This window comes from Cohnella zeiphila, assembly GCF_014212055.1.
GTDB classification, from domain to species: Bacteria; Bacillota; Bacilli; order Paenibacillales; family Paenibacillaceae; genus Cohnella; species Cohnella zeiphila.
In genome coordinates, this window is the sequence record NZ_JACJVO010000022.1 from 1 (window position 1) to 57430 (window position 57430).

At 60.5% G+C, this 57430-nt stretch carries 60 protein-coding genes and 1 pseudogene (1 of these 61 cut by a window edge); 59 read left to right on the forward strand and 2 right to left on the reverse strand.

The genetic code is table 11. The annotated features are described in order from the left end of the window. The 3 genes and pseudogenes from H7C18_RS18110 to H7C18_RS18120 form a co-directional block, all read left to right on the forward strand. Window positions 1–960, forward strand: a pseudogene (locus H7C18_RS18110) (hypothetical protein); the annotation flags it as partial. Then, window positions 957–1304, forward strand: a complete 348-nt coding sequence (locus H7C18_RS18115) for an EscU/YscU/HrcU family type III secretion system export apparatus switch protein (protein WP_185130501.1) — start codon at window positions 957–959, stop codon at window positions 1302–1304. The pseudogene H7C18_RS18110 and the gene H7C18_RS18115, both read left to right, overlap by 4 nt. A gap of 22 nt (window positions 1305–1326) precedes the next feature. Further along, the gene (locus tag H7C18_RS18120) at window positions 1327–1725 is read left to right on the forward strand and encodes a YraN family protein (protein ID WP_238357789.1); all 399 of its coding nucleotides are present in this window, start codon (window positions 1327–1329) and stop codon (window positions 1723–1725) included. A gap of 106 nt (window positions 1726–1831) precedes the next feature. Here the strand turns inward: H7C18_RS18120 and H7C18_RS18125 are convergent, their stop codons facing one another. After that, the gene (locus tag H7C18_RS18125) at window positions 1832–2287 is read right to left on the reverse strand and encodes a BLOC-1 subunit 2 family protein (protein ID WP_185130502.1); all 456 of its coding nucleotides are present in this window, start codon (window positions 2285–2287) and stop codon (window positions 1832–1834) included. A 124-nt stretch (window positions 2288–2411) separates the two neighbouring features. Further along, complete coding sequence (locus tag H7C18_RS18130; protein WP_185130503.1) at window positions 2412–3944, reverse strand: YifB family Mg chelatase-like AAA ATPase; 1533 nt, start codon at window positions 3942–3944, stop codon at window positions 2412–2414. Between the two features lie 338 nt (window positions 3945–4282). On the opposite strand from H7C18_RS18130, the gene sucC reads away from it, so the two are divergent. The 56 genes from sucC to H7C18_RS18410 all read left to right on the forward strand — a co-directional run. After that, entirely contained in the window at window positions 4283–5443 is a 1161-nt protein-coding gene (gene sucC / locus H7C18_RS18135) for an ADP-forming succinate--CoA ligase subunit beta (RefSeq protein WP_185130504.1), read from the forward strand. 31 nt (window positions 5444–5474) lie between these two features. After that, a complete protein-coding gene (gene sucD / locus H7C18_RS18140) occupies window positions 5475–6401 on the forward strand; it encodes a succinate--CoA ligase subunit alpha (RefSeq protein ID WP_185130505.1) in 927 nt (308 codons plus the stop codon). Window positions 6402–6549: 148 nt separating this feature from the next. Further along, window positions 6550–7686, forward strand: a complete 1137-nt coding sequence (gene dprA, locus H7C18_RS18145) for a DNA-processing protein DprA (RefSeq protein WP_185130506.1) — start codon at window positions 6550–6552, stop codon at window positions 7684–7686. A 67-nt stretch (window positions 7687–7753) separates the two neighbouring features. Next, entirely contained in the window at window positions 7754–9850 is a 2097-nt protein-coding gene (gene topA / locus H7C18_RS18150; protein ID WP_185130507.1) for a type I DNA topoisomerase, read from the forward strand. Window positions 9851–9934: 84 nt separating this feature from the next. Continuing rightward, window positions 9935–11275: an FADH(2)-oxidizing methylenetetrahydrofolate--tRNA-(uracil(54)-C(5))-methyltransferase TrmFO gene (trmFO, locus tag H7C18_RS18155; RefSeq protein ID WP_185130508.1), complete on the forward strand. Its 1341-nt coding sequence runs from the start codon at window positions 9935–9937 to the stop codon at window positions 11273–11275. 106 nt (window positions 11276–11381) lie between these two features. Beyond that, entirely contained in the window at window positions 11382–11924 is a 543-nt protein-coding gene (hslV, locus tag H7C18_RS18160) for an ATP-dependent protease subunit HslV (RefSeq protein ID WP_185130509.1), read from the forward strand. A gap of 26 nt (window positions 11925–11950) precedes the next feature. Beyond that, complete coding sequence (gene hslU, locus H7C18_RS18165; RefSeq protein WP_185130510.1) at window positions 11951–13348, forward strand: ATP-dependent protease ATPase subunit HslU; 1398 nt, start codon at window positions 11951–11953, stop codon at window positions 13346–13348. Window positions 13349–13384: 36 nt separating this feature from the next. After that, a complete protein-coding gene (codY, locus tag H7C18_RS18170) occupies window positions 13385–14152 on the forward strand; it encodes a GTP-sensing pleiotropic transcriptional regulator CodY (RefSeq protein ID WP_185130511.1) in 768 nt (255 codons plus the stop codon). Between the two features lie 251 nt (window positions 14153–14403). After that, a complete protein-coding gene (flgB, locus tag H7C18_RS18175) occupies window positions 14404–14799 on the forward strand; it encodes a flagellar basal body rod protein FlgB (protein ID WP_185130512.1) in 396 nt (131 codons plus the stop codon). A 31-nt stretch (window positions 14800–14830) separates the two neighbouring features. Then, a complete protein-coding gene (flgC, locus tag H7C18_RS18180) occupies window positions 14831–15277 on the forward strand; it encodes a flagellar basal body rod protein FlgC (protein ID WP_185130513.1) in 447 nt (148 codons plus the stop codon). 40 nt (window positions 15278–15317) lie between these two features. After that, window positions 15318–15626, forward strand: a complete 309-nt coding sequence (gene fliE, locus H7C18_RS18185; RefSeq protein ID WP_185130514.1) for a flagellar hook-basal body complex protein FliE — start codon at window positions 15318–15320, stop codon at window positions 15624–15626. A 50-nt stretch (window positions 15627–15676) separates the two neighbouring features. After that, window positions 15677–17248, forward strand: coding sequence for a flagellar basal-body MS-ring/collar protein FliF (fliF, locus tag H7C18_RS18190; protein ID WP_185130515.1), 1572 nt, complete (start codon window positions 15677–15679; stop codon window positions 17246–17248). An 11-nt stretch (window positions 17249–17259) separates the two neighbouring features. After that, window positions 17260–18276 carry a flagellar motor switch protein FliG gene (gene fliG, locus H7C18_RS18195; protein WP_185130516.1) on the forward strand — a complete coding sequence of 339 codons (1017 nt, stop codon included), beginning with the start codon at window positions 17260–17262 and terminating at the stop codon, window positions 18274–18276. Continuing rightward, a complete protein-coding gene (fliH, locus tag H7C18_RS18200) occupies window positions 18269–19111 on the forward strand; it encodes a flagellar assembly protein FliH (RefSeq protein WP_185130517.1) in 843 nt (280 codons plus the stop codon). The genes fliG and fliH overlap by 8 nt, the downstream gene beginning before the upstream one ends. Then, on the forward strand, window positions 19104–20417 hold the full coding sequence (gene fliI / locus H7C18_RS18205) for a flagellar protein export ATPase FliI (protein ID WP_185130518.1): 1314 nt from the start codon (window positions 19104–19106) through the stop codon (window positions 20415–20417). Before fliH ends, fliI begins: the two co-directional genes overlap by 8 nt. 11 nt (window positions 20418–20428) lie before the next feature. After that, a complete protein-coding gene (gene fliJ, locus H7C18_RS18210) occupies window positions 20429–20875 on the forward strand; it encodes a flagellar export protein FliJ (protein ID WP_185130519.1) in 447 nt (148 codons plus the stop codon). Between the two features lie 54 nt (window positions 20876–20929). Next, entirely contained in the window at window positions 20930–21841 is a 912-nt protein-coding gene (locus H7C18_RS18215; protein WP_185130520.1) for a MotE family protein, read from the forward strand. Between the two features lie 46 nt (window positions 21842–21887). Next, on the forward strand, window positions 21888–23330 hold the full coding sequence (locus H7C18_RS18220; RefSeq protein WP_185130521.1) for a flagellar hook-length control protein FliK: 1443 nt from the start codon (window positions 21888–21890) through the stop codon (window positions 23328–23330). Window positions 23331–23358: 28 nt separating this feature from the next. Then, a complete protein-coding gene (locus H7C18_RS18225; RefSeq protein ID WP_185130522.1) occupies window positions 23359–23823 on the forward strand; it encodes a flagellar hook capping FlgD N-terminal domain-containing protein in 465 nt (154 codons plus the stop codon). Next, entirely contained in the window at window positions 23816–24214 is a 399-nt protein-coding gene (locus H7C18_RS18230) for a TIGR02530 family flagellar biosynthesis protein (protein ID WP_185130523.1), read from the forward strand. Before H7C18_RS18225 ends, H7C18_RS18230 begins: the two co-directional genes overlap by 8 nt. A gap of 114 nt (window positions 24215–24328) precedes the next feature. Further along, on the forward strand, window positions 24329–25150 hold the full coding sequence (gene flgG / locus H7C18_RS18235; RefSeq protein ID WP_185130524.1) for a flagellar basal body rod protein FlgG: 822 nt from the start codon (window positions 24329–24331) through the stop codon (window positions 25148–25150). 57 nt (window positions 25151–25207) lie between these two features. Further along, complete coding sequence (locus tag H7C18_RS18240) at window positions 25208–25441, forward strand: flagellar FlbD family protein (RefSeq protein ID WP_185130525.1); 234 nt, start codon at window positions 25208–25210, stop codon at window positions 25439–25441. Beyond that, window positions 25438–25920 carry a flagellar basal body-associated FliL family protein gene (locus H7C18_RS18245; RefSeq protein ID WP_185130526.1) on the forward strand — a complete coding sequence of 161 codons (483 nt, stop codon included), beginning with the start codon at window positions 25438–25440 and terminating at the stop codon, window positions 25918–25920. The genes H7C18_RS18240 and H7C18_RS18245 overlap by 4 nt, the downstream gene beginning before the upstream one ends. Window positions 25921–25965: 45 nt before the next feature. Continuing rightward, window positions 25966–26967, forward strand: coding sequence for a flagellar motor switch protein FliM (fliM, locus tag H7C18_RS18250; RefSeq protein ID WP_185130527.1), 1002 nt, complete (start codon window positions 25966–25968; stop codon window positions 26965–26967). Continuing rightward, window positions 26957–28204 carry a flagellar motor switch phosphatase FliY gene (gene fliY / locus H7C18_RS18255; protein WP_185130528.1) on the forward strand — a complete coding sequence of 416 codons (1248 nt, stop codon included), beginning with the start codon at window positions 26957–26959 and terminating at the stop codon, window positions 28202–28204. Before fliM ends, fliY begins: the two co-directional genes overlap by 11 nt. A gap of 21 nt (window positions 28205–28225) precedes the next feature. Further along, complete coding sequence (locus tag H7C18_RS18260; protein WP_185130529.1) at window positions 28226–28588, forward strand: response regulator; 363 nt, start codon at window positions 28226–28228, stop codon at window positions 28586–28588. Window positions 28589–28609: 21 nt separating this feature from the next. Beyond that, window positions 28610–29161, forward strand: a complete 552-nt coding sequence (locus H7C18_RS18265; protein ID WP_185130530.1) for a flagellar biosynthetic protein FliO — start codon at window positions 28610–28612, stop codon at window positions 29159–29161. Continuing rightward, the gene (gene fliP / locus H7C18_RS18270) at window positions 29158–29904 is read left to right on the forward strand and encodes a flagellar type III secretion system pore protein FliP (RefSeq protein ID WP_185130531.1); all 747 of its coding nucleotides are present in this window, start codon (window positions 29158–29160) and stop codon (window positions 29902–29904) included. Before H7C18_RS18265 ends, fliP begins: the two co-directional genes overlap by 4 nt. Before the next feature lie 34 nt (window positions 29905–29938). Then, window positions 29939–30208, forward strand: coding sequence for a flagellar biosynthesis protein FliQ (fliQ, locus tag H7C18_RS18275; RefSeq protein WP_185130532.1), 270 nt, complete (start codon window positions 29939–29941; stop codon window positions 30206–30208). Window positions 30209–30214: 6 nt separating this feature from the next. After that, on the forward strand, window positions 30215–31006 hold the full coding sequence (fliR, locus tag H7C18_RS18280; RefSeq protein ID WP_185130533.1) for a flagellar biosynthetic protein FliR: 792 nt from the start codon (window positions 30215–30217) through the stop codon (window positions 31004–31006). A 63-nt stretch (window positions 31007–31069) separates the two neighbouring features. Then, window positions 31070–32140 carry a flagellar biosynthesis protein FlhB gene (flhB, locus tag H7C18_RS18285; protein ID WP_185130592.1) on the forward strand — a complete coding sequence of 357 codons (1071 nt, stop codon included), beginning with the start codon at window positions 31070–31072 and terminating at the stop codon, window positions 32138–32140. Window positions 32141–32206: 66 nt separating this feature from the next. Beyond that, the gene (gene flhA, locus H7C18_RS18290) at window positions 32207–34240 is read left to right on the forward strand and encodes a flagellar biosynthesis protein FlhA (RefSeq protein ID WP_185130534.1); all 2034 of its coding nucleotides are present in this window, start codon (window positions 32207–32209) and stop codon (window positions 34238–34240) included. Further along, window positions 34237–35655, forward strand: a complete 1419-nt coding sequence (gene flhF, locus H7C18_RS18295) for a flagellar biosynthesis GTPase FlhF (protein ID WP_185130535.1) — start codon at window positions 34237–34239, stop codon at window positions 35653–35655. The genes flhA and flhF overlap by 4 nt, the downstream gene beginning before the upstream one ends. Next, window positions 35648–36511 carry a MinD/ParA family protein gene (locus H7C18_RS18300; RefSeq protein ID WP_185130536.1) on the forward strand — a complete coding sequence of 288 codons (864 nt, stop codon included), beginning with the start codon at window positions 35648–35650 and terminating at the stop codon, window positions 36509–36511. The genes flhF and H7C18_RS18300 overlap by 8 nt, the downstream gene beginning before the upstream one ends. A gap of 74 nt (window positions 36512–36585) precedes the next feature. Beyond that, window positions 36586–38064: a protein-glutamate methylesterase/protein-glutamine glutaminase gene (locus tag H7C18_RS18305; protein WP_185130537.1), complete on the forward strand. Its 1479-nt coding sequence runs from the start codon at window positions 36586–36588 to the stop codon at window positions 38062–38064. Window positions 38065–38103: 39 nt separating this feature from the next. Then, a complete protein-coding gene (locus H7C18_RS18310; protein ID WP_185130538.1) occupies window positions 38104–40227 on the forward strand; it encodes a chemotaxis protein CheW in 2124 nt (707 codons plus the stop codon). Window positions 40228–40256: 29 nt separating this feature from the next. After that, complete coding sequence (locus tag H7C18_RS18315; protein WP_185130539.1) at window positions 40257–40718, forward strand: chemotaxis protein CheW; 462 nt, start codon at window positions 40257–40259, stop codon at window positions 40716–40718. Window positions 40719–40754: 36 nt separating this feature from the next. Then, window positions 40755–41342, forward strand: a complete 588-nt coding sequence (locus H7C18_RS18320) for a chemotaxis protein CheC (RefSeq protein WP_202887155.1) — start codon at window positions 40755–40757, stop codon at window positions 41340–41342. Further along, the gene (locus tag H7C18_RS18325; protein WP_185130541.1) at window positions 41339–41833 is read left to right on the forward strand and encodes a chemotaxis protein CheD; all 495 of its coding nucleotides are present in this window, start codon (window positions 41339–41341) and stop codon (window positions 41831–41833) included. The genes H7C18_RS18320 and H7C18_RS18325 overlap by 4 nt, the downstream gene beginning before the upstream one ends. A 1-nt stretch (window position 41834) precedes the next feature. Beyond that, entirely contained in the window at window positions 41835–42242 is a 408-nt protein-coding gene (locus tag H7C18_RS18330; protein ID WP_185130542.1) for a hypothetical protein, read from the forward strand. A 16-nt stretch (window positions 42243–42258) separates the two neighbouring features. Next, on the forward strand, window positions 42259–43044 hold the full coding sequence (locus H7C18_RS18335; RefSeq protein ID WP_185130543.1) for a FliA/WhiG family RNA polymerase sigma factor: 786 nt from the start codon (window positions 42259–42261) through the stop codon (window positions 43042–43044). A 19-nt stretch (window positions 43045–43063) separates the two neighbouring features. Beyond that, window positions 43064–44476, forward strand: coding sequence for a DUF342 domain-containing protein (locus H7C18_RS18340; RefSeq protein ID WP_185130544.1), 1413 nt, complete (start codon window positions 43064–43066; stop codon window positions 44474–44476). Between the two features lie 27 nt (window positions 44477–44503). Then, complete coding sequence (locus H7C18_RS18345) at window positions 44504–44824, forward strand: hypothetical protein (protein WP_185130545.1); 321 nt, start codon at window positions 44504–44506, stop codon at window positions 44822–44824. Between the two features lie 30 nt (window positions 44825–44854). Continuing rightward, window positions 44855–45463 (forward strand): DUF6115 domain-containing protein, encoded by a 609-nt coding sequence (locus H7C18_RS18350; protein WP_185130546.1) that lies wholly within the window; start codon window positions 44855–44857, stop codon window positions 45461–45463. Then, window positions 45456–45962, forward strand: a complete 507-nt coding sequence (locus H7C18_RS18355) for an MltG/YceG/YrrL family protein (RefSeq protein WP_185130547.1) — start codon at window positions 45456–45458, stop codon at window positions 45960–45962. The genes H7C18_RS18350 and H7C18_RS18355 overlap by 8 nt, the downstream gene beginning before the upstream one ends. Window positions 45963–46133: 171 nt before the next feature. Beyond that, a complete protein-coding gene (rpsB, locus tag H7C18_RS18360) occupies window positions 46134–46832 on the forward strand; it encodes a 30S ribosomal protein S2 (RefSeq protein ID WP_185130548.1) in 699 nt (232 codons plus the stop codon). A 100-nt stretch (window positions 46833–46932) separates the two neighbouring features. Beyond that, window positions 46933–47625: a translation elongation factor Ts gene (gene tsf / locus H7C18_RS18365; RefSeq protein WP_185130593.1), complete on the forward strand. Its 693-nt coding sequence runs from the start codon at window positions 46933–46935 to the stop codon at window positions 47623–47625. Between the two features lie 118 nt (window positions 47626–47743). Further along, entirely contained in the window at window positions 47744–48472 is a 729-nt protein-coding gene (pyrH, locus tag H7C18_RS18370) for a UMP kinase (RefSeq protein ID WP_185130549.1), read from the forward strand. A gap of 1 nt (window position 48473) precedes the next feature. Beyond that, the gene (frr, locus tag H7C18_RS18375; protein ID WP_185130550.1) at window positions 48474–49028 is read left to right on the forward strand and encodes a ribosome recycling factor; all 555 of its coding nucleotides are present in this window, start codon (window positions 48474–48476) and stop codon (window positions 49026–49028) included. Window positions 49029–49091: 63 nt separating this feature from the next. Then, complete coding sequence (locus tag H7C18_RS18380) at window positions 49092–49892, forward strand: isoprenyl transferase (protein ID WP_185130551.1); 801 nt, start codon at window positions 49092–49094, stop codon at window positions 49890–49892. A 5-nt stretch (window positions 49893–49897) separates the two neighbouring features. After that, on the forward strand, window positions 49898–50689 hold the full coding sequence (locus tag H7C18_RS18385) for a phosphatidate cytidylyltransferase (RefSeq protein ID WP_185130552.1): 792 nt from the start codon (window positions 49898–49900) through the stop codon (window positions 50687–50689). A gap of 41 nt (window positions 50690–50730) precedes the next feature. Next, on the forward strand, window positions 50731–51879 hold the full coding sequence (locus tag H7C18_RS18390; RefSeq protein ID WP_185130553.1) for a 1-deoxy-D-xylulose-5-phosphate reductoisomerase: 1149 nt from the start codon (window positions 50731–50733) through the stop codon (window positions 51877–51879). 146 nt (window positions 51880–52025) lie between these two features. Then, window positions 52026–53288: an RIP metalloprotease RseP gene (gene rseP / locus H7C18_RS18395; RefSeq protein WP_185130554.1), complete on the forward strand. Its 1263-nt coding sequence runs from the start codon at window positions 52026–52028 to the stop codon at window positions 53286–53288. A 29-nt stretch (window positions 53289–53317) separates the two neighbouring features. Beyond that, window positions 53318–54766, forward strand: coding sequence for a proline--tRNA ligase (gene proS, locus H7C18_RS18400; protein WP_185130555.1), 1449 nt, complete (start codon window positions 53318–53320; stop codon window positions 54764–54766). Between the two features lie 164 nt (window positions 54767–54930). Next, window positions 54931–56049 carry a winged helix DNA-binding domain-containing protein gene (locus H7C18_RS18405; RefSeq protein ID WP_202887143.1) on the forward strand — a complete coding sequence of 373 codons (1119 nt, stop codon included), beginning with the start codon at window positions 54931–54933 and terminating at the stop codon, window positions 56047–56049. A gap of 211 nt (window positions 56050–56260) precedes the next feature. Further along, a protein-coding gene (locus tag H7C18_RS18410) for a PolC-type DNA polymerase III (RefSeq protein WP_185130556.1) crosses the window boundary here: on the forward strand, window positions 56261–57430 show its beginning. It continues 3144 nt past the right edge of the window; the window shows 1170 of its 4314 coding nt (coding positions 1–1170); it begins with the start codon at window positions 56261–56263; its stop codon lies beyond the right edge, outside the window.

Sequence of the window (57430 nt, forward strand, 5' to 3'; positions counted from 1 at the left end):
CTGCGGGCGCCGGCGGATGCCGCGGCGCGGGCCGCTTCGGCCGCCGCGCCGGAGACGGAGCCGGCCGCCGCCATGCCGAATAGCGGCCGGCTCCATGCGGCGCCCGCCGGGGCGGGCGCCGGAGGCGAGCCGCCGCCTGCGGCGAGCGGCCGCGATGACGCCGCCGGGCCGATGGCCGGCGGCGCGGACGGCAGCGGCGCGAGAGCGGCCGCGGTGGGAGGGAACGCGCAGCGGCCCGACGCGTCTTGGCTTGGCCGGATGCTGCAATGGCTGGGCGTCGAGCACGAACGGCAGGCGCTGCAGCTGGCCGGAGACGGAGCCGATGGCGCAGCGCGTGCGGACGGCGGGGAGGCGGACGCTTCCCGGACCGCCGATACGCTCAAAAGCGCGCTGCTCGCCTTGGCGGCATCCGACGATTTGCCTCCTGCCTTGCGGGAAGCGGCCCAGGGAATGGCTCATCAAATCACGGGGCAGCAGCTGCTGCTGGCGCCGGAGAGGCAAAATACGGCGATGATGAGCCACATGACGCTGTTCGTGCCGCTCAAAGTGGCGGACGGGGATACGACGGCGACCATTCATGTGCAGACTCGCCGGGGCCGCAAAGGAGAATGGGACAGCGGCAACTGCCGGCTGATGTTCGATTTGCGAATGAGCCATCTCGGCGACACGCTTGTCGACGTTCAAGTAGTTGACCATGCCGTATCGCTTAAGCTGCTGAACGATCGTCCATGGGTGGCGGAACTCGTGGAATCGGCTCGCGGCGAAGCGGCGGCGGGCCTTCGCGCCGCGGGTTATCAGCTTTTGTCTCTGCAGACGTCGCCGTTCCCCGTTCTGTCCGCTTCCAAGGAAGAAAAATCGGCGAATGCCGCACGGCAAGAAGGGAGCGCTGCCCAACTCGAACGCTTGGCGGCCGGCGCTTATGCCGCCAAGCCGTATAAAGGGGTGGACTACCTGGCATGAATCCGCAATCGGAAGGAAGAAGCCGTTCGGACCGGGCCGAAGGAAGCGACAGTCCGCTGCGCCGAAAGGCGGTGGCGCTCAAGTACAGCCCGGAGACAAGCTCCGCTCCGGTCGTCGTTGCGAAAGGCCGGGGGCTGATTGCCGATGAGATCGTGAAGCGCGCGCAAGAGAACGGCGTGCCGATCCAGGAGGATGCTTCGCTAGTCGAAGTGCTGTCGAAGCTCGATTTGGAGCAGGAAATTCCGCCGGAGCTGTACAGGCTCGTCGCGGAAGTGCTCAGCTTCGTATACAGGGCCGACCGAAGAGCCGGTTTGAAAAACGCCGGCAGCGCCCTGCTGCCCTAAGACGATGCGAGGAGAGATGGGGATGGAACGGATGCCGCCGAGTCGCCGGCCGGCTCACCCTGACCGGCGCAGAGCAACCGGGAGAGCGGCGGAGGAGGCCGCAGCCCGCTATCTTGGCGAGAACGGATTTCGGATACTGGAACGGAACTGGCGGTGCCGAACGGGCGAGCTGGATTTGATTGCGCTGGACGGAGAGACGCTGGTGTTCGTCGAAGTGCGCTCCCGGCGAGGTTCGGCCCGGTTCGGGACCGCCATCGAAGCGATTACGCCGCGCAAATGCGCCCAAGTGCGAAGCGTCGCGCATATTTATTTATCTACCAGAAATCAGCTGCTTCGGCAGGTGCGCTTTGACGTCGTCGCCGTCACGTTCGGCCCGTCTAGCGAAGTGGCAGAGCTGAAGCATATCCCCGGGGCTTTTTGAAAAAATAGAGTTCTCAGCCGAAAAAACTCCCGTTATCGCAGCCGAACTTCTTGGTCGGGATAACGGGAGTTCTCTATGAATTGGGGTGAACGGGAGACGCACCCCGTCAGGGCGTCCGTCTTAACCTCTGCAATTGCGATTCGTGGTCGATCGATCTGGCGGAGAGCACGTCGAGAATGCGTTCCTGGCGCTCCTGTCCATCCGCGAGCCGTTTGAGAAGAGAATTCGTCTCCTCCCATTTGCGGTCGAATTCATCCGCGCGCGTCTCAAGCGCTCCCGTTCTCTGCTCAAGCTTATCGACTTTTTGCTCAAGCTTATCGACTTTCTGCTCAAGCTTATCGACTTTCTGCTCCAGTCTATCGACCCGCTGATCCAGCTTATCGACTTTCTGCTCCAGTCTGTCAACCCGCTGATCCAGCCGATCGACCTTCCGGTCCATGTCCGTCACTTTTTGATTGGTTGCCGCCATCATTTTTAAAAGTTGAGCAAGCAGTTCGCCGTGACGCGATTGCTCCGCTTGCATCGACTTTATGGACAGCGCGATTTCATCCATATCGGACATTCGGGAATCCACCTCTTTCGGCTCCAATTCTTCATCCGCACTTATCTTTCTACCAATCTACCTTACCACGACAACGAATCTAAAACTACGCCATATCCGAAAAATTGCGCGATCGCGCAGAGACTTACAAGGCCGGCTGCTTATCGAGACAGCGGTACTGGATCGCTTCGGCGACATGGACATCCGTCGCTTCGTCGCTTCCGTCCAGATCGGCGATGGTACGGGCCATTTTCAAGATGCGGTCGTGGGCCCGAAAGCTGAGGCCTAGCGTGGCGTAAGCCGCATGAAGCAGAGACTGCGCGCCGGGAGAGAGCGCTGCGTACTTGCCGAGCAGCCGGCCTTGAAGCTCGCTGTTCCAGCGAATGCCGGCATGCCGGTAACGGTGCCGCTGACGCTCGCAGGCGTCGGCGATCCGCGCCCTTCCTTCCGCCGACGTCATGCCGCCCGAAGCGGCGCCGGGAACCGTCTGCCGCGGCATCTCGACCTGAAGGTCGATCCGGTCGGCGAGCGGCCCCGACATCCGGGCGCGATAGCGGGCGACGGCCGCAGGCGAACAGGTGCAGGGGCGTTCGACCGTCTCCGCGCCCCAATACCCGCAGGGGCAAGGGTTCATGGACGCCGCGAGCATGAAGCGGGCGGGGAAGCTGGTCACGCCCCGGGCGCGTCCGATCGTGACTTGCAGGTCCTCCATCGGCTGGCGCAGCGATTCGAGTACGGACCGGGAAAACTCCGGCATCTCGTCAAGAAAAAGAACGCCGTGATGCGCCAGCGTCACTTCGCCGGGCTTCGGCACCGAGCCGCCGCCGATCAACCCGGCGGACGAAACCGTGTGGTGCGGCGCGCGGAACGGTCTCTCCCGGATCAGGCCGCTTCGGGCGTCCGTCAATTTGCCGCTCACGCTATAAATTTTCGTCACCTCTAGCGCTTCCTCGTCGTCAAGCGAAGGCAGCAAGGTAGGAAGGCGGCGGCATAGCATCGTTTTGCCCGTGCCGGGAGGCCCCACGAAAATCAAGTTGTGCATGCCGGCCGCCGCGATCAGCAGCGCCCGTTTCCCGTGCTGTTGACCGACGACGTCGGCCAAGTCGACTTCGCTACTCTTGCTTGCGGTGTCGGATGGACGCAAGGAAACGGGCGCTTCGTCCGATTCCAAAGTTCCTCCGCCCGTTATCCATTCGGCCAGCGAACCGACGCTTCGCACCCAAATGCCTTCGATCAGCGATGCCTCGGCGACACAGGCGCTCGGCACGAACACTTGCGGAAGCCCCGCGCGTCTCGCCATCTCGACCATGGGCAGCACGCCGGGCACGGCTTTGACTTCCCCGTTGAGAGACAGCTCTCCGATCAGCAGCGAACCGGCCAAGCGGTCCGTCGGCATCTGGCCGCTGGCCCCCAGAATGCCGGCGGCGATCGCGAGATCGAACGCGCTGCCTTCCTTTCGCACGTCGGCCGGAGCCAGGTTGACCGTGATGCGGTCGAGCGGAAATTTCATTCCGCCGTTCTGGATCGCGGCCCTTACCCGTTCCACCGATTCCCGCACGGCGGGATCGGGCAGCCCGACAACGTTCACTTGAGGCAGTCCGGACGAGATATTGACTTCTACCTCGATCAGCCGGCCTTCGACGCCGACGACGCTGGCGCTGAGCATTTTGGCATACATATAGACAAAAACACCCTCCTCCACAACGTGTCCGTTGGCGAAGAAAGGTGCTTCCTTTTCGCGCTTATTGTCTCTAAGTCTACCGCCTCCCGAGAAGACTGTCAATGTGCGGCCAATCTGGCGCAAGGCGCATGCAAGCATGCCGGAAAGGGAACGATAAGAGGAATTCGGCGCTTTTCGTTCGCGCGGCGAGATTAAATCATTGCCAATTGGGACTGAAAAATTGATGAAAAACTCAGCAAAGCTCACAAAAAAGGTGTTACAATAGGAAAGGTTTAGACAGGCACATCGGCCTCGATGTGTCTTCAGAAGCGTGCAAAACGGGAGGATGCTAGGCCATGAATATTCATGAGTATCAAGGCAAGGCAGTCTTGAGACAGTATGGCGTTACCGTTCCGAACGGAAAAGTCGCCTTTACCGTCGACGAAGCCGTCAAAGCGGCCGAAGAGCTCGGCACGCCCGTCGTCGTCGTCAAAGCGCAGATCCATGCGGGCGGACGCGGCAAGGCAGGCGGCGTCAAGGTCGCCAAAGGGCTGGCCGAAGTGAAGCAGTATGCCGAACAGATTCTCGGCAAAGTGCTCGTCACTCACCAGACCGGTCCGGAGGGCAAGGAAGTCAAACGCCTCCTGATCGAAGAAGGCTGCGACATTAAGAAGGAATATTATATCGGCCTCGTCGTCGACCGCGGCACCGGCCGCGTCGTGCTGATGGGCTCCGAAGAAGGCGGCACGGAGATCGAAGAGGTAGCCGCGCATTCCCCGGAGAAAATCATTAAAGAAGTCATCGATCCCGCAGTCGGCCTGCAGACGTTCCAAGCGCGCCGTCTCGCTTACGCGATCAACATTCCGAACGAGTTGATCAACAAAGCGATCAAGTTCATGCTGTCGCTTTATGCGGCGTTTGTGGACAAGGATTGCTCGATCGCCGAGATCAATCCGCTCGTCGTTACCGGCAGCGGCGACATCATTGCGCTCGACGCCAAGCTGAACTTCGATTCCAACGCGCTGTTCCGGCATAAGGACATCGTCGAGCTGCGCGACCTGGACGAAGAAGACGAGAAGGAAATTCAAGCTTCCAAGTTCGATCTGTCCTACATCGCGCTCGACGGCAACATCGGCTGTATGGTCAACGGCGCGGGCCTCGCAATGGCGACGATGGACATTATCAAATATTACGGCGGCGAACCGGCGAACTTCCTGGACGTCGGCGGCGGCGCAACCAAAGAGAAAGTCACCGAAGCGTTCAAAATCATCCTGAGCGACGCGAACGTCAAGGGCATTTTCGTCAACATTTTCGGCGGCATCATGAAGTGCGACATCATCGCCGAAGGCGTCGTGGCGGCTGCCCGCGAGCTCGGCCTCGACAAGCCGCTCGTCGTTCGTCTGGAAGGCACGAACGTCCAGCTCGGCAAAGAAATTTTGAACGGATCCGGCCTCAATATCGTGGCCGCCGATTCGATGTCCGACGGCGCGCAAAAAATCGTGTCGCTTGTGAAATGACAAGGGAGAACCAACCGGGGAGTGTGAAGTCATGAGTATTTTGATCGATAAAAACACCAAGGTGATCACCCAAGGCATCACGGGCGCGACGGGCGCGTTCCACGCCAAGGGTGCGTTGGATTACGGCACGCAGATGGTCGGCGGCGTTACGCCGGGCAAGGGCGGCCAAACGATCGATTTCGATCTGGAGAACGGCACGAAGGTAACGCTGCCGATCTTCAACACGGTCAAAGAAGCGGTTGCGGCCACGGGCGCCACGGCTTCCGTTATTTACGTCGCGCCTCCGTTCGCGGCCGACTCCATCATGGAAGCGGTCGACGCCGAGCTGGACCTGGTCATCTGCATCACGGAAGGCATTCCGGTGCTCGACATGGTCAAGGTCAAGCGTTATATGGAAGGCAAGAAAACCCGCCTGATCGGCCCGAACTGTCCGGGCGTCATCACGCCGGGAGAGATCAAGATCGGCATCATGCCGGGCTATATTCACAAGAAAGGCCACGTGGGCGTCGTGTCCCGCTCCGGCACGCTGACGTACGAAGCGGTGCACCAATTGACGACCCGCGGCATCGGACAATCGTCCGCGGTCGGCATCGGCGGAGACCCGGTCAAAGGCTCCGAGTTTATCGACATCCTGAACCTGTTCAATGAAGATCCGGATACGTACGCGGTTATCATGATCGGGGAAATCGGCGGCACCGCGGAAGAGGAAGCGGCCGAATGGATCAAGGCGAACATGAAGAAGCCGGTCGTCGGCTTCATCGGCGGCGCCACGGCGCCTCCGGGCAAGCGGATGGGCCATGCCGGCGCGATCATCTCCGGCGGCAAGGGCACGGCGGCCGAGAAGATCGCCAAGCTCGAAGAGTGCGGCATTCGCGTCGCTCCGACGCCGTCCGACATGGGCGCGACGCTTGTCGGCGTGCTCGAAGAACGCGGACTTCTGGAGAAGTGCAAAGGCTAACGCCCAAGCGCATCTTTTAATAGAAGCGAGACGGATAGGCAGGCAGCCTTCCGCCCCCCTGACGGGGGCGTGGAGGGCTGTCTTTTTTTTGTTTGGCCGGGCCACTGAATGGGCCGATCGATCATTTTGGCGAAGGAGAGAGGGAAGCATGGCGCAGGAATGGAGCTTGGACGAAGTGTTGATCGGCCTGCACGAGGCGGAAGGCGTCGGCTGGAAGACGATCAAGCGCATTATGGCGGGCGGAGGTTTGGCCGAGGCGCTGGACCGTCGCGAAAGGGATTGGCGCGAATTCGGCTTGAACGTGCGGCAGCGGGAAAATCTCGTTCGACGGCTGCGCCCGGAATCGATGGAAGCGGCATGGCGAAAGCGATCGAGGGCCGGCGTATTTGCGGTGACGAGACGGGATCCGCGCTATCCGTTTTTGCTGAAGCAAAGTCCGGATCAGCCGCCTTGGGTGCTCTACTGCATCGGCCGCCCGGAGCTGCTGACGGACCGCCCGGCCGTGGCGTTCGTCGGCACGCGACTCGCCACCGCTTACGGTCTCCGCGTCGCGGAGGACTTGGCCGCCGCGTGCGCGGAACGAGGCCTGGCCGTCGTCAGCGGCATGGCCAAAGGCATCGACGGCGCCGCGCACCGGGGTGCCGTCAACCGGGCGGGCGGCACGATCGCGGTGCTGGCCTCGCCGGCCGACGCGCCGTATCCGGCGGAGAACCGCGCCTTGTACCGCAAGATCTCGGAGACGGGGCTCATCGTCTCCGAGATGCCGCTCGGCACGCAGCTGGCCCGCGGACACTTCGTGCTTCGCAACCGGATTATCGCCGGCCTGTCGCTCGGCACGGTCGTCGTCGAGGCCGGAGACAGCAGCGGCGCTTTGATTACGGCGAAATGTACGATCGACGCGAATCGAGAGTTGTTCGTCGTTCCGGGACCGATTACTTCGCCCCGAAGCTCCGGCGCGCTCGATTTGCTGCGGCAAGGGGCCAAGGCGGTGATGCGCATCGACGATATATTGCTGGAATTCCAGCATGTTCTGCCTCCCGAAATTTTGCGCGAAGGCAGCCGAGAGGCGCCTCCGGGGCGCCTGAGAAAACCGGATCCCGCCGGTGCGAACCTGACGCCGGACGAGGCCCGGCTGTACGATTTGCTGCTGGAACGTCCCTTATCGATCGACGAATTATCCGCCCGAAGCGGCCTGACGTTTGGACTTTTGCACTCGGTTCTGCTATCTTTACAAATAAAGCGACGAATTCACCAGCAACCGGGTTCTGTATATACTGTCCTTTGATCGGCCGTCGGCGCTCCGGCGGCCGCGGATCCGAGGACCCGTCGACCGTTGGAGAGGAGGAATGGATGTGGCGGACTCGCTCGTCATCGTAGAATCACCGGCCAAAGCCAAGACGATCGGCAAGTATTTGGGAAGCAAATTTATCGTCAAAGCGTCCATGGGCCACATTCGGGATTTGCCCAAGAGCCAGATCGGCGTCGAAATCCAGAACGATTTCGAACCCAAATACATCACGATTCGCGGAAAAGGCAACGTCCTGAAGGATTTGAAGGACGCCAGCAAGAAGGTCAAAAAAGTTTATCTCGCGGCCGACCCCGATCGCGAGGGAGAAGCGATCGCCTGGCATTTGGCTCACTATCTGGATTTGGACCAGCAGGACGCCTGCCGCGTCGTGTTCAACGAAATCACGAAGCAGGCGGTCAAGGACGCTTTCAAGACGCCCCGTCCGATCAATATGGACCTCGTGAACGCCCAGCAGGCCCGCCGCGTGCTCGATCGGCTGGTCGGGTACAAGATCAGCCCCCTGCTGTGGAAGAAGGTCAAGAAGGGCCTTAGCGCCGGCCGCGTGCAATCGGTCGCCGTCAAGCTGATCATCGACCGCGAGAACGAGATCAAGGCGTTCGTGCCGGAAGAGTACTGGAGCATCACCGCCCATCTGAAAAAGGGAGGCTCCTCGTTCGAAGCGAAGTTCTATTCGTTCCGCGGCGAGAAGAAGGAGCTTCACAGCGAAGCGGACGTCAAGGAAGTGCTGGACGGTCTGGGGGAGAGCCCGTTCGCCGTCGGCGAAGTAAAGGAGAAGGAGCGGCAGCGCAATCCGTCCCCTCCGTTCATCACAAGCTCCCTGCAGCAGGAAGCGGCCCGCAAGCTCGGCTTCCGCGCCGCCAAGACGATGCAGGTCGCCCAGCAGCTTTACGAAGGCGTCGACCTCGGCAAGGAAGGAACCGTCGGTCTCATCACCTACATGAGAACCGACTCGACCCGCATCTCGCCCGTCGCCCAGGAGGAAGCCAAAGAATTCATCGTCGGGAAGTACGGCGAAAAGTTCTATCCCGAGACGCCCCGGGTTTATCTCAAGAAGAACGCGAACGCCCAGGACGCGCACGAAGGGATCCGTCCGACGTCGGTCATGCGGGAGCCGGATGAGCTGAAGCCGTTCCTGTCGCGGGACCAGCATCGTCTCTACAAGCTCGTGTGGGAACGTTTCGTCTCTAGTCAGATGGCGTCTGCCATTTTGGACACGATGACGGTCGATCTCCACAGAGGCGAAGCCATTTTCCGGGCGAACGGCTCCAAGCTGAAGTTCGCCGGGTTCATGAAAGTGTACGTCGAGAGCAACGACGACGGGACGACCGAGGAGGACCGGCTGCTGCCGCCGCTCGCGACGGGCGACAAGCTGACGGCCGACTCGATCGAGCCGAGCCAGCATTTCACGCAGCCGCCGCCGCGCTACACGGAAGCCCGGCTCGTCCGGACGCTGGAGGAGCTCGGCATCGGCCGGCCCAGCACGTACGCGCCGACGCTGGAGACGATCCAGAAGCGGAATTACGTGGCGATCGAAGAGAAGAAGTTTTTCCCGACCGAGCTCGGCGAGCTGATTATTCAGCTGATGGAAGAGTTTTTCCCGGAAATCTTGAACGCCGAATTCACCGCTCACATGGAAGACGATCTCGACCATGTGGAAGAAGGCAAGGAGAACTGGGTCGACGTTATCGGCGAGTTTTACAAGTCGTTCGAGAAGCGGCTTGAAGTCGCCGAAGAAGAAATGAAGGAGATCGAGATCAAAGACGAGCCGTCCGACGAAATCTGCGACAAATGCGGCCGTCCGATGGTCTACAAGATGGGACGCTTCGGCAAGTTCCTTGCCTGCTCGGGCTTTCCCGAGTGCCGGAACACGAAGCCGATCGTCAAGGCGACCGGCGTGTTGTGCCCGAAATGCAAGGAGGGGCACATCGTCGAGCGCCGGAGCAAGAAGGGACGCATGTTCTTCGGCTGCGACCGATATCCGGAGTGCGACTTCGTATCCTGGGATAAGCCGGTCGCCAAGCCGTGCCCGGAATGCGGCGGGCTGATGGTGGAGAAGCGAGCTCGAGGCTCCGTCCAATGGAATTGCACCCAATGCTCGCACAGCGAAGAGGCGGCCGAGCAGGAAGAGGCGGCGGAATAACGCTTCGGCGGAATCCTCGCGCCGGGGAGAACCCGATTCCTTCCTGCCGATATCGAATGAGAGACAGAGGGGGATTTTGAACCCGTGAACGCGAACCGATCCGTGACGGTCATCGGCGCCGGCCTTGCGGGAAGCGAGGCCGCTTGGCAGATCGCTTCCCAAGGCGTCCCCGTCACGCTGTACGAGATGCGACCCGCGCGCCGCACGCCGGCGCATCATACCGACCGCTTCGCCGAGCTGGTCTGCAGCAACAGCCTGCGCGCGAACGGGCTCACCAACGCGGTCGGCGTGCTGAAGGAGGAGATGCGCCGGTTCGGCTCGCTGATCCTGTCGGCCGCCGACCGTCACGCCGTTCCGGCGGGCGGCGCGCTGGCGGTGGACCGGGACGGCTTCTCCGGCGAAGTGACGCGCCGGCTGCGGGAGCATCCGCTCGTCTCCGTCGTGAACGAAGAGCTGACGGAAATTCCCGAAGACGGGATCGCGGTCATTGCCACGGGGCCGTTGACGTCTCCGGAACTGTCCGCGCGAATCCGCGAATTTCTCGGCGAAGAGTACTTTTACTTCTTCGACGCGGCGGCGCCCATCGTCGAGAAGGATTCCATCGATATGGAGAAGGTCTTTCTCGCTTCCCGTTACGACAAGGGCGAAGCCGCCTACCTGAACTGCCCGATGACCGAAGAGGAGTTCGACGCGTTCTACGAGGCGCTCACGACGGCCGAGACGGCGGAAGTCAAAGACTTCGAGAAGAACATGGTGTTCGAGGGCTGCATGCCGATCGAAGTGATGGCGGGACGCGGCAAGCAGACGATGCTGTTCGGGCCTCTCAAACCGGTCGGCCTTGTCGATCCGCGCACCGGCAAGCAGCCTCACGCGGTCATTCAACTGCGCCAGGACAACGCCGCCGGCACGCTGTACAACCTGGTCGGCTTCCAGACCCATCTGAAGTGGGGCGAGCAGAAGCGGGTATTCTCGCTCATTCCCGGGCTGGAGAACGCGGAATTCGTCCGTTACGGAGTTATGCACCGGAATACTTTTATCAATTCTCCCAGACTGCTGCGTCCGACGTACCAGGCGCGGTCGCGCGACACGCTGTTTTTCGCCGGGCAGATGACGGGCGTGGAAGGCTACGTCGAATCGGCCGCCTCCGGCATGATCGCCGGCTTCAACGCCGGACGGGCGGCCCGCGGCCTCGAGCCCTTGACGCTGCCGGCCGAGACCACGCTAGGCAGCATGGCCGAGTACATCACGACGGCGGACTTCCGCCACTTCCAGCCGATGAACGCGAATTTCGGGCTGTTCCCTCCGCTTGGCCGGCGCGTTCGCAGCAAGCAGGAGAAGAACGAGGCCATCGCCGCAAGGGCGCTGGAAGCGATCGAGCGATTCCGGGAAAGCGCGGAAATCAGAAGCGACATCCCGACTCCATGAAGCAGCGACGGCAGCCGGTTTTACGCGCCCGCTGCTTCCTGCCGTTTCCGGCGAACGCAAGCAAGCGACAGGATGAAGAAAACGTTTGATAGAGGGAGGAACCCCCATGGAAATGAGTTTTCACGCTACGACGATCTGCGCGGTTCGCATGAACGGCAAAGGCGCGATCGCGGGCGACGGGCAAGTGACGTTCGGCAACAGCATGGTCATGAAGCACTCCGCCAAAAAAGTCCGGCGCTTGTACCGCGGGCAAGTGCTCGCGGGATTCGCCGGTTCGGTGGCCGATGCCATCACGCTGTTCGAGAAGTTCGAAGGCAAGCTCGAGGAGCATCATGGCAACCTGCAGCGGGCGGCCGTCGAGCTGGCGAAGGATTGGCGCTCAGACCGCGTCCTTCGCCGTCTGGAAGCGATGATGATCGTCGTGGATGCGACGGGCATGCTGCTCCTGTCCGGCAACGGAGAAGTCATCGAGCCGGACGACGGCGTGCTGGCGATCGGTTCCGGGGGAAGCTTCGCCTTGGCCGCGGCCCGCGCGCTCATGCGCCATGCGCCGGGTCTGGAGGCGAAGGAGATCGCCCGCAACGCGCTGCAGATCGCTTCGGAGATTTGCGTATTTACGAACGACAACCTCGTCGTCGAAGAGATTTAACCCCAGGGAAAGCGGAGGGATAGAGGATGAACGATCAGTGGACGCCCCGCCGAATCGTCGCGGAGCTTGATAAATATATCGTCGGCCAGAAGCAGGCCAAGCGATCCGTAGCCGTCGCCTTGCGCAACCGGTATCGCCGCAGCCGGCTTCCGGAGGAGCTGCAGGACGAGATCGTGCCCAAGAACATCCTGATGATCGGCCCCACGGGCGTCGGCAAGACCGAAATCGCCCGCAGGCTCGCCAAGCTCGTCCATGCGCCTTTCATCAAAGTCGAAGCGACGAAGTTTACCGAAGTCGGCTACGTCGGACGGGACGTCGAGTCGATGGTGCGGGACTTGGTGGAGACGGCGATCCGGATGGTCAAGGAAGAGCGGATGGAGAAGGTGAAGGACAAGGCGGAGAAAGCGGCCAACGAACGCCTCGCCGCGCTGATCGTCCCGTCTCCCGCGAAGCCGAAATCGCAGCGCAACCCGCTGGAGATGCTGTTCGGCGGCGGACAGAACCAGCAGCAGGACGAGCAGGAGCCGGTCGACCCGAACCTGCAGACGAAACGCTCGGATACGCTGACGAAGCTCGAAGCCGGCGCACTGGAGAACGAGATTGTCGAGATCGACGTCGAGGACGCCACTCCGTCGATGCTCGACCTGTTCGCGGGTCCCGGCCAGGAGCAGATGGGACAGAATATGCAGGAGATGTTCAGCCAGTTCATGCCGAAGCGCCGCAAGAAGCGCAAATTGCCGGTCAAGGAAGCGCGCAAGGTGCTCGCCGTCGAAGAAGCCGGCAAGCTGATCGACATGGACGACGTCGTGTCCGAGTCGGTTCGCAAGGCCGAACAGTCCGGCATCATCTTCATCGACGAGATCGACAAGATCGCCAGCACCGGCCGCGGACAGGGGGGGCCCGACGTTTCGCGCGAAGGGGTGCAGCGCGACATCCTGCCGATCGTCGAGGGCTCCACGATCATGACCAAGTACGGCCCGGTCAAGACGGACTACGTGCTGTTCATCGCCGCCGGCGCTTTCCATGTCGCGAAGCCGTCCGACCTTATTCCCGAGCTGCAGGGACGGTTCCCGATCCGCGTCGAGCTGTCCAGCCTGACGGACGAGGATTTCGTGCGCATTCTGACGGAACCGGAGAATGCGCTCACGAAGCAGTATACGGCTCTCCTCGGCACCGAAGGCATCGAGATCGACTTCACCCCCGAGGCGATCGCCGAGCTCGCCCGCATGGCCCAGGACGTCAACCGCAACACGGAGAACATCGGGGCCCGGCGCTTGCATACGCTTCTCGAGAAGCTGCTCGAGGACTTGTCCTTCGAGGCGCCGGAGCTCGAGCTGACCCGGCTGTCGATTACGCCCGAGTATGTGCGGGATAAGCTGTCCACTATTGCCAGCAACCGCGATTTGAGTCAATATATTTTATAGCAATGGGTTGGGCGTCAAGTAGGAGGATATGGAATTATGACGTTGTTGGAAAAAATGAGGTCGCTGAACACTCTGCTTCAGAAGGCGGCCGGCAAGCCGCTTAACTTCAGGGAGATGGCGGAGGTGCTGCGCGAGACGGTAACGGGCGGCGTCTTCGTCGTCAGCCGCCGAGGCAAGATTCTCGGGGCGGCGCCTTCCCCGCACTTCCCGGAAGCGTGGCTGAGGCAGAACGAGGCCGACGAGCTCCGGTTTCCGCCGGAGACGAACGAACAGCTGCTGCGGATCGCCGAGACGGCGTCGAACGTCGCGCCGGGAGAAACTTTGGCGCCGGTGGAGGCCGCCTTCGCCGATCAGACGGTGACGATCGTGCCGATTATCGGGGGCGGCGACCGATTAGGGACTTTGGTCCTGGCTAGGGAAAATCAAACGTTCGGCGACGACGACCTGATTCTGGCAGAGTACGGTTCTACGATTATCGGCATGGAAATCCTTCGGGAACGAGCGGAGGAACGGGAAGTCGAGGCTCGCAGCAAGGCGGTCGTGACGATCGCGGTCAATTCTCTCAGCTTCAGCGAGCTGGAGGCGGTCGACCACATTTTTGAAGAGCTGGAAGGAAAAGAAGGGTTGCTCGTCGCCTCCAAAATCGCCGATCGAGCCGGGATCACCCGCTCGGTTATCGTAAATGCGCTCCGTAAATTGGAAAGCGCAGGAGTCATCGATACCCGTTCTTTAGGGATGAAAGGGACTTACATCCGCATCCTCAACCCCCAGTTGATCCAGGAATTGGAAGCTCGCAAAAATTAAACAAACATAAGATTTATATGGAAAGTCCGATCTTGTTCGCAAGATTAGGGCTTTTTTCTTATTGTCGTTTTACCATCCATCGGGGATGATTGTTCTTAGAAATTTTTAATGTCGTCATAAATCGACGCGATTTTAAAACGTTTTGGTCGGTTTGTCGAAAAAAGCAGGAATTGGGCAGGTGCTTGTTGAATACATAGTCGATATGGAAGCATTAACCAAAACACACCAGGGATGAAATGAGGCGGTCAATCGTGGATTTGCTAAGCGGAGCTTCCTTTCAGAGGCTGGAAGGGGCTCTTAAGGCGGCGTCCTTAAGACAGTCGGTACTGTCGAATAATATCGCAAATGTCGATACTCCTAATTTTAAAAGATCGGACGTTGTGTTCGAGGACCTACTGGCCCAGGCGATGGGTACCGGAAACAATGCGCAGACAACCTCGCCGGGAGGGTCCGGAGCCGCGACTTCCATAGTCCCTCAAGCCCAGGTGGTTACGGAAGGCGGGACTTTGATCAACAATGACAAAAACAATGTCGACATCGACAAAGAAATGTCGCTACTCGCCGAGAATCAACTTCGTTATAATTTCTACGCCCAGCAAGTGAACCACGACATCAAGATGCTCAGAATCGGCATCACGGGCCAATAACCGCAATCCGACAGCCGGGAGGACTTGAAAGATGAGATTGGACGGTTTCGATATCAGCGCATCGGGCTTGACCGCCCAGCGGCTTCGGATGGATGTCATTTCCTCGAATATCGCCAACGCGGACACGACAAGGGCCAGCTACGTGAACGGGCAATTCGTTCCGTATCGCAGAAAGATGGTCGTCGTCGAACCGATGAAGCAAAATTTCGCCGATGTCTTAAACGGCAAAATGGGAGGCTTGGCATCCCAAGGCGTCCAGGTGGCCTCCATCGAAGACGATCCGGCGCCGTTCAAGCAAGAATATAATCCGACGCATCCGGACGCCGATGCGAACGGTATGGTCAGCATGCCGAACGTCGACATCCTGAAGGAAATGGTGGACATGATCTCGGCATCCCGTTCCTATGAAGCCAACGTAACGGCGTTCAATGCGAGCAAAGCGATGTTCGCCAAGTCGCTGGAGATCGGCAAAAGCTAATCCGTAGACGAATTACCCCAAGACGGGAGGATTGAAACAGATGATTCAAAATATTCCGGTGTCCGCCATCAGCCCCGCGTCGATGGGAGCTTCCGCTGCGGCATCCAAGCCCGCTACCCCGGCGGAAGCGACGGAGAGCTTCGCTTCTTTTCTGAAAAACGCGCTGGACGGCGTGGCGGCGCAAGAGACGAACGTACATAATCTGAACGACCAATTCATGATCGGAAAAGCCGATGTGAACGACGTGATGATTGCCGCTTCCAAGGCCGAGCTCAGCTTGGAATTGACCTCGCAAATCCGCAACAAAGCGGTCGAGGCTTATCAGGAGATTATGCGGATCACCATGTAACGTCCGAAAAGTCCGCATTCCGCAGCAAAGTCCGCAGGTGAGGTGAAATCGTGAGCGAGAAGTTGGCCCGTATTTGGGGGAAGCTGCTCGGCTTCTGGAATCAATACAGCAAGACCCAGAAATGGGTTCTCGCGTCGGCGGCCGCGTTTTTGATCCTGGCCGTCATCCTATTGACTTTTTTATTTACGAGAACGCAGTACGAGCTCGCGTTTCAGAACCTCGACAGCACCGATTCGCAGGCGATCATGGATTATTTGGACAGCAGCGGCATTCCGTACAAGCTTGGCGACGGCGGCACGAGCATCTCGGTGCCGAGCGCTTCGGCGGACCGGGTCAAAGTGGCCATCGGCTCGCAGGGGCTCGTTCAGAACGGTTCGATCGGGTTCGCGGAATTAAGCAAGAACTCTTCTTCTATCGGCACGACGGACCAAGAATTTAAGGTCAAGTACCGAAATGCGCTGAACGGCGAAGTCCAGCAGCTGCTGCTCGGCATGCAGGGCATCCAGCGGGCGAAGGTGCTGGTCAATCTGCCGGAAGAGAGCGTCTTTCTGAACGATGAGGACAAAGAGCGGGCTTCCGCATCGATCCAGCTGACGTTCAAGCCGGGATTCCGTCCGAAGCAGGAAGAGATCGACAGTTACTTCAACCTTGTCAAAACGGCCATTCCGAACTTGAACGTCGACGACATCACGATCACAAGCCAGAGCGGCGAGCTGTCGCCGTCGTCGGCGATCGGCGGGACCGGCGGCGGCATCAGCGGGACGATGCTCGATCAGCAGTTCGAGATCCAGCGCAAGTTCGAGAGCGACGTCAAGACGAAGACCGAACAATTCCTCGCGCAGATCGTGGGCATGGAAAACGTGGTCGTCAGCGTCGTTTCCTCGCTTAACTTCGATCAGAAGACGCAGCAGGAGCAGCTCGTCAAGCCGCTCGACAATAACGACAACAAAGGCGCGATCACGAGCGAGCAGAACCAGACGCAATCTTCCACCGGCTCGGAAAGCTCGGCGGGAGGCGTCGCGGGGACCGGGCAGACGGACGTGGCGAACTATCCCGCATCCAGCGGAACGACCGGTTCTTCTTCCGAGAGCACTTCGTCTTCGACCACCTACGAGAACAGCCACATCACGACGAACACGACGTTCTCTCCGTATCAAGTAAAAGATTTGTCGATCAGCGTGGCGGTCGACTCGGCGGTCATGACGCCGCAGAAGCAGCAGGAGATTCAGCAGAAGCTCGTAAACGACGTTCGGACGCTGCTCGCGAACTCCGGACAGAATTTGACGGACGCCGATTTGACCAACCGGGTATCGGTCATCTCGCAATCGTTCGCCAATCCGGCGACCGGAACCAAAGGAACGACCGCTTCGACCTATTGGCTGGCGGGACTCGGCGTGCTTGCGCTCGCGCTGCTCGGCGGCGGCTTCTACGCCTATCGTCGGCGCAAGGCGAACCGCGAGGCGGCCATGGTCGCGGAAGAGCCGGCGCGCGCGGAATTGCCGACGATCGACATCGACAGCGTCACGAGCGAGAGCCAGGTTCGCAAGCAACTGGAAGGATTGGCCAAGCGCAAACCGGACGAATTCGTCAATTTGCTCCGGACTTGGCTGGTGGATGAATAGAGGTGTCTGCAATGGCGAAATCGGGACAGTACCAACTGAGCGGACGTCAGAAAGCGGCCATTCTGCTCATCACGCTTGGGCCTGACGTATCCGCTAACGTGTTCAAGCATCTTCGGGACGACGAGATCGAGCAGCTAACGCTGGAGATCGCCAACGTCCGGAAGGTGGATAGCTTAGAGAAAGAGACGATTCTCTCGGAATTCCATCAGATCTGCGTGGCTCAGGAATATATTTCGCAAGGCGGGATTACGTACGCGAAGGAGATTCTGGAGAAGGCGCTCGGCTCGCAGAAAGCCTCGGACATTCTGCACCGGCTGACCGCGACCCTTCAGGTTCGCCCGTTCGACTTCGCCCGCAAAGCCGAGCCGACGCAAATTCTGAACTTCATTCAGAACGAGAATCCGCAAACGATCGCCCTCGTGCTCTCGTACCTGCTGCCGGAACAATCGTCCGCGGTGCTCTCTTCGCTGCCGCAGGACAAGCAGGCGGAGGTGGCCCGGCGGATCGCGCTCATGGACAGCACGTCGCCGGAAGTCATCTCCCAGGTGGAGCGGGTATTGGAGCAGAAGCTGTCCGCGACGGTAACGCAGGACTACACGAATGCGGGCGGCATCGAGTCGATCGTTCAAATCCTGAACGGCGTCGACCGGGGAACCGAGCGCACGATTCTCGATTCTCTCGAGATTCAGGATCCGGAGCTTGCGGAAGAGATCAAGAAAAGGATGTTCGTCTTCGAGGACATCGTCAACCTCGACAACCGCTCGATCCAGCGCATTATCCGCGACATCGAGAACGCCGACCTGCAATTGGCGCTCAAAGTGGCGAGCGAGGAAGTCCGGGAAGCGATCTTCCGGAACATGTCCAAGCGGATGTCCGATACGTTCAAGGAAGAGATGGAATACATGGGGCCGGTGCGGCTGCGCGACGTGGAAGAAGCGCAAACCCGCATCGTAGCGACGATCCGGAGACTGGAAGAAGCCGGCGAGATCATCATCGCCCGCGGCGGAGGAGACGATATTATTGTCTAATCTGATCAAATCTTCCCATGTCATCTCGGTGGAGGACTTAAGACGCATAGAGCAGCTCCGGATGGCGACCAAACCGCAAATTATTTCCGATTCCGATGGCGCTAACGGAGGAGAATCCTCGCTTGATGTCGAAACTCAATCGTTGAAGGACCGCATTTTGCAGGATGCCGAGCAGGCGGCGGAACATCTAGTTCGGGAGGCCCAGGAAACCGCCGGCCAACTGCGCCGCGAAGCCGAGGAAGAAATCGGCAAGTGGTGGGAATCGAAGCGCAGGGAAGACGAGCAGCATGCCGAAGAAGCCCGGCAGCGCGGTTACGACGACGGATACCGGCAAGGAAGCGAACAGGCTCGGGCCGAGGGGCAGGCGCAGTGGGACGAGAAAATGCGCGAAGCGAGCGACATCGTTCGGGAAGCCTATGCGGCGAAGGAAAGTCTGATCGGCGAGGCCGAGTCTTTCCTCGTTGAGCTGAGCTGCCGAATTGCCGAGAAGATTATCGGCAGGAAGCTGCGCGAGACGCCGGAGCTGACGGTCGAGCTGGCCGTCCATGCCTTGTCCAGACGCAAGGAGCAGGGCGTCATTACGCTGTGCGTCGCGCCGGCGCAGTTCGCATTCCTCGAAGCGGCTCGCGAAGAACTGGCGACGGCGATCGATTCCCAAGCGAAGCTGCAGATCGTGCCGGATCCTTCCGTGACGGAGGGAGGCTGCGTCATTCGCTCGGCTTTCGGCAGCATCGATGCCCGCATCGACACCCAACTGGCGGCCATCCGCCAGGAGCTGCTGCAGGTAGCGGCTCCTTCCGCCCAGGAGCGGGAGCCGGAGGTGCAGGATGCTTGACATCGCCAAATACGAAGAGGCGCTCCGCCATCTCGATCCGGTCCGGGTGAACGGCAAAGTGACCCAGATTATCGGTTTGACGGTGGAATCCGAAGGGCCGGACGCCGGCATCGGCGACGTGTGCGCCATTCATCCGCTGAAGGGCGGGGAGCCGATACTGGCGGAAGTCGTCGGCTTCCGCGACAACCGCGTCGTGCTCATGCCGCTGGGAGATCTGCATGCGGTCGGCCCCGGCTGCGATGTCGTGACGACCGGCCGCCCGCTCACCGTTCAGGTCGGGTCCGAGCTGCTCGGCAAGGTGCTGGACGGACTTGGACGTCCGCTCGACGGCTCGCGCTTGCCGCCTCGCCTGCCGCATTACTCGACGCATAACACGCCGGACAATCCGCTGCTGCGGCCTCGCGTCGCGCTTCCGCTCGGCACGGGCGTCCGCTGCATCGACGGTCTTCTGACCGTCGGCCAGGGTCAGCGGATGGGCATTTTCGCCGGTTCCGGGGTCGGCAAGAGCACGCTGCTCGGAATGATCGCCCGCAATACGACGGCGGACGTCAACGTGATCGCCCTCGTCGGCGAACGCGGCAGGGAAGTGCTCGAATTCATCGAGCGCGATCTCGGACCGGAAGGACTTGCCCGCTCGGTCGTCGTCGTCGCGACTTCCGATCAGCCGGCCCTCATCCGGATCAAGGGCGCTCTTATCGCCACGACGATCGCGGAATATTTTCGGGACCGCGGCCTGAACGTCATGCTGATGATGGATTCCGTCACCCGCTACGCGATGGCACTTCGCGAAGTCGGACTGGCGATCGGGGAGCCCCCTGCGACCAGAGGGTATACCCCGTCGGTGTTCGCCGCGCTGCCCAAGCTGCTGGAACGGGCGGGCACGGGACCTTCCGGTTCCATTACCGCCTTCTATACGGTGCTGGTCGACGGGGACGACATGAACGAACCGATCGCCGACGCGGTGCGGGGCATTCTGGACGGACATATCGTGCTCAGCCGGCAACTGGCTCACAAAGGCCATTTTCCGGCGATCGACGTCTTGTCGAGCATCAGCCGCGTCATGAAGGACATCGTATCCGAAGATCAGCAGGATGCGGCGGAACAGCTCAAGCGATTGCTCTCTGTTTATAGAGATTCGGAAGACTTGATCCATATCGGGGCGTACCAGAGAGGATCGAATCCGGAAATCGACAAATCGATCCAATACATAGACGCGATCCATGATTTTACCCGGCAGCGGACATCGGAGAAAGTGACCTTGGAAGAGACGCAGCAGCGCCTGATCGTCGATTTTTACAAGAGATGAGGTTATGACCCGTGAAGTTCAAGTACCCTCTGCAAAAGGTCGTCGATTTGAAAGGCAGCGAGAAATCGATGGCGGAATGGGAGTATGCCGCCGCCCTCGGCAAACTGCGGACCGAAGAGGAACGCTTCGAGGAGCTTCGGAGGCACCGGGAAGAGACGATGCGGCGGCTTGCCGAGCAGACGCTCCGCCCGACGCCGCTGGCGGAAATTCAGCGGCTTCAGAGCGAGATCGAATGGCTCGACCAGCGGATGAAGCATCAGCGGGCGGAAGTGCGGAAGGCGGAAGAATTGTCGGCGCTGCGGCAGCGGAAGCTTGCGGACAAGATGGTGGACGAGAAAGTGTGGCTCAAGGCGAGAGAGAAGGCGTACGAGCAGTTCCGCAGCGAGGCGCTCGCCCGCGAGCAGAACGAACTGGACGAGATGGCGATCATGAGATCGGCTGCATCGGCGCGCCGATAAACAAGAACGCTTGACCCGGCAAGATTACATCAAAGAACGGAAGGAGGGGATATCGTGTCGGGTTCCAATGTCGAGAAGAGCAGCTATTCCGGCTTCGAACGGTTCCTCTTTTTTCTGACCCCCGTCTTGTTCACCGCGGTTTTGCTCGGCGTGCTGATGCTGCTGTTCAATTCGAACTGGCGGCATTCGGCGCTGGAGATCGGCAACAAAATTCCGCTGCTGAGCTCCGTCATTCCCGATCCGGCGGAGCCGTCCCAGGCAGCGGGAAACGGCGGGCAGCAGCTTACGGTCGACAATGCCCGCCAAAAGGTGGATGAGCTTAACGCCCAACTGCTGGAGAAGCAGACGGCTTTGCAGCAGGAGCAGGGCAAAACGGCGGAACAGCAAAAAACGATCGACGACCTGAAAAACCAAATCTCATCGCTGAACAAGCAGATCGAGGACAAAACGATTACCGCCCAGCAATACGACGACAAAATCAAATCGCTGGCGAGCATGTACGGAAAGATGACGCCAAGCAAAGCCGCCCCGATCTTCGAGAAAATGACGGTCGAGGAAGCGGCGCTTGTGCTCGGCGCGATGTCGGACACGGAGCGGGGACGCATCCTCGAGAAAATGACGCCGACGGTCGCGGCGGACGTGACGACGCGTCTGAAAGACGCCGATACGGTGCAGAACCAGGAGATCGCCGCTTTGCAAGCCAGAATCAAGCAACTGGAGGATCAGCTCGGAAACGGCGCCTCGACGCTTGATATGACGCAGCTGAAGATGACGTTCACGTCCATGCAGCCGGCCAAGGCAGCGACGCTGCTGCTTCAGATGGCGTCGAGCGATCAGGCGAAAACGATCAAGATTCTGGAAGCGCTGGACGATTCGTCGCGCTCCCAGGTGCTGGCGGCCATGTCGGACGAGGACAAGAAGGCGACGGGCAAGCTGCTGGACAAGCTGATTCCCGCCAATCCGTAAGCCTGCTGCGGATGCATGAGCGCTATGCGAAAGGAGGTGAAAAAACATGAATCTGGCCATCAATCCGGTGATGACCGCACCTGTCAATGGAGGGAGCAACGGGGCAGCCTCAGGGGCGGGCGCCAAAGGAACGGGCTTCGCCGGAGCGCTCGTGCAGGCGCTGGGAGGAACGAACCCGCAGCAGCCGAACGGCGGAGGATTCACGCTTCCGATCGCGTTCGCGTCGCTTCTCGCGCAAAGCGGCAATTCCGATGCCGGACAAACAGGCAGCGTCCTAATGTCCCTGCTCGGCAACCTGCTGAAGCAGCTTCAGCCGAATCAAGACGACAAAGGCGCGGCGACGACGCCAAGCGACGATTGGGCGCAGCTGCTGGCGGGCTTGCAGGCGCTGCTCGGACAGCTTCTGTCCGGCTTGCAGCCTCAGAACGATCCGCCCGGCGCACAGTCTGAGCCCGTGGATGCGACGAGCTCCGTCGCGGACGGAACGGCTTCTTCCGGCATCGTTCCGGGCGCAGTCGCTATGACCGCAAGCCCGCTTCCGGCCGCTTTGCTTCCCCTTCTGCCGACGCTGCAGCAGGCGCTGCAACAACTGGCCGCGGCACCTGGCGCAACGGACGATCAGACGGCCGCCGCTCAAGCGGTGCTGGCTTGGCTGAACGGAAGCGGACTGGCGCAGACCGCCCAATCGCAGGGCGACGCCGCCGCGGCAACCGCCCTTCAGGCCGCGCAAGATCAGGCGGCCAATCCGCTTCAAGTGTCCCGTAATGCTTCGCAGCAACCGGAGATCGCTGTCGTCCAGACGGATACGCGTCCGTCGGTCGCGGCGTTCAAGGAACCGATCGTCCATTGGCATTGGACCCAGGCGGAAAACGCGCAAGCGGCCGAGCCGGCAGCCGTTGCCGGCGCGGACGACGCGCAGGCTGCGGGCGACCATACGGCGGCGCTTCCGTGGACGATGACGGCACCGCATCAGGCGGCCGGCGCGCAGCAGGCACCTGCGGCAGTCTTGCCGGAACCCGTGCCGGTTCGTCAGTTCGCACAGCAGGTCGGACCTTATCTGGTGCGGCAATTCGTACTTTCCGGCGGCAACGGGGTAACGGAAGCGAAGCTGACCCTGCATCCGGAACAGCTGGGCCAGGTCGACGTGCGGATCGTGATGCAGGACGGGCAAATGACCGCCCAGTTCATCGCGCATAACGGCTCGGCGAAGGAACAGCTCGAGAACCAGATGGGGCTTCTGCGGACGGCGCTGCAAAATCAGGGAATCGACGTCGATCGCATGGATGTGTACCAACAGCAGGAATGGACGGGGTCCGCGGCGTTCCAAGGACAGGAGCAGCGGCACTCCGGGTCTCGGCACGGCGGCGAGCCGGGCGGAGGCGGCGGAGGAAGCCGATTCGAGGACCAGACGGAGTTCGAGGCGGAGCTGGAGAGAACGTCCGCGCTTCGGGAGGCCGGATACGGAGGCGAGTTGAACGTAACCGCCTAAACGAACTTGCAAGGAGGTGAATCAATCGATGGCCGTTACCGGCACAGGGGTCGTCTGGCCGAACTATTCGAGCCAGAATGCCCAGAAGGCGACGAATACCGGCTCGACGGAGCTGGGAAAGGACGAGTTCCTCGAGATTCTCGTCACTCAGCTTCAGAACCAGGATCCGATGCAGCCGATGGAAGACAAAGATTTTATCGCGCAGATGGCGCAGTTCTCTTCGCTTGAGCAGATGCTCAACATGACCAACCAAATGACCGCTCTGCGTCAAGCGCCCGGAATGGCCGCGATGGTGCTCGGCATGAACGTGCAATGGACCGAGACCGACAGCTCGGGCAACTCCGCGGTCAAGAACGGCACGGTTAGCTCCGTGTTTTTGCGCGACGGCGTGCAGTATGTCAAAGTCGGCGACTCGGACGTGAAAATGGAAGACATCACTTCGATCTCGCTTCCGGCCGCGGACGACGGTACGGGAGGGAACGCAAGTGAGTGACCCGGTTCGGGTCGGACAACTGGCCGCAGGCCGGATCGGACCGCTCCAGGGTACGCCGCGCGAGCGCGCGCAGACGCAAGCGGGGGCCGCGGACAACGCCGTCAGCTTCCGTCAGTTGCTGGGTCGCGCGGAGCTGAAGTTCAGCCAGCATGCGCAGCAGCGATTGAAGCAGCGGGGAATCGAGCTTCAGCCCGAGCAGCTGGACCGCATCTCCAGCGCGGTGGACCAAGCCGCCGCCAAAGGGGCCAAAGATTCGCTCGTGCTTTATCGCGACATCGCCATGATCGTCAACGTTCCGAACCGGACGGTCGTCACCGCGATGGACGGTGCTTCGATGCAGGAGCACGTCTTCACGCAAATCGACAGCGCGGTCGTCGTCGGAGAAAGTTAAAGAACGGAAACGCCTAGCGTTACGTCATAACGAGCCGGACCTCGTCAGGGGGCTCGCGGAACCGCGGATCGACCGAAGCGGTTCCCTCTCACAATCAGAGGAGGTAGATGACAGATGTTGCGTTCCTTGTATTCCGGCGTATCCGGCATGCGCGGCTTCCAAACGAAGCTGGACGTGATCGGCAACAATATCGCCAACGTGAATACCGCCGGATTCAAAGCCGGCCGCGTCATGTTCAAGGACATTCTGAGCCAGACCGTCGCCGGCGGCACGGCTCCCGTCGACGGCGTTAACGGCGGCGTCAATCCGAAGCAGATCGGACTCGGCGTCGCGATCGGGTCGATCGACACGGTTCATACGCCGGGCAGCGCGCAAACGACGAACGTGCCGACAGACCTGCGTATTGACGGCGACGGATTTTTCGTGGTCAGCACGGACGGAACGGATGCAACGGCTTACTTGACTCGTGCCGGCAACTTTACCGTTGACCCGAACGGCAACCTGGTTAACGAAGACGGAATGTTCGTCATGAGCGCCGGTGCAGCCGGTCCGATTCAGATTGATCCTACAACGTATACCTCTTTCTCCATCGGCCAAGACGGCTTCATTACGGCAACGAATACCGACGGAGAGACGGAGCAGCTTGACCAGATCGGGATCGCCAAAGTCACCAATCCGGGCGGTCTGGAGAAGGTCGGCAACAGTCTGTACAAGCTGACGCCGTACGCAGACGCCGGCGCCATCACGGACATTACGACGAATGCAGGCGACACGGGCCGGGGCGCCGTCATCGCCGGCCAGCTGGAAATGTCCAACGTCGACTTGACGAACGAGTTCACCGACATGATCGTGGCGCAGCGCGGCTTCCAGGCGAATTCGCGGATCATCACGACGTCCGACTCGATTCTCGAAGAAGTCGTCAATCTGAAGCGGTAATTGAAGTTCCGTCAGGGGAGGGAATGAACCTCCCCCGGCGGTTCGGGGGGATCCGAAGTGATTAGCTTGACTCGCCTGAACGGCACGACCTTGCACATCAACGCCTTGCTGATCGAGACGGTGGAACAGACGCCGGACACGATCATTACGCTAACGACTGGAAAAAAATACATAGTGCTCGAAAATTCTTCGGATGTGATCCGGTCCATCCGGCAATATTTGCGCAGCATCGGCGTGTTGGCGGCAGTCACCGCTCCGCCAGACACCCAATCGGAGGGGGCAACGTCATGAAGAAAATGTTACCTTGGCTCGTTTCGCTGCTTCTGGCGATAACGCTGATCGTCATCGTCGGACTTTATTCCTGGTCTACGCTATTCGGCGATACCAAGTCGAACGATCCGGCTAAGCAAGCCCAAGACAGCGTCAAGGACGTTGTGGCCAAACCGATGTCTGCGGATGAGATCATCAAGGTCACGTCCGAATTGAACGATATTGCGACGAACATCGCGGATACCGAATACGTGGTGAAGCTCAGCCTGAGCTTCCAATTCGACAGCGCTGCGGCAAAAACCGAATTCGACAAAATCAAGGATTTGCAGATCAAGCCGCTCGTCAACCGCTCGCTCTGGGTGCTTCAGCCCGATCAGCTCAGCGGCACGCAAGGCAAGGACGCGCTGTGCGCCGAACTCATCAATTCGATCAATCCCGTCCTCACCAAGGGGAAGCTGACCAAGGTCGAGATCACGGATTTTATGATGACTCAAATCTAGCAATCGGCATGCTTCATAGAACGCCTTCGGAAAGGGGTGAGAAGATTGGTTGACGTTCTTTCGCAAAACGAGATCGACGCGCTCCTGGCGGCGCTGTCCTCCGGCGAGATGGATGCGGAGGAGCTGAAGAAGGAAGAAGCGCAAAAGAAGGTGCGCGCCTACGACTTCAAACGGGCCGTTCGCTTCTCCAAAGACCATATTCGGAGCTTGACCCGCATTCACGAGAATTTCGCGCGATTCCTGACGACCTACTTCTCGGCGCAGCTCCGGACGTTCGTGCAGATCAGCGTCGTGCAGGTCGAACAGCTTCCCTACGACGAATTCATTCGATCCATTCCGAAGATGACGATCCTCAACATATTCGAGGCCGAACCGCTGGAAGGACGGATGGTGCTCGAGGTCCACCCGAACGTCGCGTTCGCGATGCTGGACCGGCTGCTCGGGGGAGCGGGCTCCGCGCCGACCAAGATCGGCAGCCTGACGGAGATCGAGACGATCATCATGGAGAAAATTTTCAGCCGGGCGCTCGAATCCCTTCAGGAAGCCTGGAGGACGATCGTCGAAGTGGAGCCGCGGCTGGAAGCGCTGGAGACGAACCCGCAGTTCATGCAGATCGTCTCCCCGAACGAGACGATCGCCCTGATCTCCTTGAGCACCAAGATCGGCGACACTACCGGAATGATCAACTTATGTATTCCGCACGTCGTCATCGAACCGATCATGTCGAAGCTGTCCGTCCACCACTGGTTCGTCTCGCAGAAGAAAACCCGGGCGCCGGACGAAGTGCTTCAGCTGGAGCAGCGGGTCAGCAAGGCGAAGCTTCCGATTGTCGCCGAGCTCGGTTCTTCCCGAATTTCCGTGCAAGAGTTCCTCAATCTGGCGGTCGGGGACGTCATCGCGCTGAACCGTTCGACCGACGAGGGACTGGAGATCAAGGTCGGCGACAAGCTGAAATATATCGGCAGTCCGGGAACCGTGCGCGACAGAATGGCCGTGCAGATTCACGAGATCGTAAGCGAAGGAGTGGAAGAGTTCAATGACGAGTAAGGACTACTTGTCTCAGGAAGAGATCGACGCCCTGCTCCGTCAGACGGCCGGGGAAGACAGCACGCCCCCGGCCTCGGAAGGCGGAGGCGCCTTGTCCGTGGACGATTATTTGACGCCGATGGAGCAGGACGCGCTCGGCGAGATCGGCAATATCACGTTCGGCAGCGCCGCGACGGCGTTGTCGACGCTGCTCGGTCGGAAAGTGGACATTACGACGCCTCAAGTGTCGATGATCTCCCGGGATCAGTTCGTCAGCGAGTTCCCGAAGCCCCATGTCGCGGTGCATGTCCGCTATGTAGACGGATTCGAGGGCATCAACTCGCTCGTGATCAAATCCCATGATGCGCAGATTATCGCCGACTTGATGCTTGGCGGCACCGGCAACGTCACCAGCGAAGAGCTGAACGAGATTCATATCAGCGCCGTTCAGGAAGCGATGAACCAGATGATGGGATCGTCGGCCACCTCGATGTCTACGATCTTCAACCGCTTCGTCAACATCTCGCCGCCGGGCGTGGACATCATGGACGTGAAAAGCAACTCCGGCGTCTCCAACCTGCCGTCGGAGAACGTATTCGTCAAAGTCTCGTTCCGTTTGAAGATCGGCGACTTGATCGATTCGACGATCATGCAGCTTTTGACCGTCCAATTCTCGAAGGATCTGGTCTCGTCGCTGATCGGCTCGTCCGATCCGGCTCCGGCTCCGGCGCAGACAACGTCGCCGGCCCCAGCTCCGACGCCGGCCCCGGCGGCGCAGGCGCCCGCGCCGGCGAGCCCGCCGCCTGCATCCGCGCCGCAGTACGCGCCTCCGCCCGCGGCGGCGGCTCCGCATCCGGCCTATCCGGCGGCTCCTTATCCGCCGCAGCCGGATCCGTCGCATCCGCAGACGCTCGGCGGCGTCGGCGCGAATCGGAACGTCAACGTGCAGCCCGTGCAGTTCTCGGGCTTCGGGGGAAGCGGCTTCGCCCAGGCGGACGAGACGAACCTGAATTTGCTGTTGGACATTCCGCTCAAGGTAACGGTCGAGCTCGGGCGCACCAAGAAGCAGATCAAGGAAATTTTGGAACTGTCCCAAGGTTCCATTATTGAGCTGGACAAGCTGGCCGGCGAACCCGTCGACATCTTGGTGAACAACAAGCTGATTGCGAAAGGCGAGGTCGTCGTCATCGACGAAAATTTCGGCGTGCGGGTCACGGACATCGTAAGCCAATGGGATCGAGTCCAAAAAATTCAATAATACCACTGGGAGGAACCAGAAATGGCAAACCGGATTTTAATCGTAGACGACGCGGCGTTCATGAGAATGATGATTCGCGACATTCTGACGAAGAACGGCTATGAAGTCGTAGGAGAAGCGCAAGACGGCGCCCAGGCGATCGAGAAATACAAGGAGCTGCAGCCGGACCTGATCACGATGGACATCACGATGCCGGAGATGGACGGGATCGCGGCGCTCAAGGAAATCCGCAAGCTCGATACGAACGCCAAAGTGATCATGTGCTCCGCAATGGGCCAGCAGGCGATGGTCATCGACGCGATCCAAGCGGGAGCCAAAGATTTTATCGTCAAGCCGTTCCAAGCGGACCGGGTCATCGAGGCGATTAAGAAGACGCTGGGTTAACGGGCGCAAGGAATTCAAGTGATGCCATCATTATTGCTTGCCGGGGAACAGCCTTTCCCCGATTCGGGCTGGAGCGCTTGGGACATGATCCGAATCCTGCTTGTCCTTGGACTGGTCGTCGCCTTGATCCTGTTCGTGCTCCGCTTTATCGGCAAGCGGAACCGCGGATGGTGGATGAACCGCTCGCTTCGTTCCTTGGGCGGACTGGCTGTCGGAGCGAACAAGTCGATGCAGATCGTAGAATGGAACGGCCGGATTTACGTGCTCGGGGTCGGCGAGAACGTCACGCTGCTGGAGGCGATCACCGATCCCGAGCAGGTGGCCGCCCTGTTGGCCGAACACGACTCGGCCAATGCGGTCCCCGACAACTCCGTGGGCGCATGGCTGCAGAGGCTGAAGCAGCGCGGACAACCGTCGGCTTCGAATGACGGAGGCTCCGGCGAAAGCGAAGGTCCGTCGATGAGCTTCGAACAGACGCTGGAAAACCGCTTGCGGCAGATGTCGGAACGGCGGGAGAAGGTCGGGCAGCTGCTGGACCGAAGCCGTTCCGAAGATCGGACGGATGAACCATGAAAAGAAAGCTTGTCTATAGCTTTATCGCTTTGCAATCGCTTTGGCTCGCTTGGGGCGGCACGACGTTCGCCGAGCCGGCGATCAGCGTCAGCATGGGAGACGGCAAGGACCCGATCGGCGCTTCCTCGCTGTCTCTGCTGCTGCTGATTACGGTGCTCAGCATATCCCCGGCGATTCTCGTACTGATGACCAGCTTTACCCGGATCGTCATCGTGCTCGGCTTCGTCCGGACCTCGCTCGGCACCCAGCAGATGCCGCCCAACCAGGTGTTGATCGGCCTTGCGCTGTTCATGACGCTGTTCATCATGTCGCCGACGCTGTCGCAGGTGAACGATCAGGCGTTGCAGCCCTATCTGAAAGGGCAAATCTCGCAGACGGACGCGCTGGCCAAGGCGGCCGTTCCGATGAAAGAATTCATGTACAAGCAGACCCGCGAGAAAGATCTGCTGCTGTTTATGAACTACACGAAGACCGCCAAGCCCAAGACCTATCAGGACATTCCGATCACCGTACTCGTCCCCGCTTACGCGATGAGCGAGCTGAAGACCGCGTTCCAGATGGGCTTTATGATCTTCGTGCCGTTTCTCGTCATCGACATGGTCGTAGCCAGCACGCTGATGGCGATGGGGATGATGATGCTGCCGCCGGTCATGATCTCGCTGCCGTTCAAGATCTTGCTGTTCGTGCTGGTGGACGGGTGGTATCTGGTCGTCAAGTCGCTGCTCACGAGTTTTCAGACATAAGATTTAAAGCGATCGATATGGGGAGGGAATTCGCGTGAGTGCGGAATTTATTATCGGACTGGCGGGCCAGGCCATGTACACGGTGCTTAAAGTCAGCGCGCCGATGCTCGGGCTGGGCCTTATCGTCGGGCTGCTCGTCAGCATCTTCCAGGCGACGACGCAAATTCACGAGCAGACGCTGGCGTTTATTCCGAAGATCGTCGCCGTGTTCGTGGCCATCCTCGTTTTCGGGCCGTGGATCTTAAGCGTGCTGGTCGACTTTACGAGTCATCTTCTCGGGAACCTGGCGAATTACATCGGTTAACGGATGATGAGCCTTGACCAAATCATGCAGCTGTTTCCGGCATTTCTGCTTGTGTTCTGCCGCATCACCGCCTTCATGGTCGCAGCGCCGGTGCTGTCGACGAAGACGATTCCGAATACGTTCAAGATCGGTCTGGCATTTTTCATATCGGTCATCGTGTTTTTGAACGTCGGGTTCGACGACCGGGTCACGGCGGACGGCGAATTTATTCTATCGATCATGAAGGAAGTAGTCGCAGGGCTGCTGATCGGATTCGTCGCTTCCCTGTTCTTCGCGGTCGTGCAGGTGGCCGGCGCTTACATGGATATGCAGATGGGCTTCGGCATCGCCAACGTCGTCGACCCGCTGACCGGCGCGTCGGCTCCGCTTCTCGGCAACCTGAAGTACATGCTCATGGTTCTCGTTTTCTTGTCCGTGAACGGCCATCATTATTTAATCGCCGCCATCATGAACAGCTACGAATGGCTGCCGCTGAACAATCATTTTTTTCAGACGCTTTACCACGGCAGCGTGTCGGAGTTTCTGGTGAGAACGTTCGCGGATACGTTCCTGCTGGCCTTGCAAATATCCGCCCCGATCGTCGTCTCGATGTTTCTGACCGATCTCGGTCTGGCGCTGCTCTCCCGGGCGGCTCCGCAGTACCAGGTGTTCGTGATCGGGGTCCCGATCAAGATCTTGCTCGGCATGGCCGTTCTGATTTTGCTTCTGCCGGGCTTCGGCTCGATCTTCCAAATGCTGTTCGATCATCTGTTCGACGCGCTCGACAAGCTGTTCGTTCTATTGAAAGAACCGTCCTAGCGCCTATGAGCGCTCGGCGGGGAAGGAGGCTTCAAGCGTAAGGTGGCTCGTTATCGCTTTGCGATGGATTTGCAGCTGTTCGCGGGAGAGAAAACGGAGCGGGCGACGCCGAAGAAACGGAACGAAGCCCGTAAGAAAGGTCAAGTCGCGCACAGCCAGGAGATCGTCACCTCGATCGCGCTGGTCGTCTGCATCAGCTTGTTCATGCTTCTCGGATCGTTCTTCTGGAACCGGATCGTTGCGATGTTCTCCGACGTTCTGCTGCACCGGTTGACGATGGACGTCACTTCCGGCAACGTTACGGAGATGTTCGGGCGGTACGCGATGCAGATGCTGATCGTGCTGTCGCCGATCTTCATCGCCGCGATCGTCGTCGCCTTCGCGGCGAACTATTTCCAGTTCGGCTGGCTGTTCACGACCGAACCGATCAAGTTCAAGCTTCAACCGCTCAACCCGATTAACGGATTCAAGCGAATGTTCAGCTCCAGATCGCTGGTCGAGCTGCTCAAGAGCACGCTCAAGCTGCTTGCGGTCAGCCTCGTTCTCTACTTCGTTCTCTGGTCGGAACGGGACCGGGTGATGGCGCTGGCACATGTGCCGATCCAGGACATCTTCAGTTTTACCGGGGATCTGACCATTCGCGTGAGTCTGCTGGTCGGCGTGCTGCTGTTCGCCATGGCGGTCGGCGATTATTACTATCAGAAGTACTCTTATGAGAAAAGCTTGCGCATGAGCAAGCAGGACATCAAGGACGAGTACAAAAACGCCGAAGGCGACCCGAAAGTGAAAGCGAAAATTAGGGAACGTCAACGGCGGATGGCGATCATGCGCATGATGCAGGAAGTTCCGAAAGCCGACGTCATCATCACGAACCCGACGCACTTCGCGGTCGCCCTGCAGTACGACGGCTCCAAGATGGACGCCCCTCGAGTCGTCGCGAAAGGACAGGATTTCCTGGCGCTGCGCATTCGCGAAGTCGCCAAAGCGAATAACGTCGTTACGATGGAGAACAAACCGCTCGCCCGGGCACTGTACGACCGGACCGAGATCGGCGAGACGATTCCGGCCGACTTGTTCCAGGCCGTCGCGGAAGTGCTCGCTTACGTTTACCGGCTGAAAGGCGGACGCCGCTGAATCCGTCAGCGAGGATTTACGGCGGAACGGCGAACAGATATCGATAACAGATGAGGGGGATACACCGTGAAAGCTCGGGACATCAGCATACTGATCGGCATCATCGGCATCGTCCTGATGATGGTACTCCCAATTCCCCATCAACTGCTGGACGTGCTGCTGATCATCAATATTTCGGCGGCGCTTATGATCCTGCTCATCTCGATGAACACGACGGACGCGCTGAACTTTTCCATCTTTCCGACGCTGCTGCTCATTACGACGCTGTTCCGGCTGTCGCTGAACATTTCCACCACGCGGCTCATCTTGTCCAAGGGAGAGGCGGGCAACGTCGTGGCGACGTTCGGTCACTTCGTCGCCGGAGGGCAGCTCGCGATCGGCTTCGTCGTGTTCCTCATTTTGATCGTCGTGCAGTTCATCGTCATTACCAAGGGCGCCGAGCGCGTCTCGGAAGTGGCCGCGCGGTTTACGCTCGACGCGATGCCCGGCAAGCAGATGAGCATCGACGCCGACCTGAACGCAGGCCTCATCAACGAGCAGCAGGCGAAGGAGCGGCGGGAGAAAATCGAGAAGGAAGCCGATTTCTACGGCGCGATGGACGGCGCGAGCAAGTTCGTCAAAGGGGATGCGGTCGCCAGCATCATCATCGTTATGATCAACTTGATCGGCGGCTTCATTATCGGGATGGCCATTCACGGCAAATCGCTGACCGAATCGCTCAACACGTACTCGATCCTGTCGATCGGCGACGGCCTTGTCAGCCAGATTCCCGCGCTGCTGATCAGCACCGCGACCGGCATCATCGTGACCCGTGCCGCTTCCGAAGGGAACCTCGCCCACGACTTGTCGGCGCAGCTTCTGCGCTATCCCCGGCTGCTCTATATCGTCGCCGGCACGATCGCCCTCATGGGCATCATGACGCCGATCGGCTTTTTCGCCACGATTCCATACGCGCTGCTTCTCGTATTCGCTGCCTACTGGCTGCAGCGCAACATGAGCCGCAAGCAGAAAGAAGAAGATTTGCTCGTGGAAGAGAAGGAGATCGAAGAAGTTCGCAGTCCGGAGAGCGTCATCAGTCTGCTGCAGGTCGACCCGATCGAATTCGAATTCGGCTACGGTCTCATTCCGCTTGCGGATACGCAGCAGGGCGGGGATCTGCTGGACCGGATCATCATGATCCGCCGTCAGTGCGCGCTTGAAATGGGACTAATTGTCCCCGTCATCCGAATTCGCGACAATATTCAACTAAAACCGAACGAATATATTATCAAAATAAAAGGGAATTTGGTAGCACGTGGCGAATTGTTGTTACATCACTACCTGGCCATGAGTCCTGGTTTCGAAGACGATTCGGTTACCGGAATTGAGACCAAAGAACCAGCTTTCGGCCTTCCGGCCCTCTGGATCGACGAAGCGACCAAAGAACGGGCGGAGCTGGCGGGTTACACGGTCGTCGATCCGCCTTCGGTCGTCGCCACCCATCTGACCGAGATCATCAAGAAATACGCGCACGAGCTGATCGGACGCCAAGAGACGAAGTCGCTTGTCGACAGCGTGAAAGAAAGCTATGCGACGCTGGTCGAGGAGCTCGTTCCGGGTACGCTCGGCATCGGGGATATTCAGAAAGTGCTGTCCAAGCTGCTGAAGGAGAAAATCTCGATTCGGGATCTGGTCACGATCTTCGAGACGCTGGCCGACTACGGGAAGTACACGAAAGATCCCGACGTTCTGACCGAATATGTCCGCCAGGCGCTCTCCCGGCAGATCACGCAGCAGTTTGCAAGCCCGAGCGAGCCGCTCAAAGTCATTACCGTCAGTCCGAACGTCGAGAAGAGAATCGCCGAAGCGGTGCAGCAGTCCGATCAGGGAAGCTACCTGGCGATGGATCCGGCTTCCTCCCAGCAGATCTACCAGCGGCTCTCCGAGCAGATCAACAAGGTCGCCCAGCTCGGACAGCAGCCGATCATTCTGACGTCGCCGACGATCCGCATGTACATGCGGCAGATGCTGGAGCGTACCCTGCAGGACATACCGGTCATCTCCTACAGCGAGCTGGAACCGAATATTGAAGTGCAAAGCGTCGGGGTGGTGAACGCATGAAGGTCAAACGATACGTAGTCCAGGACGTGCCGGAAGCGGTGCAGATGATCCGCAGCGAACTCGGTTCGGACGCCGTCATCCTGAATACCAAGGAAATCCGCATGGGCGGATTTCTTGGCATGTTCCGCAAGAAGCGGGTGGAAGTGATCGCGGCCGTCGACGAATCCGCCGGAAGGCCGGCGCCGCGAGCGCCGCGGCCGGCTCCGCCGCGCGAGCGGGCGGCGGTTCTGACGGCCGAAGCGGAACCGGCCCCGGCGCAGACGTGGATTCCGCACGCGGCGGTACGCGAGAAGTACGGCCGCGGCGGCGCGGGCGAGGCCATTCCTCCGTCGCCGAAAGCGGCGGAAGCGGCGCGGGAGATTCTCGCGAGCTTGTCCGCGCAGGCGGCCGGCGCGACGGCGGCGCCGATAGAGAAGGAAGACGCCGAGTCTTCCGTCGCCGAGCCGAAGAAGGTGGAGACTTCGCGGGAGGTTGAACTATCGGAAAAGGCGGTCTCGGCATCCTCGCCGGCGGCGGCGAACGCCGGACAGTCCGAAGACGAGACGGCCGCGCTTCTTAACGAGATCCGGTCGATGAAGGAAATGATGCTGCGGATGAACCGGCAAATGTCGTTTCGTCACATTCCCCCGGCGGTCATGAACGCGGCCAGGCGGCTGGCCGAGCAAGGCGTCGAACCGGTCTACGTCGAGCAATTCGCCGAGAGCGTGTGCGACCGTCTGGGAGACCTGACGGATCCGGACGGCGCCGAGACGGCCGTGCAAGCGCGGGAGGTGCTCCGGGAATGGCTGCGGCCATCGGCGGCGGAGGGCATTTCGCCCGCGACGCGAATCGTCAACTTCGTCGGCCCGACGGGCGTCGGGAAGACGACGACGATCGCGAAACTGGCGGCGGACCAGGCTTTCGTTCACCGCCGGTCGGTCGGCTTCATTACGGCCGATACATACCGGATCGCCGCGGTCGACCAACTGCGTACATACGCCGACATTTTGAACGTTCCGCTGGAAGTCGTCTTTTCCCCGTCCGAGCTGAGCCGCGCCTACAAGAAGCTGGAGGATCGGGATTTGCTGCTGATGGACACCGCCGGCCGCAATTACCGCAACGAGCTGTTCGTCTCCGAAGTGAACAGCCTGCTGGCTCCGGGCGAGCGGGCCGAGAGCGTGCTCGTCCTCAGCCTGACGCACAAGTACGCGGACATGAAAACGGTAGCCGGTCAATTCGCGAAATACGGCGTCAAACGTCTGCTGTTCACGAAGATGGACGAGACCGATTCCTATGGCGCCATCGTCAACCTGGTCCGGGAGTTCGACTATTCCATCTCCTACGTCACGACCGGCCAGACCGTTCCGGACGACATTCGGGCATTCGATCCGGAGGACCTGATCGACCGCTTGCTGGGAGGGAAGGGGCATGAATGATCAGGCGCAGGCGCTGCGGCATATGGTGCTGTCCCAGGACCGGCAGCCGGCCAAGACGACCCGGATCGTCACGGTTACAAGCGGCAAAGGGGGCGTCGGCAAGTCCAATTTGAGCCTGAACTTCGCGTTGGCGCTTCAGAACCGAGGCTACAGCGTCCTGCTGTTCGACGCCGACATCGGCATGGCGAACATCGACGTGCTGCTCGGGACGCCGGCGCCGTACAATCTTTTCCACCTGCTCAAACGGGAAAAGACGATCTGGGACATTATCCAGACGGGACCGGGCGGACTGAAGTTCATCGCGGGAGGCTCGGGCTTCCAGGATCTGATCCGGCTGTCCGACGAGGAGCTGGAATACTTCGCCGACCAGATCGGCAAGCTGCACGGCCATGTCGACTTTCTGCTGTTCGACACGGGCGCGGGTCTGTCCAAGGAGACGGTGCGGTTCATCACCGCCGCGCAGGAGACGATCGTCGTCACCACGCCCGAGCCGACGTCGATCACGGACGCTTACGCGCTGATCAAGATGGTCAAAAGCATGGGCCATCACGTTGATTTCCGACTGGTCGTCAACCGGGTCGGCGATGAACGTGAGGGCAACCAGACGGCGGACAACATCCGGCAGGTCGCCGGCAAGTATCTGGGCCTCGATCTCCCGTTGCTCGGCTTCGTGCCCGAGGACGCTTCGGTATCGAAGGCGGTCAAGCGGCAGACGGCGTTGGCCGTCGCGTATCCGTCCAGCCAGGCTTATCGCGGAATCGAACGCATCGTTTCCCGCTTTCTAGAGGAACCGAAGGAAGCGGAAGCCGGCGGCGTCAAATCTTTCCTTCAACGCATGCGCCGCTTGTGGAGCTAAGCGGCTGTCGGCGGACACCGCGAAAGCGAGCGCCCGGATCAAACATCTTAGAACGGTGAAAGGGGGAGGGCGGCATGGCGAGGTACCGGGTTTTGGTGGTGGACGATTCTCCTTTTATGCGGCAAGTGTTCAGCGACTTCATCGCAACGGCTCCCGAATTCGAGGTAGCGGGCATCGCCGCCAACGGGCAGGAAGCGGTCGAGCGGGCGCTGGAGCTTGAGCCGGACGTCATCACGATGGACCTGGAAATGCCCTTGATGAACGGGCTGGAGGCGCTGCAGAAAATCATGTCGGTGCGCCCGACCCCGGTCATCATGGTGTCGGCGGTGACGGACAACGGTACCCGCGATACGATTCGCGCCCTTCAATACGGCGCGGTGGATTTCATCCGCAAGCCGGGCGGGTCGGTCAAGCAGGAGATCGGAAACGTGGGCGAGCAGCTCCGCGAGCTGCTCCATATGATTGCGGAGATGGCGGCCAAAGGCAATTTCCGCTGGCTGCCGGCCGTGGAAGAGCATGCGGCTCTCGTGCCGGATCCGCATGCGGAAGCGGCGCCGGGCATGGGCTCGAAGGCGAGCGCGATCGTGGAGGCGGCGGCGGGCGAAACCGCGAGCGGGCGAGAGACGCCGCCGGCGGCGGCATCCTCGTCGCCCCGGGCCGCGGCGGAGCCGCCCGAGGCGCCTCCCCGCCGCCTGGCGAAGCCGGCGGCGGCCGCGCCCGACGCTTCGGCACCGCGTGCGCCGAAGCCGAACCCCAGGCCCGCCGCGAAGCCGGCAGGCCGAGAGACCGCGGGCCCGGCGACGGCGGGGCCCGCCAAAACCGGGCGGCGCGCCGACGCCGCGCCTCCGTCGCCGGCGGTGCCTGCGGCTTCGGCGCCGCCCATGGCCCGGCCCGCGAAGCGGCCTGCGGCCGCCGCCGGGCCGGAGGCGGAGCAGCCCCGCGAAGAGACGCCGGGGCGCACCGCATTCGAGCATCTGGTGGCCATCGGCACCTCGACGGGAGGGCCGCGCGCGCTGCACGAAGTGCTGACGGGAATCCCGGCCGATTTTCCCGCGCCGATACTGGTCGTGCAGCACATGCCGCCGAAGTTCACGAACTCGCTCGCGCAGCGGCTCGACTCGTTCGCCCGGATCCGGGTGCGCGAGGCGCAGGACGGAGAGATCGTCCGCAGCGGCACCGCCTACATCGCACCGGGCGGCCGGCACTTGACGCTGGCCGGGGCGCCGTCGGGCGAGTACCGCATCGTCCTGACGGACGAGGAGCCGCGAAGCGGCCATCGGCCTTCCGTCGATCGGCTGTTCGAATCGCTGATCGGTTTCCGAGAATTGAAGCGCCACGCCGTCCTCATGACCGGGATGGGAAGCGACGGAGCGAAGGGGATGCGCGCTCTGCTCGATGACGGAGCGGAGTCGACGATCGCGGAAAGCGAGGACACTTGCATCGTGTACGGAATGCCGCGTTCCGCCGTGGAACTGGGCGCGGCGAAGCAAGTCGTTCCTCTGCAGCAGATCGCCCAAGCGCTCGTCCGCGAGGTGAGCGTCCGCAAGAGATAAGAACCGAGGCAATACAGCCCATCAGGAGGTGTCCGTACCGTGGAAATGAATCAGTACATGTCCATCTTTATCGACGAAGCGAACGACCACCTGCAGTCGCTTAACGAAAATATGCTGCGCCTGGAACAAGCGCCCGAAGACATCGGCATCGTTCAAGTCATCTTCCGTTCCGCGCACACGCTCAAAGGGATGTCCGCAACGATGGGGTTCGAGGATCTGGCCTCGCTCACCCACGAAATGGAGAACGTGCTGGACCTCGTCCGCAACGGCAAGCTCGCGATGAACAGCGCGATCTTCGACACGCTGTTCAAATGCCTGGACGCGCTCGAAGGAATGGTGCAGGACGTCGTGGGCGGCGGGACCGGCAAGGCGGACGTCGCCGAGCTGGTCGGCCAGCTTCAGGCGATCGTTCGCGGCGATTTCGGCGCCTCCGCGTCTCCTGCGGGGGCAGCGGCTTCCGCCGATTCGGATGCGCCGCTCGTCGCGACGGAGATGCTGCTCGACCAATTCCAGCTGTCGGTGCTGGAACAGTCGATCGACAGCGGCATGAAAGCCTACCACATTCAGGTCGCCGTGCGCGACGACTGCGTGCTCAAGGCGGTTCGCGCCTATATGGTGTTCGACCTGCTGGAGAAGAACGGGGATGTCGTCAAGTCTCATCCTTCCGTTCAGGACATCGAGCAGGACAAGTTCGAGAAAGTTTTCTCCGTCTATTATATCTGCCAGTTGACGCTGGAAGAGCTGCAGTCGATGATCCTCAAAGTTTCGGAGATCGAGTCGGTCACGGTACTGCCGGTTGACCGTTCTTCGCTGGCGGAGCTGGACCAGTCGAAGGAGCAGGCCGCGGCGAGCTACGCAGCCGTTCGGGAGACCGCGGCGGCCGTGGCTGCTCCGGCCAAGCCCGAAGCGGGGGCGGCCCCGGAAGCGTCAGCCGCCCCGGCCGCCCCGGCCGCCCCGGCCGCCCCGGCCGCGCCGGCTGCGCCGCGCAGCGCGCCTCCTGCCGGCGGCGGCGCCGGGCGAACGATCCGCGTCGATATCGACCGGCTCGATTCGCTGATGAACTTGTTCAGCGAGCTGCTCATCGACCGCGTGCGGCTGGAACAGCTGGCGAGCGAAGTGCGGCGCAACGATCTGACGGAGACCGTCGAGCATATGGCCAGGGTAAGCAGCGATCTGCAAAATATCGTGCTGAAGCTGAGGATGGTGCCGGTGGAGAGTGTCTTCAACCGGTTTCCGCGGATGGTCCGGGACCTCGCCAAGTCGCTGGACAAGAAGCTGGACCTCGTCATTACCGGCGCGGAGACGGAACTGGACCGGACGGTGATCGACGAGATCGGCGATCCGCTCGTTCACCTGATCCGCAACTCCGTCGACCACGGCATCGAACTGCCGGCCGCGCGGGCGGCGGCGGGCAAGCCGGAGACCGGCACCGTTCATCTGCGGGCCTTTCATAGCGGCAACCACGTTTTTATCGAGATCGAAGACGACGGGCTCGGCATCAACGGGCCGAAGGTGACCGAGATCGCGATCAAGCGCGGCGTCATCACGCCGGAAGAAGCGAAGAAGCTGACGCCGGACCAGATCAATATGCTGATCTTTGCTCCGGGCTTCAGCACCGCGGACAAAATCTCCGATATCTCCGGGCGCGGCGTCGGCCTTGACGTCGTCAAGACGAAGATCGAATCGCTCGGCGGCAGCGTGGAAGTGACGTCGAATTTCGGCCGCGGCTCGAAGTTCTCGATTCAGCTGCCGCTGACGCTGTCCATCATCTCCGCGATGCTCGTGAAGCTGGGATCGGAGAAATACGCGATTCCGCTGAGTTCGATCGTGGAGACGGCGGCCATTCGGCGAGCGGACATCCGCGAGGTGCACGGCAGCCAGGTGATCGAATACCGCAATTCGATCATTCCGGTGCTGTCGCTGGCCCGCGTTCTCGACTGTCCCGACTTCCGGGACGAGGACGAGGAAGAGACGGAGATGATCGTGATCCGCAAGGGCGACAAGCTGGCGGCCGTTCTCGTCGACGCCTTCATCTCGCAGAGCGAGATCGTCCTCAAGACGCTGGGCAAGTATCTGGCCGGACAGCGGCTGGTGTCGGGGGCGACCATCCTCGGCGACGGGCAAGTGGCTCTGATCGTTGATCCGAATGCGCTCATCAAATAACAAATCCTGATCATTCGAGGAGGGTTCCCATGGCAGAGGAACTGAAGGTCATCGTCTTTACGCTGGGTCAAGAGGAGTACGGCATCGAAGTGGACAAAGTCCGCACGATCGAGAGAATGATGCCGATCACGCGGGTCCCGAAGACGCCCGCCTTCGTCAAAGGGGTTATCAATCTGCGGGGCGTCGTCATTCCCGTCATCGACCTGCGGGGACGGTTCGGACTGCCGGAAACGGAAGCTAGCGAGAACTCCCGGATCATCATCGTCGCGGCGAACGAGATGGAGGTCGGCTTTATCGTGGACTCCGCCAACGACGTCGTCGACATCATGAGCGACGCGATCGACGTTCCGCCGGAGGTGGTGGGCGGCATCAAAGCCAAATACTTGAGCGGCGTCGCCAAGTTCGGAGACAACCGCCTGCTCATCCTGATGAACCTGTCGGAAGTATTGAACCGCTCCGAGATCATTCAGCTCGAACAGCTTGGGGAATAGGCCGTGAAATTGTTCAGCCATAATCCCGATTTCAAAATGGACGTCCTGCGGGAAGTCGGCAACATCGGAGCGGGCCACGCCGCCACCGCCCTGTCCCGCCTGCTGGACAAGCCGATCGACATGGCGGTGCCGACGGTGAGCTTCGTCCCGTTCGAATCGATCGCCGACCGGGTCGGCGGCTTGGAGGAAGTGGTCGTCTCCATCTTCCTGCGGGTCGACGGCGCCGCTCCCGGCAACATGTTTTTTCTGATGAGCCGGAGCCAGGCGCGCCGGCTGCTGCAAGAGCTGGTCGGGCTCGAGTCGGCCGACGGCGACGACTACTCCGAGCTGGAGCTGTCCGCGCTGTGCGAGATCGGCAACATCCTCGCGGGCTCCTACTTGTCTTCGCTTGCGGATTTGACGGGGCTTTCGCTGACGCCGTCCGTACCGTCGATCGCGGTGGATATGGCGGGCGCCATCCTCAGCTACGGCTTGCTTCAATTCGGTACGATGGGGGACGACGCTCTGTTGATCGATACGACGTTTCTGAAAGGCCGGCAAGAGGCGGAAGGGCATTTCTTCTTTATTCCCGATCCCGACTCGTTCGAGAAATTGTTCCTGTCCCTGGGAGTGCCGCTTGAATGACGAACGCGGCGATCGTCAAAGTCGGCATGGCCGATCTGAACGCGGCCGCGGACGGCGCCTTGCTGAAGACGTCCGGGCTCGGCTCCTGCGTCGGGCTTACGCTGTTCGACGCGCAGCGGCAGGCGGCCGGCATGGCCCACATTATGCTTCCTTCTTCGGAGATCGCGAGGGAAGGACTGATCAACGCAGCCAAGTATGCGGACACGGCCGTGTCCGAGCTGCTGGAACGGGTGCTCCGGCTCGGAGCGGAGCGGCGCCGGCTGGTCGCGAAAATAGCCGGCGGAGCGCAGATGTTCGCCTTCGCCGGGGCGGGCGACAGCATGCGGATCGGGCCCCGCAACGTCGAGTCCGCGAAGCGCGAGCTGGAACGGCTGGGCATTCCGCTTATCGCCGAGGATACCGGCGGGCATTACGGCCGGACGGTCGAGCTCGACAGCCGAAGCGGCGTTTTCACGATCCGCAGCGTGCAGTACGGAGTAAAGGAGATTTGAGATGAAAGGTTCCTGGCGCTTAACGGTCTGGTTCGGCGTTTTCGGCGCCGCCTTGACCTTCCTCTTCTCGATTTCCCACAACAAGATCGGCACGACGCTGCTTCGCAGCGTTTATGCGTTTCTGGCGTTCGCGGCGCTGGCGCTGATCGTGCGGCTCGTTCTCGGCATCCTGCTGAGACCGGCGCCGACGCCGGCCGTGACGTCCGCAAGCGAGGATAGAGGCCAGACCCTCGATATGGTAACGCCGGATGACGACGGGCTTGCCGAATTGATGAAGGAACAATGGGCAGACGGCAAAGACAAGCCGATCGCCGGCTTCCAGCCGCTGAATCCCGCCAAATTGGTCTCGCTGGACCAGCCCAAGACCGAAGATATGGTTCAAGCGGTTCGCCGAATGACCAACGAATAAGGATGGTGAAGCAAAGATGATCGATCATAACCGTTCCAAGACGTCCCATCGGCACTATTGGAAGCGATGGAAGGAAGACGGGGATCTGGACGCGAGAAAGCAATTGATCGAACATTATTTGCCGTTGGTGGACTTTGTGTCGAGCCGCATGGCCGTGGGACTGCCCAAAAACGTGACGAAGGACGAGCTGGCGAGCAGCGGGGCGATGGGGCTGATCGACGCGATCGAGAAGTTCGATTACGAGCGCGGCTTGCAGTTCGAGACGTACGCGTCTTGGCGCATTCGCGGTTCGATCATCGACGGCCTCCGGCAGGGAGATTGGGTCCCGAGGTCCGTCCGCGACAAAGCGAAAAAAATGGAGGATGCTTACACCGCGCTGGAACAGCGCAATCTTCGTTCGGCCACCGACGAGGAAGTAAGCGACTATTTGAACATATCCGTCAAGGAATTTCAGCAGATGCTTCAGGAAGTGGCGGTGACGACGCTTTGCTCGCTGGAGGACCCGATCCGCGAGGAAGAGTCGGAGACCCGACTGTCGCTGCTCGTCGACGACAAAGCGATCAATCCCGAGTCCACCGTTCACGACACGTATTTGAAAGAAGCGCTCGCCCTCGGAATCGAGCGGCTGACGCCGAAGGAGAGAACCGTCGTGTCTCTCTTCTACTATGAAGATCTTTCGCTAAGTGAAATCGCTGAAGTGATGTCGCTGTCGCCTTCCCGCATCTCGCAATTACACTCCAAAGCCATCCTTCGGCTTCGGGCGGCACTCAGCAAACAAAAAGACCAATTGTTACAGAAGTGACCGAGTGGAGGTGCGTAGGATGGGAAGCGAGTCCGGGCCCAATTGGAGCGAGGCGATGCAGGTTACGCTGTCGGACGACAAGATGGAAGCGTATTTGAGCTTCAAGCGCGTGGAAGGCGATTTGCGCCTGAACGTGCCGGAGCTCGAACGGTTTTTGAATGCGAACGGCGTTCATTTCGGCATTCAGTCCGAGATGCTGCAGAAGCTGGTCTCCCGTCCCCAGGACTACTATTTCTCGCAAACCGTCGTCGCCGTCGGGCTGCCGCCGAGCAATGGCCGCGACGGCGCCATTAGCGTGCTCTTCGAGCAGGACGGCGAGAATCGCAGGCCGTCCGAGCGCGACGACGGAAGCGTCGATTATCGGGAAGTCATCCAACTGGCCAACGTCAAAGCGGGCCAGCTGATCGCCAAGCGGATTCCTCCGGAGGACGGGATCGACGGCAAGGACGTAAGCGGCGGCATCGTCAAAGCGAAAACCGGCAAAGACGTTCCGTTCAAAGTCGGCAAAAACGTCGTCGTCAATGCGGAGAAAACCGGCATGTACGCGGCTATGGACGGATTGGTCACGCGAACGGACAAAGAGAAGCTGAACGTCTTTCCCGTTTACGAAGTGAACGGAGACGTTGATTATAATGTAGGGAACATCGACTTCGTCGGCACCGTCGTCATTCGGGGCAACGTGCTGACCGGCTTCAAGGTGCGCGCGTCCGGCGATATCCGCGTCACCGGGGGAATCGAAGGAGCCGAGGTCGAATCGGACGGCTCGATCGAGATCTCCGGCGGCATCATCGGCAGCAATAAAGGGCTGGTCAAGGCGGGCGGCAGCGTCAAGTGCTCCTTCATCCAGGAAGGCAACGTGCAAGCCGCCGAAGACGTCATCGTCGGGCAGAGCATCATGCATTCCAACGTCCGGGCCGCCCGCAACATCCTGTGCATCGGCTCCAAGGGGCTGATCGTCGGCGGCTTGCTGCAGGCGGGAGACCGTGTCGCCGCGAGAATGATCGGCAACGCGATGTCGACGGCCACCGCGATCGAGGTCGGCGTTCGACCGGAGCTTCGTCAGGAGCTGGGCGAATTGCGTTCGCAGATTCGCTCCCTGAGCGAGAGCCTGGACAAGACGGACAAGGCGTTGGTCATGCTGAACCAGCTGGCGGCCAGCGGCCAGCTCTCGACGGACAAGCTGGCGATGCGCATCAAGCTGACCGCGACGCGGCGCCAGACGGCGGATGAGCTTCAAGACGCCAAGACGAGCATGCTGGAGATCGAGAAGTCGCTCGAAGATACGGAGGCGTCCCGCGTCGACGTCATGAACACCATTTTCGGAGGGACCAAGATCGTCATCGGCCGCTATACCCGGTTTATCAAGGACAGCGTGCAGCGGGCGTCCTTCCGGTTCTCCGACGGGGAGATCGTTATCGTACCGTACGTCTAATCCGACCGAAGGCGGGTGAGATCCCGTATGAGCTACAAGCCGATCGATTTGCAGACGTCGCTGCCGCGAACGGTGGAGCTCTCCCCGATGCAGCAGCAGCAGCAGACGAGGTCCGCGATGGAACAGGCGGCGCTCGGCCAGCAAGCGATGAAGCAAGCGGAGCACCGGGCGAGGAGCAACGCCAAGCTCGAGAACGCGGGCGGGCGAACGATTTCCGACAAAGAGCCGAGAGACAGACGCAAGGATCCCGATACGCGCAAGAGGCAGGAAGACGAAGGCAAGGAGACGGATACCGGCGGAATGCCGGCTCATCCGTATAAAGGGAAGCATCTCGATATTTCGTTATAGCAATCGGCCCAAGGAAAGGTGGCGCATGAGATGGAGCCTTGGGTGGCCATTGTATTGACGGGAGCGGCTATCGCCGGCTACGGGTGGCTGCTTCCGGCGGGCAACGCGAAGACGGAGACGGCATCCGGCACGGCCGCGAACGAGGAGGCGTACGACCGGCTGCTGGAAGATCTCGAGACGGAAAATCGGGAGCTCGTCGACGCGGTCGTCAAATTCAAGCGGGAGCAGGACGAGACCGTAGACCGGCTCGGGCGCCGCATTCGGGAGCTGGAACGCCAAATGTCCGACTGGAAGGCGGCCGATGCTTCTCCGCGGCAGGCCGCGGAAGCCCCGGCTTCCGTCGGAAGCGCGGCGATTCCGGCCGAGCGCTCGGATATTGCCGATTCGGCGGCCGCGATCGCGAGCCGCCCGAATGCCGCCGTCGACTTGCCGGCGGCGGAGCCGGCGCTTTCCGATGCGGCGGCGGACGGCGAACAAGGGAGCGCCGCATCCACGATTCGCGGCCGCTATGCCGAGCTGATCTCCCTGTACGAACGCGGACGCTCGATCGAGCAGATCGCCAAGGCGCTGCATTTGAACAAAGGCGAGGTTCAGCTCATCTTGCAGCTTGCGAAACGGGAGGTCGGACAGCGTGCGTAAACGAAGAGGCTGGCTGATCGGCCTCGGCCTCGGGCTGATGCTTGGGGCTTCGATGCTGCAGCTGATGGACGTGGCGCGATCGGCGCCGCAATCCGTGCAGCTGCCGAACGAGCCGTTTAGCCGCGAAGAGCTGGAGAAGGAAGCCGGCGCCAAAGGCTACAAGCTCGTTCGGGACGACGGTGAGACGTATACGAAGGAACAGCTGGACGCTGCGGTCGCGCAGGCGAAGAAGGAGGCGGCCGACTCGCCGGCACCCTTATCTTCCGGCGAGGCCGAAGGCGACGGCATGACGAAGGAACTCGATTATTACGTGCCTCCCGGAGCCTCGCTTCAGGAGGTTGCAAGCGCGCTGCTGGCGATGGAATTGATCGACGACAAAGACGCGTTTATCAAGCTGGCGAAGCCGTCCGGCGGCAAAATTCGGGTCGGTCTGTGCCGGTTCTCCGGCAAGCCGACGCCCGAGGAGATCGTCGCCGAGCTCACCCGTGCCAAAAATTGAAAGGTTAGGCCATTGCGTGCAAAGATTCGATATGATATATTAATACCCGGTGTGAAAAAACGCACGCCGTTCAATTTCGTCAGCGGTGCTTGCATTTTCGCAAGTTCTGGCGAAAGACGCGATCGGCGGAGGGGATTCACCTAACAAAACCATTTAGGAGGTGCAGTAAAGATGGCAGTCATTTCCATGAAGCAGCTGCTCGAAGCTGGGGTGCACTTCGGCCACCAAACCCGCCGTTGGAACCCGAAAATGGATAAGTACATCTTTACCGAAAGAAACGGAATTTACATCATCGACCTGCAGAAGACGGTCAAGAAAGTGGACGAAGCGTACAACTTCGTGCGCCAGCTGGCCGAGAACGGCGGCACGCTGCTGTTCGTCGGAACGAAGAAGCAAGCGCAAGATTCGGTACGCGACGAAGCGGAGCGCAGCGGCCAGTACTACATCAACCAGCGTTGGCTGGGCGGCACGCTGACCAACTTCTCGACGATCCAGAAGCGGACCGACCGCCTGCATCAGCTGTCTAAGTGGGAAGAAGACGGCACGTTCGAAGTGCTTCCGAAGAAAGAAGTCATCCTGCTCCGCAAGGAGAAGGAACGTCTCGAGAAGTTCCTCGGCGGCATTAAAAATATGCGCAAGCTCCCGGATGCGCTGTTCATCATCGACCCTCGCAAGGAGCGCATCGCCGTGGCGGAAGCCCGCAAGCTCGGCATTCCGATCGTCGGCATCGTCGACACGAACTGCGATCCGGACGAGATCGACTACGTCATTCCGGGCAACGACGACGCTATCCGCGCCGTGAAGCTGCTGACGTCCAAGATGGCCGACGCTATCGTTGAATCGCGCCAAGGCGAAGAAGCGACGGTATAAGAGACGCCAATACGCAAGCGATCCACAGGGCGGTTAGAAGCGAACCTTCTTGCCGCTCTTTTTTTGAAGCGAGAACGCGAGGCATGACCATTCGACCCCTCTGCGCTCAGAAGAGCAGAGGGCATTCCAGGAGGTTGTTCAAGTGGCAGTGAACGCAGCAGACGTAAAGTCGCTCCGCGAGAGAACCGGAGCCGGCATGTTGGATTGTAAGAAAGCGCTGGAGGAAGCGGGCGGCGACCTGACCAAGGCAGCCGAGCTGCTCCGCGAGAAAGGCCTGGCGGCAGCCGCCAAGAAAGGCGACCGCGTCGCGACGGAAGGCCGCGTCGAATCGTACATCCACGGCGCCGGCCGCATCGGCGTTCTGGTCGAAGTCAACTGCGAGACCGACTTCGTCGCCATGACCGATCAATTCAAGGAACTGGTTCGCGACATCGCCATGCATATCGCGGCCGCCAACCCGAAGGTCGTTCGCCGCGAGGAAGTCGACCAAACGGATCTGGACAAGGAGCGCGAAATTTTGCGCAACCAGGCTCTTAACGAAGGCAAGCCGGAGAAGATCGTCGACAAGATGGTCGAAGGCCGCCTGAACAAATATTACGAAGAGAACGTTCTGCTCGAGCAATCGTTCGTCAAGGATCCGGACAAGACGATCCAAACGCTCCTGAACGAGAAGATCGCCACGATCGGCGAGCAAATCTCCATCCGCCGCTTCGTGCGCTTCGAGCTCGGCGAAGGTCTGGAGAAGAAGCAAGACAACTTCGTCGAAGAAGTTATGGCGCAAGTCAAAGCATAAGCGGGACATGTCAAAGGGGACACGGCGTGTTCCCTTTTTTACCATGCGGAATCCGGCTGGATTCGGTTCCGGACGGATTCCGCATGGAACGATATCGAAGTGATGGAGGTACTCAACGTTGAATCGTCCCGTTTACAAGCGCGTGGTGTTGAAGGTCAGCGGCGAATCGCTGTCCGGGTCGAACGGATACGGCATCGACGCGTCGACCATTTTGTCCATCGCCGAGCAGGTGAAGGAAGTTAACGACTTGGGCGTGGAAGTGGCCATCGTGTGCGGAGGCGGCAACATCTGGCGCGGAATCTCCGGCAGCCAGAAAGGGATCGACCGCGCGACGGCGGATTATATGGGGATGTTGGCGACCGTCATGAACTCGCTGGCGCTTCAAGACGCGCTGGAGCAGATCGGCGTGCCGACCCGAGTCCAGACGTCGATCGCGATGCAGCAGATCGCCGAGCCTTACATTCGCAGAAGAGCGATCCGTCATCTGGAGAAAGGGCGCGTCGTTATTTTCGCCGCGGGAACGGGCAACCCGTTTTTCTCGACGGACACGACGGCGGCGCTGCGGGCGGCGGAGATCGAGGCCGAAGTCATTCTGATGGCGAAGAACAAGGTCGACGGCGTATACAGCGCCGATCCGTTCAAGGATCCGACCGCGGAGAAGTACGAACAGCTCACGTATCTGGACGTTCTGAACAAGAATCTCGGCGTCATGGACTCTACCGCTTCATCATTGTGCATGGATAACAACATCCCGCTGCTCGTGTTCGCGATTACCGAGCAAGGGAATATCAAGCGCGCCGTCATGGGCGAAAAAATCGGAACGATTGTGAAGGGGAGCGTGGACTAAAGTGCCTCAAGCGATCAAGAAAAATGCCGAAGAACGGATGGAGAAAGCGCTGGCCGCCCTCAAGCGCGACTTGTCGACGCTGAGAGCGGGACGCGCGACGCCCGCCATTCTGGATCGGGTGCAGGCCGAGTATTACGGCGCGTTGACGCCGGTCAACCAACTCGGCTCGATCACGACGCCGGATTCGCGCACGCTGGTCATTCAGCCGTGGGACAAATCGGCGCTGGCCGCCATCGAGAAGGCGATCCTGAAGTCCGACGTCGGCCTGACGCCGGCGAACGACGGCACGATCATTCGGCTCGTCGTGCCGCCTCTGACCGAGGAGCGCCGGGCGGATCTCGTCAAGTCGACGAAGAAGTACGGAGAAGAAGCGAAGGTCGCGATCCGCAACATCCGGCGCGACGCCAACGACGACATCAAGAAGAAAGAAAAGGAAGACATCTCCGAGGACGAATCCAGACGGCATCAGGAAGACGTCCAGAAGCTGACCGACCGCTACGTGGCGGAAGTGGACAAGATTCTGGCGGCCAAAGAGAAAGAAATCATGGAAGTGTGACACCGAAGATCCAAGACCCCTCCGACCGGTGGGGTTATTGTTCTTGAACCGGGAGGTAAATCCATGGCGAAGCGTTCCGGTGGTCTGTTCCGTTGGCTGCGCGAGGGTAAAGATCAAGAACGCGATGCCGAATTGCGAAACGGAACGGAAGGAGAATTACTGACGGAGAACGTTCCGCAGCATGTGGCGATTATTATGGACGGGAACGGCCGTTGGGCGAAAGCTCGCGGACTGCCGCGGTTCGCCGGCCATCACAGCGGAATGAAGGCGGTCAAGCGGATTACGAAGGCGGCCGATCGGCTCGGCGTGCGTTATTTGACGCTGTACGCTTTTTCCACGGAGAACTGGAAGCGGCCTCAGGCCGAGGTTGAATTCCTGATGAAGCTGCCGCAGGAATTTCTGGCGATCGAACTGGACGAACTGATCGAGAACAACGTGCAGGTGAAGATGATGGGCGTGCAGGATTTGCTGCCCGACTATACGTTGTCCGCCATCAACGAGGCGGTCCGCAAAACCGAGCATAACACGGGGCTTGTCCTTAACTTTGCCCTGAATTACGGAAGCCGGATGGAGATGGTCGACGCCGCCCGAAAGTTGGCCCGGCGCGCGGCCAGCGGCGAACTCGATCCTGATTCGATCACGGAGGACGATTTTTCCGCGAACCTGCTCAGCGGACATCTTCCGGATCCGGATCTGCTGATCCGCACGAGCGGGGAACTCAGGCTGTCCAACTTTATGCTGTGGCAGCTCGCCTATAGCGAATTTTGGTTTACCGACGTTTATTGGCCCGAATTTTCGGAGCAGCACTTTTACGAGGCGATCCGCGAGTATCAACGGCGGGCTCGTCGCTATGGGGGGCTTTAAGCGCGATGGCGCAACGACTGGTCACCGGCATCGTCGCGGGCGCTTTTTTCGTCGCCATGCTGCTGCTGGGGAATTGGTACTACACGCTTTTGCTGGCGCTGCTCGCCGTGCTCGGCTTCCGGGAATACGTCAAGCTGAACGGCTTGCCGGCAGGACGGGGGGACGTGCTTTGCGGCTTTGCCGCCGTACTCCTCCTTTCTCTGCCGAGGATGCCGTTCGGATGGGATGTCCTGCCGATCGCCACCTGGATGTGGCTGATCCTGTTCGTGCTGCTTGCGGCGACCGTGCTGAGCAAGAACCGCATCGACCTGGCGCAGGCGAGCCTGCTGTTTCTCGGGACGGTTTACATCGGGCTCGGCTTTCGCTTTATGGCGGAGACGCGGGATCTTCCGCACGGCGTTTTCTGGGCGCTCTTGACGTTTTTTTGCATTTGGGCGTCGGACGCCGGCGCTTATTTCGTCGGCAAGGCGATCGGGAAGACCAAGCTGTGGCCGGAGATCAGCCCGAACAAGACGGTGGAAGGAGCCGTCGGCGGACTCATCATCGCCATTCTCGTCGCGCTCGTCTTCTGCCTGTTCGAACCGGACTGGCTCGGCTACGGCAGGGCGATCGGGTTCGCGCTGGCGGCGGCGGTCGCGGGTACGCTCGGGGACTTGATCCAATCGGCATACAAGCGGTTTCGCGGCGTCAAGGATTCGGGCAACCTGCTGCCGGGACACGGCGGCGTGCTCGACCGGACGGACAGCTGGCTGATCGTGTTCCCGCTCGTGCACTTCCTGCATCTTCTGCCGCAATGACGGATACATAAGAGATCGTTTTAACGGAGGTTGGCATGACGATGGCGAGGAAAAAAATAGCCGTGCTCGGCAGCACCGGCTCGATCGGCACCCAGACGCTGGACGTCGTGGCCCGGGACCCCGAAGCTTACGAGGTGGTCGCTCTGGCTGCCGGCACACGCACGGATGAGCTTCTGGAGCAGGCGCTGAGGTTCAAGCCGCAAATCGTGTCGGTCGCGACCCGGGAGCTTGCGGACAAGCTATCCGGCGAGCTTCCGGCCGGCATTCGCGTCGTCTGCGGCGATGAAGGGCTCATCGAAGCCGCGGCCGGAGCGGGAGCCGACACGGTCGTTTGCGCGCTGATGGGCAGCATAGGCCTGGCCTCCACGATGGCCGCGATAGAAGCCGGGGCTGCCATCGCCTTGGCGAACAAGGAGACGCTCGTGTCGGCCGGGCATCTGGTCATGAAGCTGGCAGCCGAGCGTGGCGTTCCGATCATTCCCGTCGACAGCGAGCATTCGGCGATCTACCAATGCTTGAACGGCGAGGACCGCAAAGCGGTCAAACGCCTCATCGTGACCGCTTCCGGCGGCAGCTTCCGCGACCGGACGCGAGATCGGCTGAAAGACGTTACGGTGGAGGACGCGCTGAAGCATCCGAACTGGTCGATGGGCGCGAAGATCACGATCGACTCCGCCACGATGGTGAACAAAGGGCTGGAAGTAATCGAAGCGCATTGGCTGTTCGGGCTGCCGTACGAGCAGATCGACGTGCTGCTGCATCCGGAGAGCATCGTCCACTCGATGGTCGAGTTTACGGACACAAGCGTCATCGCCCAGCTCGGCAACCCGGACATGCGGGTGCCGATCCAGTACGCGCTCACGTACCCGCACCGGCATTCGTCTCCGGCAGCGCCGCTCGATCTGGTCAAAGCAGGGGCGCTTCATTTCCGCGAGATGGATCTGGAACGCTTTCCTTGCCTTCGGCTTGCTTACGAGGCCGGCCGAACGGGCGGAACCGCGCCGACGGTATTCAACGCGGCCAACGAAGCGGCGGTAGCCAGGTTCCTGAAGGGCGAACTGCCGTTTCTGGCGATCGAGTCCGTCATCGAACAGGTGCTCGGGAAGCATCGCGCTCTGCCGCAGCCCGAGCTGGACGCGATCCTTGATGCGGACCGCTGGGCGAGGCGCGAGGCGGCATCCCTTTTTTGAATTTCGGGACACCTCACGAGTATCAAAGTAAGCTTCGAAGATAAGCTAATGCAACAATCTTCCTCCCCTTCCGTATTCTCTTGTAACGGCTCGGAGAATAATGTTAATCTAAGGACAGCCGTCAGAGGCAACGGGGGTTGGTAAACATGCAAATGGTTCAAGTCGTCTTTTTGACGGTTTTGGTATTCTTCGTGCTCGTCACGATTCATGAATTCGGCCACTACTTCTTTGCCCGCCGGGCAGGCATTCTCGTGCGGGAGTTCGCCATCGGCTTCGGACCGAAGCTGTTCTCGATCAAGCGCGGAGAGACTCGCTACACGCTCCGCTTGCTGCCCGCGGGCGGGTTCGTGAGGATGGCCGGCGAAGATCCGGAAGTGGTGGAAGTCCAGCCGGGACAGACGATCGGCGTCCGTGTGAAGGACGGGCAGGCGGTCCGGCTGTTCCTCGATCGGCTGGACGAGCGTTCCAACATCGTGCGCGGCGAAGTCAAATCGCTCGATCTGGAACGCGAGCTGTTCGTGACGCTTGACGTGGACGGAGACATCGAGCGCTACGACGTTCATCCTCAGGCGCTCATCATTTCCAGAGGGCAGGAGACGCAAATCGCGCCGATCGATCGGCAGTTCGGCGGCGTCTCGACCGGCAAGCGCGCGATGGCGATCTTCGCCGGCCCGATGATGAATTTCATTCTTGCGTTCGTGCTCTTCATCGCCTACATCCAGATGGCCGGAGTTCCCGTGGAGAACTCGTCCAAAGTGTTCGTCAGCGGCACGGAATCCGGTATGCCGGCGGCGCAAGCCGGGCTGCACAAGGGCGACTGGGTGAAGCTGGTCAACGGGGAAGAAGTCGGCGGCGACAGCAGCGTGCTCGTCGGCAAGATCCAGGCGTCCGCCGGCAAGCCGATGAAGTGGACGGTCGTCCGCGACGGCAAGGAGATGACGATCAACGTGACGCCGGACGCGTCAACGGGCAAGGTCGGCCTCTATTTGAGTCCGGAGATGCGCAAGCCCGGGTTCGGGGAAACGTTCAAGTTCGCCGGCACGTCGATGGTGGACACGACGAAGAACATTTTCGAGGGGTTCCGCAAGCTCATCTTCGGTCAATTCAAGCTGGACGATCTCGGAGGACCGGTCCGAACCGCTCAGGTGACCGGGGAGATCGCCAAGCAGGGACTTCCGCAGCTGACGTTCTGGGCTTCGATCTTAAGTCTCTATCTCGGCATCTTTAACCTGTTGCCGATACCGGCGCTCGACGGAAGCCGGCTCATCTTCATCGGGCTGGAAGCCGTCCGGGGCAAGCCGGTCGATCCGAACCGGGAAAGCATGGTTCACTTTATCGGGTTCGCGATGCTCATGCTGCTCATGGTCGTCGTGACGTACAACGATATTTTACGATTGGTCAAAAATTAAGCCGTTGTCAGGGGTAGGGGAAAAAGGCCATGTCGAAGGAAAAAGGGTTTGTCACCGAAATCACGCCGCAAGGGGAAGATTTCTCCCGCTGGTATATCGACGTTATTAAAAAAGCCGAGCTGATGGACTACTCGCCGGTGCGAGGCTGCATCGTATTCCGGCCGGAAGGCTACGAGCTGTGGGAGAACATCCAGCGCGGTCTGGACGGCCGGTTCAAGGATACGGGCCATCGCAACGCCTATTTTCCGCTGTTCATCCCGGAGAGCTTCTTCCAGAAAGAGAAAGAGCACGTCGAAGGCTTCAATCCCGAGCTTCCTTGGGTAACCGAGGCGGGAGGGGAGAAGCTGGAAGAGCGGCTGGCGATCCGGCCGACGTCGGAGACGATGATCGGGCATATGTACGCCAAGTGGATCAACTCTTATCGCGATCTGCCGGTGCTGATCAACCAGTGGGCGAACGTCGTCCGCTGGGAGAAGCGGACGCTTCCGTTCCTGCGCACGAGCGAATTCCTATGGCAGGAAGGCCACACGGCGCATGAGAACGAGGAAGACGCCCGCAAGGAAACGATGACGATGCTGGACGTCTACACCGACTTCGTGGAGAACGAGCTGGCCATTCCGGTCATCAAAGGCGAGAAGACGCCGTCCGAGCGGTTCGCCGGCGCGGTCGACACGTATTCGATCGAAGCGATGATGAAGGACGGCCGCGCCGTGCAGGCCGGCACTTCTCACTACCTCGGCACGAAGTTCGCGGTGGCGTTCGACATCAAGTACCTGAGCCGGGAAAATACGCAGGAATATTGCCACACCACTTCGTGGGGCGTCAGCACGCGGCTGATCGGCGCCTTGATCATGGTTCACGGGGACGACCGCGGCCTCGTCATGCCGCCGAAGGTCGCGCCGACGCAGGTGATCATGATTCCGATCGGTCCGCCGAAGACGCGCGAGCAGGTGATCGCGAAGACGGACGAGCTGTTCGCGCAATTGAAGGCGGCGGGCGTTCGCGTTCGCGTCGACGACCGGTCCGACTTGTCGCCGGGCTGGAAGTTCAACGAATACGAGATGCGCGGCGTTCCGGTCCGGCTGGAGCTCGGACCCCGCGATCTGGAGAACGGCGTCTGCGTGCTCGTCTCCCGCGTCAGCGGCGAGAAGAAGCAGGTGCCGCTCGACAACCTGGTCGCCGAAGTGCAAGCGATGCTGGATAACGTCCATCGCGAAATGTACGAGCGGGCGCTGCAGTTCCGTCAGGAGCATACGTTCTCGGTGGAGACGCTGGACGAGCTGAGAAGCTCGCTCGAAGAGAAGCGCGGGTTCGCGCTGGCCGGCTGGTGCGGTTCCGAAGCCTGCGAGAAGCAGGTGAAGGACGAGACCGGGGCGACGAGCCGCAACATCCCGTTCGAGCCGGCGGAAACCAAGACGAAGTGCCTCGTCTGCGGCGACGCCGCGAAGCACACGGTCGTATTCGCCCGGGCGTATTGATTGGAAAGCATCGACGAACTGCTGCAGACTGCGGCAGTTCTTTTTTTGCAATTAAGAATTTATAGGTTCTGGGGTCCCCGCAAAGTACCTGAGCAAGCATCGAAGCCAAGCCCCGCTTTGTGAGGGGGACATAACGTTGCGGGATCCGCGAAGGAGGTTGCTCGATGGAAACGAGGATGATTGCTTATCGAAGGCTGAATCATCAGCGGATTGCCCCGGCGGCCAGGCTCGAGGAGCCGGAAGAGGTCGTCCGGCATTTGGGGGCCGTGCAAGCGCAGGATTACCATCAGGCGATGTGGGCCATCGGTTCGCGTACGCAGGGAGCGACGCTTGCCGACGTCGAACGGGCGATCGAAGAAGGGAGGATCGTACTCTCCTGGCCGATGCGCGGCACGATTCACGCCGTGCCATCGGAGGAGCTGCGGTTGCTGCTGAAGCTGTCCGCGTCGCGCAGGCTGACGCAGGACAAGCGCCGGATGGAGCAGCTCGAGTTGACGGATGCGATCGTCGAACGGTGCGGCCTCCTGATGGAGAACGCCCTTCGCGGAGGCGGCAGAATTACCCGTGACGCCCTCATGCAGCTGTTCGAAGCCGAAGGCGTTCGGACGGACGGGCAGCGCGGCTATCATATCATCTGGCGCTTGGCGCAATCCGGCCGCATCTGCCTTGGACCGAAGGACGGCAAGCGGCAGACGTTCGTGCTGGCGGAGGAATGGCTCCCTGCCGATGCGGGCGAATGGGACAGAAGCGAAGCTTTGGGTCGGCTGGCCGTTCGGTTTTTCGCCGGGCACGGGCCGGCAACGGTTCAGGATCTGGCTTGGTGGGCCGGCCTTACCTTGACGGAAGCGCGGGAAGCGGCGGAAGCCGCGGCGGGCGAATTGACGCTCCTGCGGGTCGGAGACCGTGAGTATTGGGAAGCGGGCGGTCTTCCCGGAGAGAGCGGAACGGCCGAGGAGGAGGATTCCGGCTCTTCCGTCTTCTTGCTGGCCGGCTTCGACGAGATGCTGCTCGGCTACCGGGACCGCGAGGCCGTGCTTCCGGACGAAGTCGCTCCTTACGTCGCGCCCGGCAACAACGGAATTTTCATGCCGACGGTCGCGATCGGCGGACGCATCGCCGGGATTTGGAAGCGGACGGTGAAGCCCAAGCGAATCGACGTCGAGTTCAAGCTGTCGGTTCCTCAAGCCGAATGGGAAGAATTGCTCGTTCGCGAAGCCCGGCGGTATTGCGATTTCATGGGATTGCCGCTCGGGGAAGCGACATTTCGGGCGCTCGGCGAGTAGAGACCGCCTCGTTTGTCGATCTCTGTCTATTGATGGCCGCCCGTAGAAAAGGTAGAATAGCTAATAGCGTACGGATGGCGATTGTCGGCCGCGCCCGCCTGATGCGGGCGAACCCGGCTTCGCTTACTTTAAGCTTCTTCGGAGGCTTCTTGTTTTTTATTGGGCTTGGAAAAGGACGCGACATGATTTTCTGAGCTAAGGAGGAACGGGCATGCAACCGAATACGGACCAAAGGCGCCGGTTCGAGCTGCTGCTGCAGCAGGCCGGCGTGTCGGCGGAATGGATCGAATCTTACTTTCGCGACGGATACATAGAGAAGGTAGAGGTACATAAGGGCAAGAAGGAATGGCATTTCCACTTGGTCAAAAGCGGGCTGTTGCCCGCGAACGTATATGCGGATTTTTGCGAACGAGTTCGGGCGAAGCTGGGGCATCTGGCCGGCATCAACATCACGCTTCGTTACGAGGACGGCATCGCGACGGATGCGGTGCTCGCGGAATACTGGAAAGTGTTCGTCGAGTGGATGCAGGCCGAGTTCGCGTCCGTGAACGGCTGGCTGGCGAAGGCGCGGATGGAGGCCGAGGGCGACACGGCGACGCTGACGATGCTGGATGCGATGGGGCTGGAGATGGCCCGGCGCAAAAACGTCGACGCGCACGCGGCCGCTTTTTTCGAGCGGCGCTTCGGCCGCGCGTGCCGAATCAAGCTGGCGGTCGGCGAAACCCGCCAGGAAGCGTACGACGAGTTCGCGCAAAAAATTCAGCAGGAAGAGACGGAAGCGATCCAGCAGATCATGGCCAGCGCGCGGGAGGAAGCCGCTCCGGCGGCGACCGGCGACGCGCCGCAGGTTTTGCAGCACGGCTACGAGATCAAGGAGGATCCGGTCCCGCTTCAGGATATTAGGGAAGAAGAGAAGAAGATTACGGTTCACGGAACGATTTTCGGTCTCGAAGTGAAGGAGCTGCGCAGCGGCAGCACGCTGTTCCAGTTTTATCTGACCGACTTTACCGACTCGATCTCGGTCAAGATGTTCGCCAAAACCAAAGATGACGTCAAGACGCTCAGTCTGCTCGCCAACGGCAAGTGGATCAAGGCGCGCGGGCGCGTCGAGTACGACCGTTTCCTTAACCCGCCCGAGCTCGTCCTCATGCCGAGCGACGTGCGCGAGATCCAGCCCCGGCCGCCGCGCAAGGACGAAGCGGAGGAGAAAAGGGTCGAGTTCCATCTTCATACGACGATGAGCACGATGGATGCGGTCACGCCGGTCGACGTCTACGTGAAGACGGCGGCGAAGTGGGGCCACAAGGCGATCGCCATCACCGACCATGCCAACGTGCAGTGCTATCCGGACGCCGCAAAGGCCGGCAAAAAGAACGGGATC

Excerpts from the sequence above, each read along its gene's own strand:
- H7C18_RS18315 (WP_185130539.1), top strand. The coding sequence starts at position 40,257 with ATGGCAGAGGAACTGAAGGTCATCGTCTTTACGCTGGGTCAAGAGGAG.
- flgC (WP_185130513.1), top strand. The coding sequence starts at position 14,831 with ATGAGATTGGACGGTTTCGATATCAGCGCATCGGGCTTGACCGCCCAG.
- flhF (WP_185130535.1), top strand. The coding sequence starts at position 34,237 with ATGAAGGTCAAACGATACGTAGTCCAGGACGTGCCGGAAGCGGTGCAG.
- fliI (WP_185130518.1), top strand. The coding sequence starts at position 19,104 with ATGCTTGACATCGCCAAATACGAAGAGGCGCTCCGCCATCTCGATCCG.
- H7C18_RS18260 (WP_185130529.1), top strand. The coding sequence starts at position 28,226 with ATGGCAAACCGGATTTTAATCGTAGACGACGCGGCGTTCATGAGAATG.
- H7C18_RS18120 (WP_238357789.1), top strand. The coding sequence starts at position 1,327 with ATGGAACGGATGCCGCCGAGTCGCCGGCCGGCTCACCCTGACCGGCGC.
- proS (WP_185130555.1), top strand. The coding sequence starts at position 53,318 with ATGTCGAAGGAAAAAGGGTTTGTCACCGAAATCACGCCGCAAGGGGAA.
- H7C18_RS18220 (WP_185130521.1), top strand. The coding sequence starts at position 21,888 with ATGAATCTGGCCATCAATCCGGTGATGACCGCACCTGTCAATGGAGGG.
- hslU (WP_185130510.1), top strand. The coding sequence starts at position 11,951 with ATGAACGATCAGTGGACGCCCCGCCGAATCGTCGCGGAGCTTGATAAA.
- H7C18_RS18225 (WP_185130522.1), top strand. The coding sequence starts at position 23,359 with ATGGCCGTTACCGGCACAGGGGTCGTCTGGCCGAACTATTCGAGCCAG.
- H7C18_RS18335 (WP_185130543.1), top strand. The coding sequence starts at position 42,259 with ATGATCGATCATAACCGTTCCAAGACGTCCCATCGGCACTATTGGAAG.
- sucD (WP_185130505.1), top strand. The coding sequence starts at position 5,475 with ATGAGTATTTTGATCGATAAAAACACCAAGGTGATCACCCAAGGCATC.
- H7C18_RS18320 (WP_202887155.1), top strand. The coding sequence starts at position 40,755 with ATGGACGTCCTGCGGGAAGTCGGCAACATCGGAGCGGGCCACGCCGCC.
- H7C18_RS18405 (WP_202887143.1), top strand. The coding sequence starts at position 54,931 with ATGGAAACGAGGATGATTGCTTATCGAAGGCTGAATCATCAGCGGATT.
- H7C18_RS18245 (WP_185130526.1), top strand. The coding sequence starts at position 25,438 with ATGAAGAAAATGTTACCTTGGCTCGTTTCGCTGCTTCTGGCGATAACG.
- H7C18_RS18345 (WP_185130545.1), top strand. The coding sequence starts at position 44,504 with ATGAGCTACAAGCCGATCGATTTGCAGACGTCGCTGCCGCGAACGGTG.
- H7C18_RS18305 (WP_185130537.1), top strand. The coding sequence starts at position 36,586 with ATGGCGAGGTACCGGGTTTTGGTGGTGGACGATTCTCCTTTTATGCGG.
- H7C18_RS18390 (WP_185130553.1), top strand. The coding sequence starts at position 50,731 with ATGGCGAGGAAAAAAATAGCCGTGCTCGGCAGCACCGGCTCGATCGGC.
- H7C18_RS18385 (WP_185130552.1), top strand. The coding sequence starts at position 49,898 with ATGGCGCAACGACTGGTCACCGGCATCGTCGCGGGCGCTTTTTTCGTC.
- H7C18_RS18265 (WP_185130530.1), top strand. The coding sequence starts at position 28,610 with ATGCCATCATTATTGCTTGCCGGGGAACAGCCTTTCCCCGATTCGGGC.
- H7C18_RS18325 (WP_185130541.1), top strand. The coding sequence starts at position 41,339 with ATGACGAACGCGGCGATCGTCAAAGTCGGCATGGCCGATCTGAACGCG.
- dprA (WP_185130506.1), top strand. The coding sequence starts at position 6,550 with ATGGCGCAGGAATGGAGCTTGGACGAAGTGTTGATCGGCCTGCACGAG.
- rpsB (WP_185130548.1), top strand. The coding sequence starts at position 46,134 with ATGGCAGTCATTTCCATGAAGCAGCTGCTCGAAGCTGGGGTGCACTTC.
- codY (WP_185130511.1), top strand. The coding sequence starts at position 13,385 with ATGACGTTGTTGGAAAAAATGAGGTCGCTGAACACTCTGCTTCAGAAG.
- H7C18_RS18330 (WP_185130542.1), top strand. The coding sequence starts at position 41,835 with ATGAAAGGTTCCTGGCGCTTAACGGTCTGGTTCGGCGTTTTCGGCGCC.
- H7C18_RS18130 (WP_185130503.1), bottom strand. The coding sequence starts at position 3,944 with ATGTATGCCAAAATGCTCAGCGCCAGCGTCGTCGGCGTCGAAGGCCGG.
- H7C18_RS18115 (WP_185130501.1), top strand. The coding sequence starts at position 957 with ATGAATCCGCAATCGGAAGGAAGAAGCCGTTCGGACCGGGCCGAAGGA.
- H7C18_RS18380 (WP_185130551.1), top strand. The coding sequence starts at position 49,092 with ATGGCGAAGCGTTCCGGTGGTCTGTTCCGTTGGCTGCGCGAGGGTAAA.
- flhB (WP_185130592.1), top strand. The coding sequence starts at position 31,070 with ATGGATTTGCAGCTGTTCGCGGGAGAGAAAACGGAGCGGGCGACGCCG.
- H7C18_RS18340 (WP_185130544.1), top strand. The coding sequence starts at position 43,064 with ATGGGAAGCGAGTCCGGGCCCAATTGGAGCGAGGCGATGCAGGTTACG.
- hslV (WP_185130509.1), top strand. The coding sequence starts at position 11,382 with ATGGAAATGAGTTTTCACGCTACGACGATCTGCGCGGTTCGCATGAAC.
- H7C18_RS18350 (WP_185130546.1), top strand. The coding sequence starts at position 44,855 with ATGGAGCCTTGGGTGGCCATTGTATTGACGGGAGCGGCTATCGCCGGC.
- fliG (WP_185130516.1), top strand. The coding sequence starts at position 17,260 with ATGGCGAAATCGGGACAGTACCAACTGAGCGGACGTCAGAAAGCGGCC.
- fliP (WP_185130531.1), top strand. The coding sequence starts at position 29,158 with ATGAAAAGAAAGCTTGTCTATAGCTTTATCGCTTTGCAATCGCTTTGG.
- fliE (WP_185130514.1), top strand. The coding sequence starts at position 15,318 with ATGATTCAAAATATTCCGGTGTCCGCCATCAGCCCCGCGTCGATGGGA.
- H7C18_RS18300 (WP_185130536.1), top strand. The coding sequence starts at position 35,648 with ATGAATGATCAGGCGCAGGCGCTGCGGCATATGGTGCTGTCCCAGGAC.
- fliR (WP_185130533.1), top strand. The coding sequence starts at position 30,215 with ATGAGCCTTGACCAAATCATGCAGCTGTTTCCGGCATTTCTGCTTGTG.
- rseP (WP_185130554.1), top strand. The coding sequence starts at position 52,026 with ATGCAAATGGTTCAAGTCGTCTTTTTGACGGTTTTGGTATTCTTCGTG.
- flgG (WP_185130524.1), top strand. The coding sequence starts at position 24,329 with ATGTTGCGTTCCTTGTATTCCGGCGTATCCGGCATGCGCGGCTTCCAA.
- fliY (WP_185130528.1), top strand. The coding sequence starts at position 26,957 with ATGACGAGTAAGGACTACTTGTCTCAGGAAGAGATCGACGCCCTGCTC.
- H7C18_RS18125 (WP_185130502.1), bottom strand. The coding sequence starts at position 2,287 with ATGTCCGATATGGATGAAATCGCGCTGTCCATAAAGTCGATGCAAGCG.
- sucC (WP_185130504.1), top strand. The coding sequence starts at position 4,283 with ATGAATATTCATGAGTATCAAGGCAAGGCAGTCTTGAGACAGTATGGC.